The 55247-nt window shown below is 71.5% G+C and carries 56 protein-coding genes and 1 pseudogene (2 of these 57 running past the window's edge); 32 read left to right on the forward strand and 25 right to left on the reverse strand.

All coding sequences use genetic code 11. The features are described from left to right. On the forward strand, positions 1-2517 hold the 3' portion of the coding sequence (locus ACWG52_RS34270; protein WP_390136538.1) for an AAA family ATPase. 249 nt of this gene lie to the left of the window's left edge; the window shows 2517 of its 2766 coding nt (coding positions 250-2766); its start codon lies off the left edge, out of view; its stop codon occupies positions 2515-2517. 18 nt (positions 2518-2535) lie between these two features. Here the strand turns inward: ACWG52_RS34270 and ACWG52_RS34275 are convergent, their stop codons facing one another. From ACWG52_RS34275 to ACWG52_RS34285, 3 genes are all read right to left on the reverse strand, one after another. Continuing rightward, entirely contained in the window at positions 2536-3450 is a 915-nt protein-coding gene (locus ACWG52_RS34275) for a glycoside hydrolase family 19 protein (protein WP_389812887.1), read from the reverse strand. Between the two features lie 145 nt (positions 3451-3595). Beyond that, entirely contained in the window at positions 3596-4009 is a 414-nt protein-coding gene (locus ACWG52_RS34280; RefSeq protein ID WP_389812890.1) for a rodlin, read from the reverse strand. Between the two features lie 168 nt (positions 4010-4177). Beyond that, positions 4178-4369 (reverse strand): DUF5302 domain-containing protein, encoded by a 192-nt coding sequence (locus tag ACWG52_RS34285; protein WP_389812893.1) that lies wholly within the window; start codon positions 4367-4369, stop codon positions 4178-4180. A 208-nt stretch (positions 4370-4577) separates the two neighbouring features. Here ACWG52_RS34285 and ACWG52_RS34290 point away from each other — a divergent pair, with 208 nt between their 5' ends. Beyond that, positions 4578-5939, forward strand: coding sequence for an FAD-dependent oxidoreductase (locus tag ACWG52_RS34290; protein ID WP_389812896.1), 1362 nt, complete (start codon positions 4578-4580; stop codon positions 5937-5939). 89 nt (positions 5940-6028) lie between these two features. On the opposite strand, the gene ACWG52_RS34295 is transcribed toward ACWG52_RS34290, so the two are convergent. Continuing rightward, positions 6029-6547 (reverse strand): mycothiol transferase, encoded by a 519-nt coding sequence (locus tag ACWG52_RS34295; protein WP_389812898.1) that lies wholly within the window; start codon positions 6545-6547, stop codon positions 6029-6031. 85 nt (positions 6548-6632) lie between these two features. Further along, entirely contained in the window at positions 6633-8168 is a 1536-nt protein-coding gene (locus tag ACWG52_RS34300) for an MFS transporter (protein ID WP_389812901.1), read from the reverse strand. Positions 8169-8322: 154 nt separating this feature from the next. Between ACWG52_RS34300 and ACWG52_RS34305 the strand changes: the two genes are divergently transcribed. Genes ACWG52_RS34305 through ACWG52_RS34315 form a run of 3 tightly spaced genes read left to right on the forward strand, consistent with a single transcriptional unit; the run spans position 8323 to position 9753 of the window. Beyond that, positions 8323-8763, forward strand: a complete 441-nt coding sequence (locus tag ACWG52_RS34305) for a MarR family winged helix-turn-helix transcriptional regulator (RefSeq protein WP_389812904.1) — start codon at positions 8323-8325, stop codon at positions 8761-8763. A gap of 16 nt (positions 8764-8779) precedes the next feature. Beyond that, a complete protein-coding gene (locus ACWG52_RS34310) occupies positions 8780-9151 on the forward strand; it encodes a DUF4180 domain-containing protein (protein WP_390136364.1) in 372 nt (123 codons plus the stop codon). Beyond that, complete coding sequence (locus ACWG52_RS34315) at positions 9148-9753, forward strand: HutD/Ves family protein (RefSeq protein ID WP_389812909.1); 606 nt, start codon at positions 9148-9150, stop codon at positions 9751-9753. The genes ACWG52_RS34310 and ACWG52_RS34315 overlap by 4 nt, the downstream gene beginning before the upstream one ends. Here the strand turns inward: ACWG52_RS34315 and ACWG52_RS34320 are convergent. Next, the gene (locus ACWG52_RS34320) at positions 9750-11564 is read right to left on the reverse strand and encodes a galactose oxidase-like domain-containing protein (protein WP_390136367.1); all 1815 of its coding nucleotides are present in this window, start codon (positions 11562-11564) and stop codon (positions 9750-9752) included. The two genes, ACWG52_RS34315 and ACWG52_RS34320, sit on opposite strands and share 4 nt — an antisense overlap. Positions 11565-11792: 228 nt before the next feature. Between ACWG52_RS34320 and ACWG52_RS34325 the strand changes: the two genes are divergently transcribed. Then, entirely contained in the window at positions 11793-12455 is a 663-nt protein-coding gene (locus ACWG52_RS34325) for a DUF4360 domain-containing protein (protein WP_390136370.1), read from the forward strand. 111 nt (positions 12456-12566) lie between these two features. Here the strand turns inward: ACWG52_RS34325 and ACWG52_RS34330 are convergent, their stop codons facing one another. Beyond that, a complete protein-coding gene (locus tag ACWG52_RS34330) occupies positions 12567-13628 on the reverse strand; it encodes a LacI family DNA-binding transcriptional regulator (protein ID WP_389812918.1) in 1062 nt (353 codons plus the stop codon). An 80-nt stretch (positions 13629-13708) separates the two neighbouring features. Then, positions 13709-14137 carry a MarR family winged helix-turn-helix transcriptional regulator gene (locus tag ACWG52_RS34335; RefSeq protein WP_389812921.1) on the reverse strand — a complete coding sequence of 143 codons (429 nt, stop codon included), beginning with the start codon at positions 14135-14137 and terminating at the stop codon, positions 13709-13711. A gap of 128 nt (positions 14138-14265) precedes the next feature. On the opposite strand from ACWG52_RS34335, the gene ACWG52_RS34340 reads away from it, so the two are divergent. Beyond that, positions 14266-15150 carry an MBL fold metallo-hydrolase gene (locus ACWG52_RS34340; protein WP_389812924.1) on the forward strand — a complete coding sequence of 295 codons (885 nt, stop codon included), beginning with the start codon at positions 14266-14268 and terminating at the stop codon, positions 15148-15150. A gap of 69 nt (positions 15151-15219) precedes the next feature. Here ACWG52_RS34340 and ACWG52_RS34345 read toward each other — a convergent pair whose 3' ends face one another. The 5 genes from ACWG52_RS34345 to ACWG52_RS34365 all read right to left on the reverse strand — a co-directional run bounded on the left by ACWG52_RS34345 (position 15220) and on the right by ACWG52_RS34365 (position 19940). Continuing rightward, entirely contained in the window at positions 15220-16230 is a 1011-nt protein-coding gene (locus ACWG52_RS34345; protein WP_390136373.1) for a glutathione S-transferase family protein, read from the reverse strand. Positions 16231-16375: 145 nt separating this feature from the next. After that, positions 16376-17212, reverse strand: coding sequence for a class II glutamine amidotransferase (locus ACWG52_RS34350; protein ID WP_389812927.1), 837 nt, complete (start codon positions 17210-17212; stop codon positions 16376-16378). Between the two features lie 88 nt (positions 17213-17300). Beyond that, on the reverse strand, positions 17301-17813 hold the full coding sequence (locus ACWG52_RS34355; protein WP_389812929.1) for a pyridoxamine 5'-phosphate oxidase family protein: 513 nt from the start codon (positions 17811-17813) through the stop codon (positions 17301-17303). A 161-nt stretch (positions 17814-17974) separates the two neighbouring features. Then, positions 17975-19429 carry a glycoside hydrolase family 16 protein gene (locus ACWG52_RS34360; protein WP_453126870.1) on the reverse strand — a complete coding sequence of 485 codons (1455 nt, stop codon included), beginning with the start codon at positions 19427-19429 and terminating at the stop codon, positions 17975-17977. A gap of 289 nt (positions 19430-19718) precedes the next feature. Next, positions 19719-19940: a hypothetical protein gene (locus ACWG52_RS34365; protein WP_389812935.1), complete on the reverse strand. Its 222-nt coding sequence runs from the start codon at positions 19938-19940 to the stop codon at positions 19719-19721. A gap of 218 nt (positions 19941-20158) precedes the next feature. Here ACWG52_RS34365 and ACWG52_RS34370 point away from each other — a divergent pair, with 218 nt between their 5' ends. Then, positions 20159-20365 carry an acyl-CoA carboxylase epsilon subunit gene (locus tag ACWG52_RS34370; protein WP_389812938.1) on the forward strand — a complete coding sequence of 69 codons (207 nt, stop codon included), beginning with the start codon at positions 20159-20161 and terminating at the stop codon, positions 20363-20365. A 50-nt stretch (positions 20366-20415) separates the two neighbouring features. Here the strand turns inward: ACWG52_RS34370 and ACWG52_RS34375 are convergent, their stop codons facing one another. Further along, positions 20416-22047 (reverse strand): FAD-dependent oxidoreductase, encoded by a 1632-nt coding sequence (locus ACWG52_RS34375; RefSeq protein WP_389812940.1) that lies wholly within the window; start codon positions 22045-22047, stop codon positions 20416-20418. 275 nt (positions 22048-22322) lie between these two features. Here ACWG52_RS34375 and ACWG52_RS34380 point away from each other — a divergent pair, with 275 nt between their 5' ends. From ACWG52_RS34380 to ACWG52_RS34425, 10 genes are all read left to right on the forward strand, one after another. Continuing rightward, on the forward strand, positions 22323-23420 hold the full coding sequence (locus ACWG52_RS34380; protein WP_389812943.1) for a SchA/CurD-like domain-containing protein: 1098 nt from the start codon (positions 22323-22325) through the stop codon (positions 23418-23420). 163 nt (positions 23421-23583) lie between these two features. Further along, positions 23584-24027, forward strand: coding sequence for a cupin domain-containing protein (locus ACWG52_RS34385; RefSeq protein WP_161293001.1), 444 nt, complete (start codon positions 23584-23586; stop codon positions 24025-24027). Next, on the forward strand, positions 24024-25295 hold the full coding sequence (locus ACWG52_RS34390; RefSeq protein ID WP_033225798.1) for a beta-ketoacyl-[acyl-carrier-protein] synthase family protein: 1272 nt from the start codon (positions 24024-24026) through the stop codon (positions 25293-25295). The genes ACWG52_RS34385 and ACWG52_RS34390 overlap by 4 nt, the downstream gene beginning before the upstream one ends. Then, entirely contained in the window at positions 25292-26518 is a 1227-nt protein-coding gene (locus ACWG52_RS34395) for a beta-ketoacyl synthase N-terminal-like domain-containing protein (protein ID WP_389812946.1), read from the forward strand. The genes ACWG52_RS34390 and ACWG52_RS34395 overlap by 4 nt, the downstream gene beginning before the upstream one ends. A 17-nt stretch (positions 26519-26535) precedes the next feature. After that, complete coding sequence (locus ACWG52_RS34400; RefSeq protein ID WP_030725715.1) at positions 26536-26790, forward strand: acyl carrier protein; 255 nt, start codon at positions 26536-26538, stop codon at positions 26788-26790. A 1-nt stretch (position 26791) separates the two neighbouring features. Continuing rightward, positions 26792-27271: an SRPBCC family protein gene (locus ACWG52_RS34405; protein ID WP_030725712.1), complete on the forward strand. Its 480-nt coding sequence runs from the start codon at positions 26792-26794 to the stop codon at positions 27269-27271. Between the two features lie 18 nt (positions 27272-27289). Further along, on the forward strand, positions 27290-27631 hold the full coding sequence (locus tag ACWG52_RS34410) for a TcmI family type II polyketide cyclase (RefSeq protein WP_030725709.1): 342 nt from the start codon (positions 27290-27292) through the stop codon (positions 27629-27631). A gap of 98 nt (positions 27632-27729) precedes the next feature. Then, complete coding sequence (locus ACWG52_RS34415) at positions 27730-28437, forward strand: NADPH-dependent FMN reductase (protein WP_389812950.1); 708 nt, start codon at positions 27730-27732, stop codon at positions 28435-28437. Positions 28438-28503: 66 nt separating this feature from the next. After that, positions 28504-29421 (forward strand): MurR/RpiR family transcriptional regulator, encoded by a 918-nt coding sequence (locus ACWG52_RS34420; RefSeq protein WP_389812953.1) that lies wholly within the window; start codon positions 28504-28506, stop codon positions 29419-29421. Positions 29422-29733: 312 nt separating this feature from the next. Beyond that, a complete protein-coding gene (locus ACWG52_RS34425; protein ID WP_030725700.1) occupies positions 29734-30120 on the forward strand; it encodes a hypothetical protein in 387 nt (128 codons plus the stop codon). Between the two features lie 21 nt (positions 30121-30141). Here the strand turns inward: ACWG52_RS34425 and ACWG52_RS34430 are convergent, their stop codons facing one another. Then, positions 30142-30525: a toxin Doc gene (locus tag ACWG52_RS34430; protein ID WP_389812957.1), complete on the reverse strand. Its 384-nt coding sequence runs from the start codon at positions 30523-30525 to the stop codon at positions 30142-30144. A 68-nt stretch (positions 30526-30593) separates the two neighbouring features. Beyond that, positions 30594-31451, reverse strand: a complete 858-nt coding sequence (locus tag ACWG52_RS34435) for a S1 family peptidase (protein WP_390136379.1) — start codon at positions 31449-31451, stop codon at positions 30594-30596. 229 nt (positions 31452-31680) lie between these two features. Between ACWG52_RS34435 and ACWG52_RS34440 the strand changes: the two genes are divergently transcribed. Next, complete coding sequence (locus tag ACWG52_RS34440) at positions 31681-32187, forward strand: hypothetical protein (RefSeq protein ID WP_266355224.1); 507 nt, start codon at positions 31681-31683, stop codon at positions 32185-32187. A 46-nt stretch (positions 32188-32233) separates the two neighbouring features. After that, positions 32234-32482 carry a hypothetical protein gene (locus ACWG52_RS34445; protein WP_389812964.1) on the forward strand — a complete coding sequence of 83 codons (249 nt, stop codon included), beginning with the start codon at positions 32234-32236 and terminating at the stop codon, positions 32480-32482. A gap of 45 nt (positions 32483-32527) precedes the next feature. Here the strand turns inward: ACWG52_RS34445 and ACWG52_RS34450 are convergent, their stop codons facing one another. Beyond that, positions 32528-33430, reverse strand: coding sequence for an oxidoreductase (locus tag ACWG52_RS34450; RefSeq protein ID WP_389812966.1), 903 nt, complete (start codon positions 33428-33430; stop codon positions 32528-32530). A 121-nt stretch (positions 33431-33551) separates the two neighbouring features. Between ACWG52_RS34450 and ACWG52_RS34455 the strand changes: the two genes are divergently transcribed. Further along, on the forward strand, positions 33552-34496 hold the full coding sequence (locus ACWG52_RS34455) for an ArsR/SmtB family transcription factor (RefSeq protein WP_389813222.1): 945 nt from the start codon (positions 33552-33554) through the stop codon (positions 34494-34496). Positions 34497-34560: 64 nt separating this feature from the next. Here the strand turns inward: ACWG52_RS34455 and ACWG52_RS34460 are convergent, their stop codons facing one another. Then, positions 34561-34839 (reverse strand): SHOCT domain-containing protein, encoded by a 279-nt coding sequence (locus tag ACWG52_RS34460; RefSeq protein WP_389812969.1) that lies wholly within the window; start codon positions 34837-34839, stop codon positions 34561-34563. A gap of 345 nt (positions 34840-35184) precedes the next feature. Here ACWG52_RS34460 and ACWG52_RS34465 point away from each other — a divergent pair, with 345 nt between their 5' ends. From ACWG52_RS34465 to ACWG52_RS34475, 3 genes are all read left to right on the forward strand, one after another. Further along, positions 35185-35559 (forward strand): hypothetical protein, encoded by a 375-nt coding sequence (locus ACWG52_RS34465; RefSeq protein ID WP_030725676.1) that lies wholly within the window; start codon positions 35185-35187, stop codon positions 35557-35559. Positions 35560-35741: 182 nt separating this feature from the next. Further along, positions 35742-36107, forward strand: coding sequence for an ArsR/SmtB family transcription factor (locus ACWG52_RS34470; RefSeq protein WP_030758679.1), 366 nt, complete (start codon positions 35742-35744; stop codon positions 36105-36107). A 135-nt stretch (positions 36108-36242) separates the two neighbouring features. Next, positions 36243-36557 carry a hypothetical protein gene (locus tag ACWG52_RS34475; protein WP_389812973.1) on the forward strand — a complete coding sequence of 105 codons (315 nt, stop codon included), beginning with the start codon at positions 36243-36245 and terminating at the stop codon, positions 36555-36557. 49 nt (positions 36558-36606) lie between these two features. Here the strand turns inward: ACWG52_RS34475 and ACWG52_RS34480 are convergent. From ACWG52_RS34480 to ACWG52_RS34490, 3 genes and pseudogenes are all read right to left on the reverse strand, one after another. Then, a pseudogene (locus tag ACWG52_RS34480) lies at positions 36607-36738 on the reverse strand (darcynin family protein); the annotation flags it as partial. 323 nt (positions 36739-37061) lie between these two features. Next, on the reverse strand, positions 37062-37499 hold the full coding sequence (locus tag ACWG52_RS34485; protein ID WP_453126878.1) for a HEAT repeat domain-containing protein: 438 nt from the start codon (positions 37497-37499) through the stop codon (positions 37062-37064). Positions 37500-37911: 412 nt separating this feature from the next. Then, positions 37912-38424, reverse strand: a complete 513-nt coding sequence (locus ACWG52_RS34490) for a hypothetical protein (RefSeq protein WP_389812978.1) — start codon at positions 38422-38424, stop codon at positions 37912-37914. A gap of 503 nt (positions 38425-38927) precedes the next feature. Here ACWG52_RS34490 and ACWG52_RS34495 point away from each other — a divergent pair. Further along, a complete protein-coding gene (locus ACWG52_RS34495) occupies positions 38928-40157 on the forward strand; it encodes a GNAT family N-acetyltransferase (protein WP_390136381.1) in 1230 nt (409 codons plus the stop codon). A gap of 97 nt (positions 40158-40254) precedes the next feature. Here the strand turns inward: ACWG52_RS34495 and ACWG52_RS34500 are convergent, their stop codons facing one another. From ACWG52_RS34500 to ACWG52_RS34510, 3 genes are all read right to left on the reverse strand, one after another. Next, on the reverse strand, positions 40255-40731 hold the full coding sequence (locus tag ACWG52_RS34500; RefSeq protein ID WP_390136383.1) for a macro domain-containing protein: 477 nt from the start codon (positions 40729-40731) through the stop codon (positions 40255-40257). Between the two features lie 568 nt (positions 40732-41299). Continuing rightward, a complete protein-coding gene (locus ACWG52_RS34505; protein ID WP_389812987.1) occupies positions 41300-41965 on the reverse strand; it encodes a response regulator in 666 nt (221 codons plus the stop codon). Next, the gene (locus tag ACWG52_RS34510; protein ID WP_389812990.1) at positions 41962-43167 is read right to left on the reverse strand and encodes a sensor histidine kinase; all 1206 of its coding nucleotides are present in this window, start codon (positions 43165-43167) and stop codon (positions 41962-41964) included. The genes ACWG52_RS34505 and ACWG52_RS34510 overlap by 4 nt, the downstream gene beginning before the upstream one ends. 327 nt (positions 43168-43494) lie before the next feature. Between ACWG52_RS34510 and ACWG52_RS34515 the strand changes: the two genes are divergently transcribed. The 3 genes from ACWG52_RS34515 to ACWG52_RS34525 all read left to right on the forward strand — a co-directional run bounded on the left by ACWG52_RS34515 (position 43495) and on the right by ACWG52_RS34525 (position 50427). Beyond that, complete coding sequence (locus tag ACWG52_RS34515) at positions 43495-44745, forward strand: hypothetical protein (protein WP_453126882.1); 1251 nt, start codon at positions 43495-43497, stop codon at positions 44743-44745. Between the two features lie 356 nt (positions 44746-45101). Next, complete coding sequence (locus ACWG52_RS34520) at positions 45102-48923, forward strand: bifunctional glycosyltransferase/CDP-glycerol:glycerophosphate glycerophosphotransferase (RefSeq protein WP_453129094.1); 3822 nt, start codon at positions 45102-45104, stop codon at positions 48921-48923. Then, a complete protein-coding gene (locus ACWG52_RS34525; protein ID WP_389812998.1) occupies positions 48916-50427 on the forward strand; it encodes an Ig-like domain-containing protein in 1512 nt (503 codons plus the stop codon). The genes ACWG52_RS34520 and ACWG52_RS34525 overlap by 8 nt, the downstream gene beginning before the upstream one ends. Here the strand turns inward: ACWG52_RS34525 and ACWG52_RS34530 are convergent. Beyond that, complete coding sequence (locus ACWG52_RS34530) at positions 50411-51277, reverse strand: endonuclease/exonuclease/phosphatase family protein (RefSeq protein WP_390136541.1); 867 nt, start codon at positions 51275-51277, stop codon at positions 50411-50413. The genes ACWG52_RS34525 and ACWG52_RS34530 overlap by 17 nt on opposite strands. Positions 51278-51487: 210 nt before the next feature. Between ACWG52_RS34530 and ACWG52_RS34535 the strand changes: the two genes are divergently transcribed. The 4 genes from ACWG52_RS34535 to ACWG52_RS34550 form a co-directional block, all read left to right on the forward strand. Beyond that, positions 51488-52447 (forward strand): aldo/keto reductase, encoded by a 960-nt coding sequence (locus ACWG52_RS34535; protein WP_389813003.1) that lies wholly within the window; start codon positions 51488-51490, stop codon positions 52445-52447. A 90-nt stretch (positions 52448-52537) separates the two neighbouring features. Then, positions 52538-54073 (forward strand): alpha/beta hydrolase, encoded by a 1536-nt coding sequence (locus tag ACWG52_RS34540; protein WP_453126883.1) that lies wholly within the window; start codon positions 52538-52540, stop codon positions 54071-54073. 502 nt (positions 54074-54575) lie between these two features. Beyond that, positions 54576-54749 carry a hypothetical protein gene (locus ACWG52_RS34545; RefSeq protein WP_453126885.1) on the forward strand — a complete coding sequence of 58 codons (174 nt, stop codon included), beginning with the start codon at positions 54576-54578 and terminating at the stop codon, positions 54747-54749. 101 nt (positions 54750-54850) lie between these two features. Continuing rightward, on the forward strand, positions 54851-55247 hold the start of the coding sequence (locus tag ACWG52_RS34550; RefSeq protein WP_453126886.1) for a DUF2252 domain-containing protein. Its footprint extends 944 nt past the window's final position; only the first 397 of its 1341 coding nucleotides appear in the window; it begins with the start codon at positions 54851-54853; its stop codon lies beyond the right edge, outside the window.

Below are 55247 nucleotides of genomic sequence, written 5' to 3' on the forward strand. Positions count from 1 at the left end.
GGCGCCGCCCTGGACCAGCTCTCGGGTCCCCAGCGCACCGCCATCGCCCTCCTGCGCCGCGAGGCCGACGCCCCCCGGGCCGGCCGCGACCACATCGCACTGCGCCTCGCCGTCGTCGAGGTGCTGCGGGCGCTCGCCGACCGGCACCCCGTCCTCCTCGTCCTCGACAACGCCCAGTGGCTCGACGCCGAGAGCACCGACCTGCTCCGCTTCGCCCTGCGCCTCACCCCGCCCGGCGTACGGGTCCTGGTCGCCGAATGCGTCCAGGGCGGGGTCCCGGTGGGCGAACCCCTCTGCGGCCCCGGCGTCCCCGCCATCCGTGTCCCCCCGCTGGGCGCCGACGAGGTAGCCGAACTCCTCGTCCGCCACGGCCTCCCGGCCCGCCTCGCCGGCCGCATCCACCAGGCCAGCGGCGGCAACCCGCGCCTGGCCCTCGCCCTCGGCCACTCCCTCGCCGAAGCCGCCGAGGCCCGCGACTGCAGCGCCCACCACGCCGACGCCCTGCCCGTCTCCGGACAGGCCCGCGAGGTGGCCCGCCGGCTCCTGGCCGGAGCCCCCGTCCAGGCCCGCCGCACCCTGCTGCTCGCCGCCCTCGCAGCCCGCCCCACCATCTCCCTGCTGCGCCGGGCGGGCCGGCCCGACGCCGAGGCCGAGCTGGCCGAGGCGGAACGGGCCGCGCTGGTCAGGGTGGGGGAGGACGGCTCCGTCGAGTTCACCGCCGGCGCCCTGCCGACCGCGCTGGCCGCCGACGCGGGCTGGCCCGAACGCGCCGCCGGGCACGCCGCCCTGGCCGAGGCCGTCGACGATCCCGTCCAGGCCGTACGACACCGCGCGCTGGCCGTGGACACCCCCGACCAGTGGCTGGCCGAGGAGATCACCGAGGCCGCCGCGGCCTGCCGGCGCCGGGGCCAGCGTGCCCTCGCCGCCGAACTGGGCCTGCTCGCCGCCGAACGTACGCCGTCCTGGCTGGCCGGCGAGGAACTGGCCCGCCTGGTCGCGGCCGCCGAGGACGCCGGCTGGTCCGGCCGCGCCGACCTCGCCCGCCGTGCCACCGGAGCCGTCCTGGCGCGCGACGCCTCGCCCGCCGACCGGGTCCGGGCCCGGCTCGCCGTGATCGACGCCGCCGGGCAGGCCCTCGGCGCCCTCGACGAGACCATCGCGTACGCCATGGACGAGGCCGCGGGCGACCCCTCGCTGCAGGCCGCCGTCCAACTGAGGATCGCCTGGAAGCACAACCTCAGCGACGGCGACCCGGTCCGCTCCCGCGACGCCGCGGCCCGCGCCGGGGCGCTCGCCGCACTCGGCGGCGACCAGGTCGCCGAGGCCATGGCCCTGACGGTACGGGCCCGGATGGGCCGGATCCTGGGCGACCCCGGAGCCGAGGCGATCCTGGCCGAGGCCCTCGCCCTGCCCGCCCCCGAGGTACCGCTCGGCATGCGCAACGCGCCCCAGTACCTCGCCGTCCGGCACGCCCTCTTCGACGACGGCCTCGACGACGCCCGCCGCCAGCTCATGGTCCTGCTGCCCGCCGTCCAGCGCACCGGCTCCGCCGAGGACGTCTTCGAGGTCCTGCGCAGCCTCACCGAGGTCGAACTGCGCGGCGGCCGGTGCGAGGCCGCCTCCGCCCACGCCCGCCGCGCCCTGGAACTCACCATAGACGCGGGTCTCTCGCCCGGCCCCGCCTGGTACGTCGCCGCGATGGCGGAGGCCATGGGCGGCAGCTTCGCCCGGGCCGCCGGCTACGCCCGACGCGGCATCCAGGCCTCCCAGGAGGAGCAGGACCAGGTCTTCCTCTCCCGCAGCCTGCATGCGCTCGGCCTCGTCGAACTCGCCACGGGAGAGGCGGCGAAGGCCGTCGCCACCCTGCGTCGGGTCGCCGAACTGGAGGCCGCCCAGCAGGTGGTGGACCCCTCGATCCTGCGCTGGCACGGGGAGCTCGCCGAGGCCCTGATCGCCGCGGACGCCCCCGAGGAGGCGGCCCGGTTGCTGGCCTCCGTCCGCACGATCGCCGTCGGCCTCGGCCGGACCGGGGTCGTCGCGGCCCTCGACCGGGCCCGCGGGCTGTGCCTGTCGGCGCAGGGCGACGCGGACGCGGCCGTGCATCTGCTGGAGGCCACCGCCCAGCGCTTCGACGTGCTGCGGCTGCCGCTGGAACGCGGCCGTACGCTGCTCGCCCTCGCCCGGGTGGAGCGCCGCCGGCGCCGGCGGGCGCCGGCCCGCGCGGCGCTGCGGGCCGCGGCCGAGGTGTTCGACCGGGCCGGGGCCGCCCCCTGGACGGAACTCGCCAGGGAACCGGCCCCCGGCGACGGCGCCGGTGCGCGGGTACCGGCGGCCGCGACCCTGACCGATGCCGAGACCCGGCTCGCGCTGCTGGTCAGCCAGGGCGCCAGCAACCAGGAGGCCGCGGCGAAGCTGTTCCTCAGCGTCAAGACGGTGGAGGCCCGGCTGACCCGTATCTACCAGAAGCTCGACGTCCGCTCCCGGGCCCAGCTGGCCACCGCGCTGCGCACGCGGTGACCGTCACGGCACCGCGGCTCAGCAGCCGAGGTTGTTCCCGGGGGTCACCCCGAGCAGCTGCGTGAAGCTCTGGTACTTCGAGATACGGCTCTGGACCTGGGCGGGGTTGCCGCCGTTGCACTCCAGGGAGCCGTTGATCGAGCGGATGGTCTCCCCGAAGCCCGCGCCGTTCACCATGGCGGCGTGGGCGGTCATCGTGCCCGGGCCGTTCTGGGTGTTCCAGTACCAGAGCGCCGTCTTCATGGCGACGGCCGGATCCTGCTCCACGAGGTACGGGTTGGCGAGCAGGTTGATGCCGAGGGCGTCACCGGCGGCCTTGTAGTTGAAGTTCCAACTGAGCTGGATGGGTCCGCGCCCGTAGTAGGCGGCCTGCCCGGCGGGACAACCGTACGGCTGGCTCGCGTCGCAGTAGTGGGGGTAGTTGGCGGTGTTCTGCTCCACGATGTGCACGAGTCCGCCCGTCTCGTGGGAGACGTTGGCGAGGAAGGCCGCGGCCTCGCGCTTCTTGGTGGTGTCGTCGCCGGTCTTGGCGAATCCGGGGTAGGCGGACAGCGCCGCGACCAGGCCGTTGTAGGTGTAGAAGGGGTTCCGGTTCGGGAACATCTGGTTGAACTGGGCCTCGGAGACCACGAATCCGGAGGGGTTGCCCGGGTCCGGGTCCGTGCTCCCGCCGCCGCAGGTGCCCTGGTCCGCCCAGACGCCCCACTGGCCGGTGGTGCCGGGCGTCTCGCCCTGGGTCCACCACTTCGCCTGCCAGTTGTGGCCGCCGTACGAGGCGCTCATGCCGCCCGTGTAGACGGCCGAGGAGGCCCAGGCGCCGGCGCAGGGGGTCGCGGCGACGGCGGAGGAGGAGGGGAGGGTGAGGGCGAGGCCGGCCGTGACGGCCGCGGCGGCGGTGAGGGCGAGGGCGCGGAGGCGAAGCGCACGTATCACGTAACTGCTCCTTCAGTGGGGGGACTTGCCGTGGGGGCAACGGTGCCCACTGAACCGAAAATGGTCTGAACCTGTCAAGGTCTAGACCAAATGAAACGCGCCGGTGTCACGCGTGACGCGTGACACCGGCGCGGAATCGAGCCGATCAGCTGCCCTGGGAGAGGTTTCCGGAGAGGATCGGGATGTTGCTGGCGATGTGCGAGACGGCCTCGTCGCCCTTGGCCTGGGTGGAGTTCTCGGCGCACTGCTGGTTCTGCGGGTTGGCGAGCACGTTGACGTCCTGGACGCCGACGTTCGCGATGAGCGCGAGCACGGACTGGGCGTTGACCTTGGCCGGCAGGCCGACGCAGAGCTTGTTCAGCGAGCCCTGGATGGCGCCGAGCTGCGGGCTCATCTTGCCCGCGGTCTCCTGGTTGCCGTAGATCTGGGCCGCGTTGTTGCCGTTCACGGTGTTGATGCCGTTGTCGTTGCCGATCGCCATCGCCGGGGAGGCGGCCGCGGCACCCGCGCCGAGCACGGCGGCGGTGGCGGCTGCGGTGGCCATGAACTTCTTCAACATGTGGGGATCCTTCTGTCGCACTGTCGCATGTGATGGCTGCCCTCGGCGGGACGTGCTGATCAACTGTCGACAGTGCTCGGGGTTATCCCCACTCACCCGTGTGGCCCAATGCCGGATCGAGCCACCCCCGGCCGTGGCGGCGGGGGGCGAGCTCCTCGGGATCGAGGGTCAGCCCGTCTTGCGGCGGACCTTCTTGTTCTTGCCGCCGGGGCCGCTGCTGGCACCCTGGACCTTCGCCCGGCTCTGGTGGGACTGCTGGGACTGGGCGTTCGCGGCGTTGCGTTCCAGGGCCTCGCGGAACTTGCGCTTGGCCGCGTCGGCCGGGGACTCGTCCTGCGGGGTGTCGGTTTCGTCAGCCATCTTGTCCTCCTGGGGTGATCGAGCGGTTTCAGTCTGTCAGGTGACGCCGGCGCTGACCAGCGAGTTCCTCTATGCTCCAAGCGTCGCTTGGGGAGGTCATAAGTTTTGATTATGGGGTCATAAAGAGACACCGGGTGCTGAGTTAGGTTTACCTTCGTTTAGGGTTCCCTTTGATCCACCTTGCCGTCGCTCGAAGGGAACCTCTGCCATGCCTCGCCCTCTGCGGGTAGCAATCGTCGGTGCCGGCCCGGCCGGTATCTACGCCGCCGACGCGCTGCTGAAGTCCGAGGCAGCCGTCGAGCCCGGTGTGTCCATCGACCTCTTCGAGCGGATGCCCGCGCCCTTCGGCCTGATCCGGTACGGCGTCGCCCCCGACCACCCCCGGATCAAGGGCATCATCACCGCCCTTCACCAGGTGCTCGACAAGCCGCAGGTCCGCCTCTTCGGCAACGTCGACTACCCGAACGACATCAGCCTCGACGAGCTGCAGTCCTTCTACGACGCCGTGATCTTCTCCACCGGCGCCACGGCCGACCGCGCGCTGACCATCCCGGGCGTCGACCTCGACGGCTCCTACGGCGCCGCCGACTTCGTCTCCTGGTACGACGGCCACCCGGACGTCCCGCGCACCTGGCCGCTGGAGGCCGAGAAGGTCGCCGTGCTCGGCGTCGGCAACGTCGCCCTCGACGTCGCGCGCATCCTCGCGAAGACGGCCGACGAGCTGCTGCCGACCGAGATCCCGGCGAACGTCTACGACGGCCTCAAGGCGAACAAGGCCCTGGAGGTGCACGTCTTCGGCCGCCGCGGTCCGGCGCAGGCCAAGTTCAGCCCCATGGAGCTCCGTGAGCTGGACCACTCGCCCAACATCGAGGTCATCGTCAACCCCGAGGACATCGACTACGACGAGGGCTCCATAGCCACCCGCCGCGCCAACAAGCAGGCCGACATGGTCGCCAAGACCCTGGAGAACTGGGCGATCCGCGACATCGGCGAGCGCCCGCACAAGCTGTTCCTGCACTTCTTCGAGTCGCCCGCCGAGATCCTCGGTGAGGACGGCAAGGTCGTCGGACTGCGTACCGAGCGCACCGAGCTCGACGGCACGGGCAACGTCAAGGGCACCGGCAACTTCACCGACTGGGACATCCAGTCCGTCTACCGGGCCGTCGGCTACCTCTCCGACGAGCTGCCCAAGCTCCCCTGGGACGTCGAGTCGGGCACGGTCCCGGACGAGGGCGGCCGCGTGATCGACGCCGGTGGCCACCTGCGGTCGACGTACGTCACCGGATGGATCCGGCGCGGTCCGGTCGGCCTGATCGGCCACACCAAGGGTGACGCGAACGAGACCGTCGCGAACCTCCTCGCCGACCACGCGGAGGGCCGCCTGAGCGAGCCGGCCGCCCCGGCGCCGGAGGCCGTGGAGGCCTTCCTCGCCGAGCGCGGCGTCCGCTACACGACGTGGGAGGGCTGGCACCGCCTCGACGCGGCCGAGAAGGCCCTCGGTGAGCCCCAGGGCCGCGAGCGGGTGAAGATCGTCGAGCGTGAGGGCATGCTCGAAGCGAGCGGAGCGTAGTAAGGGGAGGGCCGGGACCCGTACGGGTTCCGGCCCTCGGTGCGTGCGTTCGGCGGCGGCGGGAGTCGTGCCGGCGGGCGAGGGCGTCCTCAGACGCCCCGTTCCCGCTCCAGCACACCCCGAACGAAAGCCGCCTGCCCGGCGTGCTGGAGGTCGTCCCCGAGCACGCTGACCAGGCGTACCCCGAGGGTGACCGGCGGATCCCAGCGTTCGTCGACCACCCGGTCGAGATCGGCGGCGGCGAGCCCTCGGACGAACCGGGCGGTCCTCTCGTGCACCGCGTCGAAGTACCCCAGCAGCAGCTCGCCCGAGTCGACCCGGACGGTGTAGACGTCCCGCGACGTGTGCCCGTACCCGGTCGCCCCGGCGGGCAGGGGGAGGGCGAACCGGTCCGACCAGCCCTCGGCGTCCCACACCTGATCGGTGCCGGCCGCGTCCGAGATGTGGTCGTCCTGGACCCGGGTCAGGTGCCAGACGAGCCAGGTGACCGAGTTCGCCGCCGGGTCCACGCGCGCGTTGAGCAGTTCCGCCGGGACCCCTTCCACGACCTCGTGCACGATCTCCCGGATGCGTCCGAAACCGTCGGCGATGACGTCCGTAGCCTTCATGGATCCACCATGCAAGGCCCGGGGGCCCGACCGCCGCGAGCGACACGCGGAGGTCGGGCCGCCGGGCCGGCGGACGGGCGCTCGGTCAGCGGGTGGCGTCGGCCTTCTCGGCCTTCGCGGCCGTGTCCGCCTGCTCGGCCGCCGCCGCGGGCTCGGTCGCCACGGGGCGACCGGCGGCCGCGGCCACGGTGCCGTGCCCGCCCCGCAGGCCGATCCAGCTGATCACCGCGACCAGAGCGAAGGCCACCGCCCCGATCCCGAAGGTGAGGGTGAAGCCGGACTCGGCGGGCAGCGGGGGAACCCCCGCCGGCAGGTGCTCCACGGTCTTGGAGGCCAGGATCGTGGTGACGACGGCGCTGCCGATCGCGCTGCCCGTGGAGCGGGAGATCGAGTTGATGCCGTTGGCGATGCCGCTCTGGTGGTGCGGGACGCTGGACATGATCACGGCGGGCATGGCGGCGTAACCGAAGCTGACGGCCGCGCCGACGACGAGACCGGCGCCGATCACCGACAGGCTGTGCTGGTGGTCCAGGCCGAGCCAGGCGAAGCCGGCCGCGCCGAGGGCCGCGGCCAGGGCCAGTGCCGTACGCGGACCGCGGTGGCGCACGATCTGGCCGCCCACGGGCGAGGCGAGCAGCGAGACGATGGCACCCGGCAGCAGGAACTGCACGGAGGCGCGCAGGATGGACGCGTCGAAGCCGTAGCCGGTGAGGGCCTCGGGCATCTGGACGAGGTACGAGACGCCGAGGAAGTTCGCGAACATGCCGAAGCCGACGAGGACGCCGGCCAGGTTGGCCATGAGCACCGGGCGGTGGACGAACATCTTCATGTCGACGAGCGGCTCGCGCACCTTGCGTTCGACGAGCACCCAGACGGCGGCCATGGCGGCGGCGCCGGCGAAGCTGCCCAGCGTGCGGGCGGAGCCCCAGCCCCACTCGTGGCCCTGGGAGATCGGCAGCAGGAGCAGCAGCAGCGCGATGCCGAGGGTCAGCGCGCCGAGGAAGTCGGTGCGGCCGCCGGTCTTGTGGCGGGTCGCCGGGACCAGGAACACGACCGCGAGCAGGGCGAGGAGCGCGAAGCCGGTCGCCATCCAGAAGGCGTTGCGGTAGTCCGCACCGGAACCGGAGGTGAGCAGGCCGGTCGCGACGAGCGCGAGCCCGCTGCCGAACGCGAGCGTGCCGCTGACCAGGGCCATCGCGCCCGGCAGCTTCTGCGGCCGCACCTCCTCGCGCAGGACCGACAGGGCCAGCGGGAAGATCGCGGTGGCGGCTCCCTGGAGCACCCGGCCCAGGATCAGCAGCGGCAGCGAGGTGGCCAGCGCGGCGATGACGGAGCCGACGACCATGACGCCGAGCACGGCGACGAGGGTGGGCTTCTTGCCGTGCTGGTCGCCGAACCGGCCGAGCAGCGGGGTGAAGACGGCGGCCGACAGCAGGGTGGCGGTGGTCACCCAGCTCACGTTGGCCGTGGTCGTGCCGAGGTCTTCGCGGATCAGGCCGAGGATCGGGACCGGGAGGGTCTGCATCATCGACACGACCATGGCGGCCAGGCTCAGGGCGAAGACGATGACCGTCTCGTTCCGGGCCCCGGCGGCCGGGGTGGCGGGGGAGTGGGTGCTCATGACTGGGGTGAACCTTCTTCGTGTTTCGGAGCTGAAGAGCTTCGGAACGCAGATGTTTGACCTTCTCAAGTAACTCGACCGACGGTAGACGTCGATAGTTAAGGTGGTCAAGTAAACAATTGATAATGTGAAGCATCCTGAGTACGCTCCAGGTATGAGCGACACCGCCACGCAGACCCCCACCAAGCTCCAGCTGCTGGAGCTGCTCGCCGCGATCGGCACCGCCCAATGGCGCGAGTTCGCGGCAGCCGCGGCCCAGCACGGCCTGACCTCCACCCAGGCCCGGGTCCTCGCCCAGCTCGACGGCCCCGTGCCCATGCGCGGCCTCGCCACCCTGCTCGTGTGCGACGCCTCCAACGTGACCGGCATCGTCGACCGGCTGGAGGCCCGCGAGCTGGTGCGCCGGGAGCCCGCCCCGGCCGACCGCCGCGTCAAGAACGTCGTCGCGACGGACGCGGGCCGCGAGGTCATCCGCCGCGTACGCGAGGAGATGCAGGCCATGCACGGTGCGCTGGACACCCTCGACGAGGCCGAGAGCGCGACGCTCTACGCCCTGCTGGGTCGCCTGCGCCCCTCGATGGAGAAGGGCGCCTGAAGTAGCCTCGGCCTCCATGAGTACTTTGCAGACGATCAACGACGTGTCCGTGCTGATGTGCGCGGCGGAGGGCGAGGTCATCGCCGGTGAACGCGAGGCGCTCGACTACATCGGCGATGCCGGCTACCAGGGTGCCCAGTGGGTCGTCATCCCCGCCGGGCGGTTCGACGACGCGTTCTTCCGGCTGAGCACCCGCGTCGCCGGCGCGATCATCCAGAAGTTCGTCCAGTACCGGGTCGGGATCGTCGTCCTGGGCGACATCTCGCGCCACACGGAGGCCAGTCCGGCGCTGCGCGACTTCGTCCGCGAGTGCAACCGCGGTACCCAGGCATGGTTTCTCGCCGATGCCGCAGAGCTGGGCGAGCGGCTGGCCGGGCGGGCGGCATGAGCGGAGCCGGCGCGCTGTGCGTCCTGAGGGCGGCCGACCGGACCGCCACCGTCTGGAAGAACGGCGGGGGAGTCACCCGCGAGATCGCGGCCTGGCCCGAGGGCGCCGGCATGGACGACTTCGGCTGGCGCGTGAGCCTGGCCGAGGTCGGGGCCGACGGGCCCTTCTCGGCCTTCCCCGGCATCGCGCGCACCCTGACCCTCGCCGAGGGCGCGGGGATGGACCTCACGGTGGCGGGCGTACACCGGGTCGTGGACGAACGGTTCGCACCGCAGGACTTCCCCGGGGACGAGCCGACCGACTGCCTGCTCCTCGCCGGACCCGTCGTGAACTTCAACGTGATGTACCGCAGGGGCGCGGTGGAGGCGCAGACGGCCGTCGTACGGGGCACGCTCACCCTCGCGGTCCCGTCGGGCGGCACCCTGCTGGTGGCCGCGCTGGAAGGACCGGCGGTCCTCGAACACCCGGGTGACCGCACGGACCTGCTCCCGTACGACGCGGCCCTGGTGACGGGCCCGTACGACTGCCGCGTCCGCACGATCGGCCGCGCGGCGGTCGTCCGCCTCGCCCCGGGCCCGGCCTCCGCACCGGACCCGCTCTAGCGGGTGCGGGTGCCCAGTTTGATCCACTTCGCGGTGCTGGGCACGCCCTTGGCGTCCAACAGGAAGAGCATGTAGTAGCCGGGCGGGGCGTCGGCCGCGCTCGGCGGCGTGCGCAGGCCGATCGTGGAGCCGCGGACGCCGGTGATCCGCAGGTCCAGGTGGCGCTGGCTGGTGTTCACCGAGTGGGTGACGGTCGTCGGCGCCAGCAGCACCGCGCGCGTGACGTCCTTCGCCGTCGAGCTCGTGACCTGGAAGGCCGCGTCGTGGGCGAGGTCGCCCCCCGGGGCCCGGTCGAGCGCCGGCCGGGCGCCCCGGTGCAGGTAGGCGGGCTCGTAGAGCTCGATGCTGCCGTCCATCCCGTCCTTGATGTCGGGATCGTTGGCGATCTGCTGGAGCTCGTCGCCGGTGACCATCATCCGGCCGTCCGGCAGGACCAGGGCGTTGGAGTGATAACCGCGGGGCAGCCGCTGGGCCGGACCCAGCTTCCAGTGGCCGCGGGCGTCGCGCAGTTCGATCTGCCGGTACTTCAGATCGGCCTTCGGGTTGAAGGGCCCGTTGCCGTAGTCCCGGGTGTCCAGGGCGCCGTTCACCGTGATCAGGGTCCCGTCGGGGAGGATCAGGGTCCCGTCCTGGGTGCGGCCGAAGGCCCGCGGTTCCTCGATGGTCCAGCGGCCGCCGGACAGCCGGTACGTGAGCGGGTCGCGCGGGTCGCCGCCGAGCACCAGGACGGAGTCCGGGCCCCGGAGACCGGCCGGCAGCGGCACCGCGGAGCCGTAGCCCCGGAAGTCGGCGGGCCGCCGGGGCAGGTCGGTGCGGGTGTCCTTGACCGGGTCGAACAGCCACTGCTGGTCCGCGTCGCGGCCCAGTCCGTAGATCTTCCCGTCCCGCAGCGAGAAGAGGTGCGGATAGTCGTTCCGGAAGGGGGCCTGGGACCGGAGCCGCTCCGCGGGCACGTTCGCCGGGATGTCGTACGCACGCCAGGGCACGGGCCGCCCGAGCGCCGGGAAGCGCTCGACCACCGGGGTGGGGGTGCCCGTACCGCGCTCGGACTGGCCGGACATGATGATCTGCCGGCCGTCCGGCCCGGTCACCACCGAGGGGTACCAGCGCCCCACCGCCATGTCGCGGTTGCGGAACCACTTCTCGGTCCACGGGTCGAACACGAAGGACAGCTTGGCGCCGCTGCCGCCCTTCCCGCCCACGTTGCCGCCGAACACCCCCACCATTCCGTTGGGGAGGTAGGAATGACCGGCGCAGAAGAACGGTGCCGGGCGCGGGGCGTAGGCGCCGTCGGGCATCAGGACCACCGGGGGCGGCACGTTCGTGAAGGCCTCGGCCCCGGTTCCCCTGGCGGGGTCCCAGAGGTAGGCGCGGCCCGCGTTGGTCCGGCCGACCGTGTTGGTGGGCCCGGTCTCCTTGGTGGGATCGGCCTCCACGCGCTCGAAGGAGAAGAGCAGCACCTTGCCCGTCGGCAGCTGGGCCACGTGGACGCCGAAGTCGGGGGAGGGGAAGAACGCGGTGAAGCGGCCGAAACGGGCCGCGTCGAACTTCGCGTTGCCCTTGAGCTGGGACTCCCGCAGCGAGGCCAGGCTCGATGTGCGCTTCGACTGCGGGTACCCCTTGTTGCCCTTGGCGGCCTCGCGCAGCCGCGCGTGCGCGCGGGCGTGCTCCTCGCCGAGCACCCCGGCCTCGTCGCCGGTGTGGTGGACCGCGGCGAAGGCCTGGACGGGGCCGGTCAGGGCGAGGGCCAGGGCGCCGGCGAGCGCCGACGCCGACAGGGCGGTGAAGCGTGGTCGTGGTGCGCGGGGCATGGAACTCCTCGCCGCGGGAGACTGCTGGTGGCCTGAAGGACCTCGCCGATATTAGGAAAAATCGGAAGGAGCGGCCGGTGCGACTCGGTGCTCCGGGCCGGCTGGGGCCATTCGGTGGAGGGGTTTGGGTAGATTTATCGTTTCTGCGGTGATGGGCTACGGCCATCGAGGTGAGCCCGCGTGCCCGTCGGCCGACCGGGGCGGCCCCGGACCGCTATCCATGGCGGTGTGATCAAGTCCCTCCGCACCGGATTCACCGCAGCCGCCGTGACCGCGGCCCTCGTCGCGCTCACCCCCGCCGCCGGGGCCTCGCCCTCGGCGCCCGCGGCCCCCTCCGACCAGGTGACCGTGGACGTCGCCTCCGTGAACGGATCGGGCTGCCGTCCAGGCAGTGCCGCCGTCGCCGTGTCGCCTGACAACACGGCCTTCACCGTCACCTACAGCGAGTACCTGGCCCAGGCAGGCGGCGGTGTCTCCGCCGTCGAGGGCCGCAAGAACTGCCTCCTCTCCCTCGACGTGCACGTCCCCCAGGGCTACACCTACGCCGTGGCCAAGGTGGACTACCGCGGCTTCGGCAGCCTCGCGCCGGGCGCGGTCGGCACGCAGAAGGCCAGCTACTACTTCCAGGGCATGAGCCAGACCGCGTACCGGACCCACAAGTTCACCGGCGAACTCGTCGACAACTGGCAGGCGACCGACACCACGGGCATCGAGGCCCTGGTCTTCGCTCCCTGCGGCGAGCAGCGCAACTTCAACATCAACACCGAGCTGCGCGCGGAAGTGGGCACCTCGGACCCGTCGCACACCAGCTTCATGGCGCTCGACTCGACGGACGGCAGCATCAACAGCGTGTACCACTTCTCCTGGAAGCAGTGCCCGGTCCGGCGCTGATCCGGGAGCACGCGCTCCCCGCCGCGGGGGCCCACCCCCGGTGGGCCCCCGCGGTGTGTCCGGTGCCGGTGCCGGGTCAGGTACGGGTCCCACCGCGGGCCCGGCGCCGGGTCAGGCCGAAGCGCGCCGTACCAGGGCCGTGGCGGTGATCACCGGATCGGGCGCGGTCCGCCCGTGCCGACCGCCGTCCGGACCGCCGTTCAGGCTGCGCATCAGCAGCCGCGCCATCAGGCGGCCCATGCCCTCGATGTCCTGGCGTACGGTCGTCAGCGGCGGATCGGCGCTCTCCGCCACCGGTTCGGCGTCGTCGAAGCCGACCAGCGCCACGTCCCCGGGCACCGTGCGACCGCTCTCCCGCAGCACGCGCAGCGCACCGGTCGCCATCAGGTCGTTGCCGGCGAAGACGGCGTCGATCCCGGCGTCCCGGTCCAGCAGTTCCGCCATCGCGCGGGCCCCGCCCGCCGGGGTGAAGTCCCCCTCGGCGAACAGCTCCGGGCCGGCCGCCGCCAGTGCGTCCCGGTAGCCGCTCAGCCGGTCGGCCGCCGAGGTCTGGTCGAGCGGGCCGGCGATGTGCGCGATCCGCCTCCGCCCCTGCGCCAGCAGGTACCGCACCGCCTCCCGGGCGCCCCCGCGATTGTCGGCGTCGACGTAGACCACGCCCTCGTCCGTGCCCTCCCCGGTCCCGGTGGTCCAACCGGGCCGGCCCCCGTACACCGTGGGCATGCCGATGCGGCGGGTGATGGCGGGCAGCGGGTCGTCGGTGTGCAGGGAGAAGGCGAGGGCGCCGTCGACGTGGCCGCCCGCCAGGTACCGCTCGATCCGGTCGTAGTCGCCGCGGTCCTCGACCAGCAGCAGGACGAGCTGGGTGTCGTGCGCGGTCAACTCCTTGGCGATGCCGCGGACCTGGCGCGAGAAGAACGGGTCCGAGAAGATCCGGACCTCCGGCTCCGCGATGATCACCGCGACGGCCCCGGTGCGTCGGGTCACGAGGGTGCGGGCCGCGGGGTTGGGGACGTACCCCAGCTCGCGGATCGCCGTGCGCACCCGGTCCACCAGATGCGCGCGGACCCCGTCACCGCCGTTGACCACGCGGGAGGCTGTGGCCCGGGACACCCCGGCGTGCTCGGCGACGGCCTCCAGGGTGGGGCGGCTGCCGGGACGCGGCTCGGTCACGGATGCTCCTCCACGGACGGTGGCCTCGACGGGCAGAAGGGTAACCGGTGATCGCCCCGGGTCGCTCCCCCGTAGGCGGGTTACGGCCGGGTCGCGGCCCGCTCCAGCAGGTCCCGAAGCACGCGCTGCTCCTCCGGGGCGAGGCCGGCCAGCGGGGAGTCGACCGCGAGGAGCGCGAGGAGACGTTCGCGGAGCGCGGTGCCCTCGGCGGTCAGGACGAGCTGCTTCGCGCGGCGGTCGGTGGGGTGCGGGTGACGCTCGATCAGGAGCTGCTTCTCCAGCTTGTCGACGACGAAGGTGGTGTTGGAGGGCTCGCAGCTCATGCGTTCGGCGAGCTCGCGCATGGTCATCGGCCCGCTCATCTCCCGCAACGCGGTCGCCTGGGACGCGGTCAGGCCCAGGGTGGCGGCGCGCTCGCGTACGTGCTCCGCGATGCGCTGGGCCAGCCCGTTCACCAGACCGCACAGCTGTCGCTCGGCGATGGCCCGCAGCTCGGGGGGAGTCGTCATCGCACCAGCCTAGCAAGTCCATGAAGTCGAAATAATTACAGCTTGAATGATTCGAACTTGATGTTTATGGTGGCGTCGTCGCCGGAGCACGCCGCGGTGACCTGATGGCACTTCACAGGAGAGAACCCATGGCCGACTTGACGGCAACTCAGGACGTACGACTGCGCCGACCCGCGGGAATCCGCTCCATACGGCTGGGGGACACCAAGGTGTCGTACGTGCCGGACGGCGACGTGCGGCTGCGCCCCCTGCAGCTGCTCCAGGACAGCACCGACGAGGTGTGGGCCGCGCACCCGGAGTACCTGGATCCCGATGGCCACCTCGTGGGGAGCGTCGGCGGTCTGCTCGTGGAGCACGGCGGCCGCGCCCTGCTGATCGACGCGGGCTTCGGCCCGCAGGAGCACGCGGCCCCGGACGGCCCGCTCGCCACGATCCGGGGTGGCTCGCTCGTGCGCAGTCTGGCCGAACTCGGTCGCCGTCCCGAGGACATCGAAGCGGTGGCCTTCACCCACCTCCACGCCGACCATCTCGGCTGGGCCTGCCACCCCGCGCCCGGCGGCGACCACCCGGTGTTCGCCCACGCCGCGTACCTGATCTCCGCGGGCGAATGGGAGGGGCGCGATCTCCTGGTGGCCCAGGGCATGGCCGAGCAGGTCGCGGCCCTGGCGCCGCGCGTGCGGACGATCACGGAGGGTCAGGAGATCTTCCCCGGTGTGCGGGTACGGATCACCCCCGGCCACACCGTCGGGCACGCCGAGTTCGTCATCACCGGCGGCGGGCGCCGTCTGATCGCCTTCGGGGACGCCGTGCACTCGCCCCTCCAGATCGACCACCCGACCTGGTCCTCGGGCTTCGACCACGACGGCGCCCTCACCGCCGGTCACCGCCGCCGCCTCGTCGCCGAGCTGGCGGAGCCCGACACCATCGGCTTCGGCGTCCACTTCGCCGACGTGGTGTTCGGGCAGGTCCGGCAGGACGGGGCGGGCCCGGCCTGGCGCCCTCTGGACGGGTGAACCGGAGCGCGGGCGGCGCTCGGGGTCCCGGGCCGGCGACGGCCTCCGGGCGCCGGCCCGCGCGCCGGCTCAGGACGAGAGCGGGTTCGCCCCCGGCGGGACGGTCTCCTCGGGAGCGACGGGTCCGGGCGCGGTGCCGTCGCCGAAGGGGCGGCCGCCCAGCGCCGCCCGGTCGTGCGGTGCGAGCCGGCCCGACAGGTCCGGCCCGGCGGGCACGATGCCGGTCGGGTCGATGTCGTCGTGGACCAGATAGTAGTGACGCTTGATGTGGTCGAAGTCCACGGTGTCGCCGAAGCCGGGGGTCTGGAACAGGTCGCGCGCGTAGGCCCACAGCACCGGCATCTCCGACAGCTTCTGCCGGTTGCACTTGAAGTGGCCGTGGTACACGGCGTCGAAGCGCACGAGGGTGGTGAACAACCGTACGTCCGCCTCGGTGATGGTGCCGCCGACCAGGTAACGGGACGCCCCGAGCCGCTCCGTGAGCCGGTCGAGGCGGGCGAAGAGCTGGTCGTACGCCGCGGCGTAGGACTCCTGGGACCCGGCGAACCCCGCACGGTGGACGCCGTTGTTCACCTCCTGGTAGACGGTCTCGTTCACGGCGTCGATCTCCGCCCGCAGCTCGGGCGGGTAGAGCGCCGGGGCCCCCTCGCGGTGGTACGCCGCCCACTCCAGCGACATGTCGATCGTGAGCCGCGCGAAGTCGTTGGTCACCACCTCGCCGGTCGGCACGTCGACGACGGCCGGAACGGTGATGCCCCGGTCGTAGTGGGGGTCACGGGCGAGGTAGGCCTCCTGGAGCCGCTCGATGCCGAGCACGGGGTCGCGGCCCCCGGGATCGAGGTCGAACCGCCGGCTCCGCTCGTCGTGCGTCGGCCCCGCCACCGCCATCGGGAGCGCCTTCTCCAGCCCGAGGAGCCGGCGCACGATGACGGCCCGGCTCGCCCAGGGGCACGCCCTGCTGACCACCAGCCGGTAGCGGCCCGGCTCGACGGCGAAGCCCTCGCGTCCGTCGGCGGTGATCCGGGTGGTGAGGTACCGGCTGTCGCGCGCGTGGGCGGCGCCCCGCTTCACGTAGCTCACGTCAGACCCCTGCCTTCGCTGTGCGTCGATGGCGCGGTTCGGCTCGACCGTGCCGATGCGGACACGGAAGGTGACGACGGGCATGCCCTTCGGGGGAGCGCCCACCCGCCACCTCGCCCGCCACGCCCCCGCCCGGCCCGGCGGGTCAGAGTTCGGGAAGGAAGGGGAGGTAGTCCGAGTGGGGGCCGGAGGGGATCACCGCGTAGCTGCTCTCGGGGAGCTCGTTCCAGACGCCCGGCAGGTCCCCGAGCGGCTCGGAGACCACGAGGCGGGTCTCGTCCGAGACCTCCTTGAGGTAGGGCAGCTCAGGATGGAGGTGGCGGACGGTTTCGGCCCTGCTGCTGTAGTACAGCGTCCGGGACTTCCCCTGGCTGGAGTAGCGGAAGGCCCACACGCGCTCGCCGTCACTCACCGCGACCGTCATCTGGAGCGGCTCGGGCACGCCGTGCTCCTTGCCGAGGCGCTCCACCAGCCCCGCCATCCTGGCCACGGCGCCCGGGGGGTCCTGGTCGAGACCGAACGTGACCGCCAGGTAGAACATCACCTCGGAGTCCGTGGACCCCTCGATGCAGGGGAAGAGCGCCGGATCGACGGCCATGCAGAGGTCGCGCTGCAGCCGGTGGAAGTCCGCGATCGCGCCGTTGTGCATCCACAGCCAGCGGCCGTGGCGGAACGGGTGGCAGTTGGACTGCTGGATCGCCGACCCCGTCGAGGCCCGGACGTGCGCGAAGAACAGCGGCGAGCGGACGTGCGCGGCGAGTTCCTGCAGGTTGCGGCTGTTCCAGGCCGGGCCGACGTCGCGGAAGACGGCCGGTGTGCCATCGCCGTCGGCGCTGTACCAGCCGATGCCGAAACCGTCGCCGTTCGTCGGTTCCGCGCCCATCCGGGAGCGGAGGCTCTGATTGATCAGCGAGTGCTCCGGGCGGTAGAGCACGGTGTCGAGGAGCATGGGCGAACCCGAGTAGGCGAGCCACCGACACATGCGCACCATCCCCTTCGCGACCTGCTTCGAGCCTAACCCCACCGATGTCACGGTTCCCGCGGGACAGGCCGGCCGAGCAGGGGGCGGGTCAGGAGAACAGCCAGCGCGTCTGGCTGTACCCGCCCTTGCCGAAACCGAAGGCCGTGCTCGGGCGCACGGCGAAGACCACCGCTTCGCCCGCGTCGGGATTCACGAACACCCCGTCGCCGATGTCGAAGTGCCACTCGGCGCCGTATTTCGCCTCCCAGGCGGCGGCGAGCCGGCGCAGCCGCGCGGGGTCCGTGACCCGGGCCGCCACACCCTCGACGACCAGGTCGAATCCCTCGTGGAGGGTGTTGGTGCCGGTGGTCAGGACGACGTGCGCGTTGCCGCGGAGGTTCTTGGCCTTGCGTTCCTCGGGCCCGGTGCAGAAGTGCAGGGCGCCGTCCGCCCAGACGCCGATCAGCGGGGTGACGTGCGGGCGGGCGTCGGGGCGTACGGTCGTCAGCCAGTACAGCTCCGCCGCGGCCAGCCGGGTGACGGCCTCCCGCCAGGGCACGGCCTCGGCCCGCTCCTCGCTGTAGCGCGCGTCCAGCTCGGCGCGGGGTTCCTCGTCGGCCATGGGCTGTCCTCCTGCCGCGGCTCCCGCCGCGGCTCCCGCTCCGGCTGCGGTCTCCTGCGGCGGTCGCTCACCAGCCTGTCCCGCGCGGCCCCGGCCGTCCAGCGGGGCCGCAGCGCCCGTGTCGTCCCCGCGACGTCCCGCGGGGACGACACGGCCGGCCGTCAGTGACCGAAGTCGAACCAGTTGACGTTCACGAAGTCGGCCGGCTGGCCGCTGGCGAAGGTCAGGTACACGTCGTGGGTGCCCGTGACCGCCGTGATGTTCGCCGGCACCGTACGCCAGCTCTGCCAGCCGCCGGTGGAGGCGACCGAGAAGCTGCCGACCGGAGCCGAGGCGGGGTTGTCGAGCCGGACCTCGACCAGGCCGCTGACCCCGCCGGCCGCACCGCAGGCCACCCGTCCGTAGAACTGCCGGGCCGGGGTGGAACCGAAGTCGACGCCCCGGAAGACCGCCCAGTCACCGTTGCCGATCGCCGCGAGGTTCTGACCGCCGCCGCTGTCGGTGGTGTTCTCCTTGGACAGGCCCGACTGGTCGTCGTAGGACTCGGCCTGGATCGCCGTGTACGCGTCGCGCCCGCCGGGCGGCGTGGTCGGCGGGGTGGTGGGTGGTGTCGTCGGAGGAGTGGTGGGCGGGGTGGTGGGAGGTGTGGTGGGAGGCGTGGTGCCGCCGGTCGACCGCAGGACGGACACGTAGTCGACGACCATCGCATGCCCGGGCTGCGTGCCCGCGTCCGGGCCGCCGCCGAAGGCGTCCGGGAAACCGCCGCCCATGGCCACGTTCAGGATGATGAAGTAGCCGTGGTTCGTGGCGTTGGTCCAGGTCGTCGCGTCGACCTGATCGGCCCTCACCGTATGGAAGTTGAACTCGTCGACGTAGAAGCGCATCTCCTCGACGGCGGTCGAGCGGTCCCACTCGACGGCGTACGTGTGGAAGCCGGCCTGGCAGGTGGCGCCGGGGCAGGCGCGTTGGCCGCCGATCCCGGAGGTCTCGTTGCAGGGGCCGCCCGGGGTCGTGCCGCAATGCAGGGTGGCCCAGACGTTGTTGAGGCCCTGGACGTTCTCCAGGATGTCGATCTCGCCGATGCCCGGCCAGTTCCACCAGTTGCCGCGGTACGGAGCGCCGAGCATCCAGAAGGCGGGCCAGTAGCCCTTGGCGGCCGGGCCCGTCACGTTCGGCATCTGGATGCGGGCCTCCGACCGGAGCTTGCCGCCCGCCGGGGGCTCGAAGTCGGCCCGCCGGGTCTCGATGCGGCCGGACGTCCAGTTGCCGGCGGCGTCCCGGCGCGGGGTGATGCGCAGGTTGCCCGTGCCGTCGAGGGAGACGTTGGCGGGGTCGGCGGTCATCGTCTCGATCTCGCCGGTACCGAAGTTGGCGGGTCCACCGGGGTAGGAGGTGCCGGTGGTGTAGAGCCAGTCGGCGGTGTTCACCCCGGATCCCGCGGCTCCGTCGAACTCGTCCAGGAACACTCGGGACCAGCCGGTCGGTGCGGGAGGAGCCGCGGCGCTCGCGGGCAGGATCACGGCCGCGGCGATGGCCGCGACGACGGTGATCGTGCCCAGCGCGGCCGAGACGGCCCGCCGGACCGTCGGCCGCTTCCCGCCGGATATCTCGTGCATGGATGCCCTCTCTCAAGCGCGCCGAGGCGCGGTGCGGGGGGGAAGGGTCAGCGGATCGGCGCGCTTGAGAGCGCTCTCAGAGCGGCGCCGCTGGACACTGTCCTCCGCGCCCTCACGGGCAGTCAAGAGATTGAACCGGCAAAGCGCTTTCAGGCGGCGGGAGTTCAAGCAGTGAACGCGGCGCCCCGCGGGGCGCCGCCTCGAACGTCGACCGGGGCCCGTACCGCCGCCGCCGATGGACGGACGGCGGCGGCGGGGCGCTCACCCGTACGGACCAACTCGCCGTACGTCATGCCGGCGGACCGAGTACCTCCTCGGCGCCGGGCAGGTCATGGACGGAGGCCGCCGTCCCGGTCAACGGCAGCAGACCGGACAACGGGCACGGCACGGGCATCTCGTGGTCGACCTCCCACTGCCCGACCGTGTTCCCGCCCGCGTGGTCCATGGTGCAGACGGCGTACAGGTTCCCGGCACAGCCCCGGCACAGCAGCGGCCGGTGGCCGGTCACCACGGCCGGTCCGAAGTGCCGCGCGGGAAGCGCTCTTGTAGCGTCGGTCGCGACAGGACTCCCGGTGTTCCCACCGGAGTCCGCCGGCCGGTTCGCTCACGCGGAACACGTCCCGTCAGCGCTCCGAGCCACCCGCGTGCCGCCCGCGCCGGAGCCGAGCCGGTCCGCCCCTCGTGAAGCGACCGGGCGCACGCGCAGCCCCCGTGAGAGAGGCCGTGCCGATGTCGAAGGATGTCCCGATAGCGAGCCTGCTGCGTGTGGAGCGGGGCGTCGCCGCCCCTGAGGAACTGGCCGCGATCGCGGTCGTCGTCGCGTGTTACGCCGGGCGTACCGCCGGCGGCGACGAGGCCGCGGCCGCCGGGCCCGGCCGCCGGCGTACCGCCGTACCGGCCGCCGGCTGCTGGGCAGGTTGCTGGGCCTGCCGCTGAACCCCTTCCGCCGGCCGCACGCACGGCCGGCGGAAGCGGGGGCGAGGTTCTCACGCCCGGCGCAGCACCGTCGAGAGGACCTCGCGCAGCGTCGCCGCGGCATCGGTCACGGCTTCCTCCGAGCGCCAGGCCACGAACCCGTCCGGCCGTACGAGCACGGCGCCCCGGGGGCTCATCGCGTGGACCTCGGCCCAGTCGGAGCGCCCCTCTTGGACCAGGTCGGCATCCGGCCCGGAGCCGATGGTGTAGGTGTCCAGCCGCAGCGACAGTTGCTCGGCCACCCGCCGCGCGGCCCCCTGCCACGGCGTCCCCGCACCGCTGAGCAGCACGAAGGAACGCTCGTAGAGGTCCAGCGTGGAGATCCGTTCACCCGCCCGGGTCACCCACATGTGGGGGGCCCGGGTCCCGGTGTCGCCGACCAGGCGCAGGTTCTCCGGGATGACGGGCCGTCCGGGCTCGCCGCCGACGAGCGCACCCTGCGGGTAGCAGTAGCCCATGGCGGTGGTCAGGACCCCGCTGCCCGGCCCGCCGCCCATCGTGGGCGGGGGCGCGTACCCCGGGTGGCTGTGTTCGGCCGAACGGGCCGACGCCCGCTCACTGGTGGCCCTGGCCACGGGCAGCCGCTCGGCCTCGTAGGTGTCGAGCAGGCCGAGGCCGGCCGAGCCGTCCAGTACCGCGGCGATCTTCCACGCCAGGTTGTGCGCGTCCTGGATGCCCGTGTTCGAGCCGAACGCCCCCGTGGGGGACATCTCGTGGGCCGCGTCCCCGGCCAGGAACACCCGACCGGACGAATACCGCTGCGCCACCCGTTCGGCCGCGTGCCACGGCGCCTTGCCGCCGATCTCCACGTCCAGGTCGGGCACGCCGATCGCGTCGCGGATCTGATCCACGCAGCGCTCGTCGGTGAAGTCCTCCAGGGTCTCGCCCTGCTCCGGGTGCCACGGGGCGTGGAAGACCCACTGCGTCTTGTTGTCCACCGGCAGCAGTGCCCCGTCCGCCCCCGGGCGGATCAGGTAGCAGACGATGAAGCGCAGGTCGCCCAGCACCTCGACGAGCTTCTCCGAGCGGAAGGTGACGCTCACGTTGTGGAACAGCTCGCCATTACCCGTCTGGGGGATCCGCAGCTGCTCCCTGACGGGACTGCGCGGCCCGTCCGCGGCGATCAGGAAGTCGGCGCGCACGGTGATGTGCTCGCCCGTCTCCCGGTCCTTCACCACGGCGTTCACCCCTGTGGCGTCCTGGTCGAAGCTCATCAGCTCGGTGGCGAACCGCACGTCCGCGCCCAGCTCACGGCTCTGTTCGGCCAGCACCGGCTCGATGTTGTTCTGGCTGCACAGACACCAGCCGGTCGGACTGAACCGGGCCAGCGCCCCGGCCGGATCGATCGACTTGACCAGCCAGTTGTGGTCGCCGTCGATCAGCGACCGGGCCTGCAGAATGCCCTGATTTCCCTCCAGTACGGACGCCGCCCGGCGGATCGCGCGCTCCGCCCCTGCCGTGCGGAACAGCTCCATCGTCCGGGCGTTGATGCCACGGCCCCGCGGGTGTGCGGAGGTGCCGGAGTGCTTCTCGACCAGCAGGTGCCTCACTCCGTGGCGGCTCAGGAAAAGCGAGGTGGACAGGCCCACGAGGGAGCCGCCCACGACGAGAACCGGTACGCGAACATCGGCGTTGTCTTCCATCAGCTGCGGGCTCCTGTTTTCTGTGTGGGGGAGTGGAGTCTTTATGCCCCCGATCCGCGATGAGGCCCAGTTGATTCGCCGGTTGTCACCCGCTTGATCCGGACATGTAGCGGTACGTCCCCACCCGGACGACGATGAGCGACAGCGGCTCCCCCTGAGACGCGCCGGCCTGCCGTTCCCCACCGAGGCGGCCGCCGGCCCGGGCGGACGCCACCGGTGACGGACGAGGGGTCCGTACGCGATGGATCTCCACCCCCTCATGAAGGAGTGAGTAGATGACAACCACCCTGTCCGAACGGGTGTCGCAGTCAGCCTTCGACGGCTCCATGCTCCGGGTCGTCCTGCTGATGGATCTCCACGAGGGGACCCAGCAGCAGTTCTTCGAGGCGTACGAAAAGCTCCGCGACGACATCGCGTCGGTTCCGGGCCACATCAGCGATCAGCTGTGCCAGTCCTTCGAGAATCCCTCCCAATGGCTCATCACCAGTGAGTGGGAGAGCGCCCCGCAGTACCTCGCATGGGTCAACAGCGAGTACCACGCCGAACAGGTGAAGCCGCTCGGCGCGTGCGCCCGCGCGATGCGCCCGCTCAAGTTCACAGTCCTGCGCGAGACCGGCCGCGGCTACGGCCAGGCGGACCGCCCGGCCACGGCGCGCCTGCAGCAGACCCCCCGCCTGGGCGCCGGCATCGTGCGCCACGCCCTCACCTTCACGGTCAAGCCGGGCAGCGAGAAGGAGGTCGCCTCGATCCTCTCCAGCTACGCCTCGCCGGAGGCCCGGGTCGACGACCACACCCGGCTCTGCCGGACCTCGCTGTTCATGTACGGCAACCGCGTCGTGCGCACGGTGGAGGTCCAGGGCGACCTGATGGCCGCCCTGCGCCACGTCTCCGAGCAGCCCGGGGTCCGGGCGGCGGAAGAGGCACTCAACCCGTACCTGGAGAAGGACCGGAACCTGAACGATCCGGAGTCCGCACGCATGTTCTTCATGCGCGCCGCGCTCCCGGCGGTCCACCACATCGCCGCACCCGAGCCCGAGTCCGCCGAGGTGCAGCGGCACGCGCTCTTCTACCCGGCCAAGCCCGGCTGCGGCGCCGCGCTCGCCAAGTTCCTGGCCCGGCAGGACGAGGAGGCCGCACGGAACCCGGGCAGCCCCGTTCGGAGCAGCAGCATCTTCCAGCGTGACGACATCGTCGTCCGGCTCATCGATGTGCGCGGCCCGTTCGACGCCGAGCCCGACACCACCTTCGGCGTATCGGGACCGCGCAAGGCGGCGGTGCTCGACCGGCTGACGGCCCGCGCCGGCAGGCGGGTCCGCGCCACGGGCCACACCATGAACCTGATCACGGACCGCAGGGCACCCGCGGACTCCTGATCCTCCCCGGTCCGTCCGGCGCGTCCGGCCCGGTAGGCATGCCGGCCCGTCCGGTCGGTCAGGTCGATCCGGTCCACCCAGGGGCCCGTGCCACCCACTCGCCCCACCCCCGACACCCACCCATCCGCACCCAGGCTCTCCCCACACGCAGGAGGAACCCGCCATGACCCAACAGCGCCCACGCATCGTGGACCTCAGCGAGACGCCCCCCAACCGCCGGCGAGGCGGAGACCTGCGGGCGGTGCTCACCCCGACCTCCGTGGGTTCCACGAGCGGCTTCATGGGCCTGGCGATCATGGCCCCCGGTGAGTCGATCGCCGAGCACTACCACCCGTACTCCGAGGAGTTCGTGTACGTCGTCAGCGGCCGCCTTGAGGTCGACCTCGACGGCGAGGCCCATCCGCTGCGCACCGACCAGGGACTCCTGGTTCCGCTGAACGTGCGCCACCGCTTCCGCAACGTCGGGGACACCGAGGCGCGCATGGTCTTCCACCTCGGCCCGCTGGCCCCGCGCCCCGAGCTCGGCCACGTGGACACCGAGCAGGCACCGCACCCGGAGGGCACCGCGTGGGAGCAGCCCCCGGACCGTACGGGAGCGGTCTCGTGACCCGCCGGCGGGTGGCCGTCACCGGAGTCGGTGTCGTCGCGCCCGGCGGGATCGGCGTCCGCGACTTCTGGGACCTGCTCTCCAACGGCCGCACGGCGACCCGTGGGATCAGCCTCTTCGACCCGGCCGGGTTCCGCTCCCGGATAGCCGCCGAGGTCGACTTCGACCCCGCCGCGCACGGCCTCGAACCGGGCGAGGCGGACCGGGCGGACCGCTACATCCAGTTCGCCCTCGTCGCCGCCCGGGAGGCGGTCAAGGACGCGGGACTCGACCTCACCACGGACGAGGCCTGGCGGACCGGAGTCTCCCTCGGCACGGCCGTCGGCGGCACCACCCGGCTGGAGCACGACTACGTGGCCGTCAGCCAGTCCGGCTCCTGGTGGGACGTGGACCACAAGCGGGCCGGCCCCTTCCTGCACCGGGCGTTCACCCCCGCCACCCTCGCCTCCGCCGTCGCGGAGCAGACGGGGGCGCGGGGCCCGGTCCAGACGGTCTCCACCGGCTGCACCTCGGGGCTCGACGCCATCGGCTACGCCGTGCACTCCATCGCGGAGGGCCGGATGGACGTCTGCATCGCGGGCGCCTCCGACTCACCCATATCGCCCATCACGGTGGCCTGTTTCGACGCCATCAAGGCGACCTCGCCGAACAACGACGACCCGGCCCACGCCTCCCGGCCGTTCGACGCCGACCGGGACGGGTTCGTCCTCGGCGAGGGCGGTGCCGTCCTCGTACTCGAAGAGCTCGAACACGCCCGTGCCCGCGGTGCGACCGTCTACTGCGAGATCGGCGGCTACGCCACCTTCGGCAACGCCCACCACATGACCGGGCTGACCGCCGAGGGCCTGGAGATGGCCCGCGCCATCGAAACCGCCCTCGCCCAGGCCGGCGTCGCCGCCGACGAGATCGACTACGTCAATGCGCACGGCTCCGGCACCAAGCAGAACGACCGCCACGAGACCGCGGCGGTCAAGCGGGTCCTGGGCGACCACGCCTACAAGACGCCGATGACCTCCATCAAATCCATGGTGGGGCATTCCCTCGGCGCGATCGGTGCCATCGAACTCGCGGCCTGCGTCCTCGCGATGACCCACCAGGTGGTACCGCCGACCGCGAACTACGAGACGCCCGACCCCGAGTGCGACCTGGACTACGTGCCCAAGGTCGCCCGCGGCCGGAAGCTGCGCAGCGTGCTCTCGGTGGGCAGCGGCTTCGGCGGATTCCAGTCCGCCGTGGTCATGACCCGGCCGAAGGAGGAGGTCTCGTGACCAGCCGTACGGTCATCACGGGCATCGGTGTCGTCGCGCCCAACGGCGTGGGCGCCGAAGCCTTCTGGAAGGCGACCCAGTCCGGCCTCAGCGTGCTGGACCGGGTCACCCGGGCGGGCTGCGAACACCTGCCGCTGCGCGTCGCGGGCGAGGTCCGGGGCTTCGACCCCGGCGCCCTGGTCGAGGACCGCTTCCTCGTCCAGACCGACCGCTTCACCCACCACGCGCTCGCCGCGGCGGACCTCGCCCTGGAGGACGCCCGGCTCGGCCGGGCCGACTACGAGGGCGACCCCTTCTCCGTGGGTGTCGTCACCGCCGCCGGATCCGGCGGCGGCGAGTTCGGTCAGCGCGAACTGCAGCACCTGTGGGAACAGGGGCCGCGCTTCGTGGGCCCGTACCAGTCGATCGCCTGGTTCTACGCGGCGAGCACCGGCCAGATCTCCATCCGGCGCGGGCTGAAGGGCCCTTGCGGGGTCGTGGCCAGCGACGAGGCGGGCGGCCTGGACGCCTTCGCGCACGCCGTCCGAGGGATCCGCCAAGGCAGCCGGGCCATGCTGGTCGGGGCGACGGAGGCACCGCTCGCGCCGTACTCCATCGTCTGCCAGCTGGAGTACGAGGGGCTGAGCACCCAGGACGATCCCGAGCGCGCCTACCGGCCGTTCACCGACAAGGCCTGCGGGTTCGTCCCCGCCGAGGGCGGCGCGATGTTCGTCGTCGAGGACGGGACGGAGGCCAGGCGCCGCGGCGCCACCGTACGGGCCGTCGTGGCCGGCCACGGCGCGACCTTCACCGGCACCCGACGACGGGACACGTCCGGCGAGGGACTGGCCCACGCCATCCGCGGCGCCCTCCGGGAAGCCGGCTGCGCGCCCGAGGAGATCGACGTGGTCTTCGCCGACGCCATCGGGACCCCGGAGGCCGACGCGGCCGAGGCCGCCGCCATCGCCGCCGCCCTCGGCGCGCACGGGCGGAAGGTGCCGGTCACGGCGCCCAAGTCCGGTACCGGCAGGGCGTACTGCGCGGCTCCCGCCCTCGACACCGCGGCCGCGGTGCTGGCCCTGGAGCACGGCATCGTGCCGCCGACGCCGAACGTCTACGACGTGTGTCACGACCTCGACGTGGTGACGGGCAGCGCCCGCACCGCGGAGCTGCGCACCGCGCTGGTGCTCAGCCGCGGCCGGATGGGGTCGAACTCCGCGCTCGTCGTCCGCAAGGACTCGTAGGAAGAAGGGAGAACAAGATGTCCGACCGGCTGACCCTGGAGGAACTGGCGGCCCTCATGAAGAAGGCCGGCATCACCGTCGATCCCACCGAGCTGGCGAGCCGGCCGCACTCCGCCTTCGACGAGTACGGCCTCGACTCACTGGGCCTGCTCGGGATCGTCGGCGAACTGGAGAACCGGCGGGGGCGGGCCCTGCCCACCCACGCCGACCGCTGCAAGACCCCCGGGGAATTCCTCGACCTCGTCAACCACAGTCTGATGACCGGAGCCTGACATGGCAGGACACACCGAGAACGAGATCACCGTCAACGCGCCCGTGGACGTCGTCTGGGAGATGACCAACGATCTCCCCAGCTGGCCGCACCTGTTCAGCGAGTACGCCTCCCTCGAAATCCTTGAGGAACAGGGCGACACCACCCGCTTCCGCCTGACCATGCACCCCGACGAGAACGGCAAGGTGTGGAGTTGGGTCTCGGAGCGGACCGTCGACCGCAAGGGCCTCACGGTTCGTGCCCGGCGGGTGGAGACCGGCCCGTTCGCGCACATGGACATCCACTGGCAGTACTTCAAGGTGCCCGGCGGCACCCGGATGAAGTGGACCCAGGACTTCGCGATGAAGCCGGACGCCCCCGTCGACGACGCGTGGATGACGGACAACATCAACCGGAACTCCCCGATCCAGATGGCCCTGATCCGGGACAAGATCGAGAAGCGTCAGCGTGAGGGCCGCGCCCCCGCCGTCAGCCGGGTCTGAGACGAAAGGCACGCACGGATGAACCAGCCGCACCGCGCTCTCATCGTCGCCCGGATGGCGCCGGGATCGGCGCCGGACATCGCCGAGCTCTTCGCGGGCTCGGACGCGGGTGAACTCCCGCACCTGGTAGGGGTCACGCGCCGCAGCCTGTTCCAGTTCGGCGACGTCTACCTGCACCTGATCGAGTCGGACCGGCCGCCCGGCCCGGCCATCGCGAAGGTCACCGAGCACCCGGAGTTCCGGGACCTCAGCGACCGGCTGACCGCCTACATCAGCCCGCACAACCCGGACACCTGGCGCAGTCCGAAGGACGCCATGGCCCACGAGTTCTACCGCTGGGAGAACCCCGGCGCGAAGTGACCCGCGGCCCGGACGGGACCCGCACACCGAAGTGTGCGGGTCCCGCCGCGCGTGGCCCCGCGTCGGGCCGATCGCGGCGGAGAGCAGGAGAAGACGGCATGAACCCGACCGACATCGACCACTTCCCGACGGACCCGGGCCGTCCGCACGACGGCGAGCCCGCCCGTACCTCCCTGCAGGTGCTCGTCCTGTCCGGTTCCTCCCGCACCGGATCGGTCAACGCCCGCCTCGGCTCCCTCGTCGCCTCGCTGGTGTCCCGGGCCGGCGCCACCGTACGGACCGCCACGCTCGCCGACTTCCCGATGCCCCCGTACGACGGCGACGCGGAGGCCGACGAGGGACTGCCCGAAGGGGCCCTCGCCATGTGCGCGCGGATCGAGGCCGCCCAGGCGTTGATCATCGCCTCGCCCGAGTACAACGCCTCCGTGCCCGGCGTGCTCAAGAACGCCATCGACTGGGTCTCGCGCTACCGTCCGCAGCCCTTCAAGGACAAGCAGACCCTGCTGGTGTCGGCCTCGCCCTCGATGGTCGGAGGCAACCGCGGGCTCTGGGCCCTGCGCGTACCGCTCGAACACCTCGGGGCGCGCGTCTACCCGGACATGTTCAGCCTGGCCGGCGCGCACCAGGCGTTCACCGAGGACGGAGCCCTCAGCGACCCGGGCCTCGGCGAGCGCCTCACCACGACGATCGGCTCCTTCCTCGACCTCGTCGAGGCCGACACCCGTTACCTGTGCCTGCAGCGCCGCTGGTACGAGTTCCTGGGCGACCGCACCGACGCTCCCGTCACCTCACGCGCCCAGGACTGATCATCATCGGCCACAGGGGGTGAGCTATGTTGGAGCGCGAGTGACATGAGTTAGGGAGGCCCTCGAGTGTCATCGGGGCAGCAGGCACGCGCACAAGCGGCTGCGATCACACCAGGGGGTCAGTCGTCCGAAGAGGTTCGTCCTCCGGCCGACCGGCTCCTCGCGCTCTTCGACGGACGCCGCCTGTCACCGGGCCAGCGTCGCATCGCCCAATACCTGATCGACCACCTCACCGAGGCGGCGTTCCTCTCGATCACCGAACTGGCCGAGCGGGTGGGCGTGAGCCAGCCCTCCGTGACCCGCTTCGCGGCCTCCCTCGGCTTCAGCGGCTACCCCGCCCTGCGTGACGTGCTGCAGCCGATCGCGCTCAGCGCCATCGCCGGCGCCCCGGACACCCGCGCACAGATCCGCCGCAACGAGCTGCAGGAAGCCGTCGACGCCGAGATCGAGAACCTGGAGAACGTGCGCAGGCTGCTCGCCGACACCGACCAGGTCCTGGACATCGGCCGCGAGCTGGCCGCCTCGGTGCCGCTGACCATCCTGGGCCTGCGCATCTCGGTCTCGCTCGCGGAGTACTTCGCGTACGCGGCCCGGCGCATCCACCCCGACGTACGCCTGGTGACCCGCGGCGGCAGCGTCGCCTTCGACGCGTTGCTGCAGTCCAGGGCGGCCGGCGGGACCTGGGTGCTGGCCTTCGCCATGCCGCGGCACGCCAAGGAGACCCTGGCCGCCATCCGCGCCGCCCGCAGTACGGGGCTGCGTGTGGTGCTGATCACGGACCCCACGCTGGGACCGCTGGTGGACGAGGCCGACGTGGCCCTGATCGCGGGGACCGGATCCCGGCTGGTTTTCGACTCGTACGCGGCGCCCGGCATGCTGTCCGCGGCCCTGTTGCAGGCCATGGCGGACGCGGACCCGGAGCGGACCCAGGCGCGGCTGGAGAGCTACGAGCACGTGGCCGACCAGCACGGCTTCTTCCTGTAGCCCCTCGCGGCCTGGTTCACCAGGCGATATTCAGCCCTCGAAGTGCATGAAATTTTTCATACTCTTGCTTACTCGACGGTATATATGTTTACTGACGACGGCGCTCCGGATCCACCAGATGCCAAGGAGGACCCCCATGTCCTCCCGAACGTACGCGCGGAACGACGAACCTCCTCAGGTCGCGACCGCGTGTCGGGTCCAGGCTTTCGGATCCCCGCAGAGCGCCCATGGCGGCCTCGGTCAACCCCTGGGCCGAGGCCGCCCCCCAAGAACGTCTCGATCAGAGTTCGACACCACTCGGAAGTGACGAGAATGCCTCAGACGGCCACGTTTACCCTCAGCCCTGACTGGCCCATGCAGGTCAAGGCACCCGGTACGCACGACTGGGAGCGCACGGCCACACGGTGGCTGCGGGATCTGCTCCCGGCCCGCTACGGCGGCTACCTGACGCTCACCCGCCACCACGCCCTCCTGGCCCGGCACGTCCAGCTCCAGCTGCAGCACGAGATGCGCGCGGTGCGGGCGGCCCTGCAGACCAGCCGCGCCGAGCTCCCGACCATGGGCATCGCCGAGTCGGTCATCGAGAACTCGATCCGGATGTACGCCGTCGAGCTGGAGCAGCTGGGCCGGCTCGCCCGCGGCGCACGCCTCGTGTCCGACGCGCTCCTCGTCGGCACCCCCGCGCAGCGCCGGCGCTGACCCCGCCGGCGCTGACCTTCCTCAGGGCCTCTGCGTCGGCTGCCAGGAGCGGAGTCTGGCGGCCACGTCGAAGACGGTGGCGCGCAGCATGCGGATGTCGGTGATGAGGTCGCGCCACTGCTCGTAGGTGGCGTCCACCGTCTCGCCGGAGGCCTCGATGTACGCGACCGCGACCCCGTAGGCGAAGTACTCGTTGGAGTCGGGAAGCGGTCGGAGCAGCACGATCGCGTCGAGCAGGGCGGCGGCACGCCAGTAGGCGTCGGGGTCGTCCACTTCCAGGCTCGGCGTGTTCACCCGGTGCCGGGCCACGGCGGCGACCAGGGCGGAGTGGTCGGCCACCGCCACGTCCTTGAACAGGGCCTCCTGCCGCTCCAGCAGCCAGCGGTGATCGATGTGCAGTTCCACGCCTTCGAGTATCCCCGCCCGGGGCCCGGCCGTGGGGCTTTTCCGGTCGGGCGGGGACACGCGAGGGACTACGGCTTGGGCAGCGTGCAGCCGGGGCGGTTCAGGTCGATCTTGTTGCCGGGGGCTATGCAGGGGACGACGATGTACGTCTGCTGCGCGTAGTTGATGCCCTGGCGGACCGTCACGTTGCCGTTCTGGTCGACCTCGCACGGGTTGTTCACCGTGCAGCGGGCGCCGTCCTCGTTGCCCGTGTTGTTGACGGCGACGACCTTGCCGGTCGCCGTGTCGACGACCGGTGACCCGGAGGTGCCGCCGATGGTGTTGCAGGCGGAGGTGTAGCGGACCGAGTCCTTCCAGGTCCAGTCACCCTCCTTGAGGCGGTAGGCGAAGCCGTCCACGTTGCAGCCGTAGATGCGCTTCCAGTAGCCGGAGACCACCTTGATGGCCGACCCCTGGGTCGGGCGGGCGCCGTCGAGGGTCAGCGCGCTGATGCCGTACTGGCTCTGGATCTGGGCGTAGGTTCGGGTCAGCTGGTAGATCGAGATGTCGGTGTCGGTCATGGTCGCGTACGCGACCTTGCTCGCGCGGAGCGTACCGACCTTCGATCCGGCCGAGTTGAGCAGCGAGAACGAGCGGCTGGACGGGCGGTCCTTGACGACCTCGCCGGCCGCCGGGAAGCCCGACTCCAGACAGTGTCCGTTCGACAGGACCAGCGCGAGGTCGTTCGGCCCGGAGCCGGGCGCGCGGACGACGGACCCGGAACAGTTGCTGAGGGCCACGGTGCCCGCGAAGTCGACCGCCGCGGCGGTGGCCACGGGGGCGGTGGGCGGGGTGTCCGTGGGTGCGGTGGGCGCGGCCACGGCGGGGCCGACCGCCGCTCCCAGCAGGAGCAGGGAGAGTAAGGCACCGGTGAGAGGCTTGTTCATGTGGGGGTTCCCCTCTGAGGACAATGCGACCGAAGATCCTCCGGTTGTCATGCGCATTGTTGGTACACCGGCTTCAACTCGCAAGACCGCATGGCCAGTTGACGACGGTGCCGCAAGAGGGGTCCCGGACCGCACCGAAGGCGTCGATAACGGACCGTGCACAGGTGTTCCGCACCGGTGGCTCCGCCTCCTACGGTCGGGGCAGCACAGTTCCGGACCAGGAGGCAACGTGAAGCGCGAGATCGACATCGACCAGCTGGTGACGGCGATGAAGGCGGTCGACGAGGCGGGGCGGCTCTTCGAGGAGGCCCACGCCGTGTACGAGGCGCGCGGCCTCAAGAGGATCAGCGACGACTTCAAAGTGGCGGGCGGCTCGGTCCAGACCCTGCAGGGCGCGGAGGAGATGGCCCTCGGGGCCCGCAAGTACCTCGCCGAACTCGCGCTGATCGCCGGCTACGCCGCCGCCGACCTCGAGGAGCGCGCGGGAGAGAGACCGGAGACAGCCCGCGCCGGCTTCCCGGGCCTGAGCGGCGGCGGCGCCCGCATGGGCCGCCCGCTGCTCGACCCGACCCTGGAAGGACTGCGGTTGCTGCTGGCCGTCGACTTCTTCGAGCCCGCCTTCAAGGCGGAGATCGAGGAAGTCCTGCAGGCGGAGAAGGCCACCTACCCCGACCCCTCCACGCTCCGCATCCCCAAGCGCGCCGACCGCGCCGCCACGGTCGGACGCACCCCCTGACCCCTCCTGGGGTGCCGGGCCGGGCCGACGGGGCGAGGCTGGAGGTATGCACCACGCACCGGTCGTCGTACACCGCATCCACCCGTCGGGGGGCCGCCAGGTGACCCTGCGGACCGCGAACGGAGAGGAGTCCCTGGGCCTGGCCCGCTCCGACGACGACGTGATCGAGTTCCTGCGCCGAGCCGGCATGCCCGACCCCGACGACGTGGTCCTCGGCGGCGCCGATCTGCTGGACTGGCAGGGGGACACCCCTCACGTGTACGAGGCCGACCCGCCGACCGCCGACCTTCCCTAGCGGCGTCCTGCCGATCGGGCTCGCGATGGTCGGCGCCGGGTCCCGTCAGCCGTGGTGCACGGCCTCCAGGACGGCCAGATCCGCCTCGGACAGGCGCAGCGCCCCGGCGGCCACGTTCGCGTCCAGGTGGTCGGGGTCGCCCGTGCCGGGAATGGCCAGAACGTGCGGTCCCCGCCCGAGCGTCCAGGCCAGCCGTACCTGCGCCGGACTCGCGCCGTGCGCTCGGGCGACGGCCCGCACCTCCTCGTGCTCGGCGCCGCTCGCGCCGGCCTGCCGTCCGGTGCCGGCGATGGAGTAGAAGGGGACGAACGCGATGCCCTGTTCGCCGCAGGCGCGCACGAACCCGTCGTGCTCGGGCCGCACCCCGATCCCGTACATGTTCTGCACGCAGACCACCGGCGCGATCGCCCGTGCCTCGGCGAGGTGCTCGGGGGTGACGTTGGAGATGCCGAGATGGCGGATGAGGCCCGCGTCACGGAGCTCGGCCAGCGCGCCGAAACGCTCCGCGATGGAGTCGGTCCCCACGATTCGCAGGTTCACCACGTCGAGGTGGTCGCGGCCGAGCTGGCGCAGATTCTCCTCGACCTGTCCGCGCAGCAGCTCCGGGGTGGCGTGTTCGAGCCAGGTCCCGGACGGTCCCCGGCCCGGTCCGACTTTGGTGGTGATCACCAGGTCCTCCGGATAGGGAGCCAGCGCCGCGTTGATCAGCTCGTTGGCGGAGCGCAGCGGCGAGAAGTAGAACGCGGCGGTGTCGATGTGGTTCACGCCGAGCTCGACCGCCCGACGGAGCACGGCGATCGCCTGGCCGCGGTCCCGGGGTGCGGCGTCGTGCGCGAACGCTTCGCCGGTCTGGGGTAGGCGCATCGCGCCGAAGCCGATGCGGTTGATCTTCAGGTCGCCGAGGTTCCAGGTGCCCGCCGCGTCCGCGGTCTTCGTCCGTGAGGTCATGATCGGATGATCGGCACCCGATAGGCTGCCAGGCCATTGATTAAGGCATGACCGAATCCTCGGGGTGGACGTGCGGGACGTGCGGGCGGAACTGGCGTTCTCCGTGAGCGATCTCGCCCAGATGCGGTTCGCCGTCTCACCGATGTGGGAGGTCGGGCCCAGCTACCGGCTGCTGGCCTCCGGGGCCACGCCCCACGTGCACCGGCCCTGGACCGACCAGGTGGGGCCGCGGCTGGCGGCCACCGGCCTCGACCGGGGCTGGCTGGCCGAATTGATCCCGCCCTCGGGTTACGTACCGGACTTCCTGAACCCGGCGCCCACCGGCCCCGCGCCCTCCCTGGCGGAGGAACTGGCCCGGGTCCGGGCCACCCCCACCGGCCGGGTCCGCCAGGACCTCGACCGCCTGCGACAGGAACAGGGCCGCCTCGGCCCGCGCGCACGCACCCTGTACGCCGACCCCCGGGCCCGCCTGGTCCGGGTCGCCGAGGAGATCGAGACCTACTGGGAGTTGGCCCTGGCGCCCTACTGGGCGCGGATCCGCGCGGTGCTCGACGCCGACGTCTTCCACCGGGCCCGGCAGGCCGCCGAGCACGGCGCCGGCCGCCTCTTGGGCGACCTGCACCCCTCGGTGAGCTGGGGCGACGACGCGCTCCGGCTGTCCCGCCGGCACCGGCCCCTGTCCCGCGGGACGGCGGGGGAGGGGCTGCTGCTGATCCCCTCGGTCTTCACCGGCCCGGTGCCGTTCACCCGCGTGACGCCCCCGGAACCACCGCAACTGGCCTATCCGGCGCGCGGTACCGGCGCCCTGTGGGAACCCCGACCCGCCGGCCGGGCCGAGGCCCTGGCGGCCGTACTCGGTCGTTCCCGGACCCGGCTCCTGACCGAGCTGGAAAGTCCTGCCTCCACCACCGAACTGGCCCGCCGTACGGGGCTCTCGGCCGCCGCGGTGTCCCAGTACCTCACCGCGCTGCGCGCGGCCGGCCTGGTCAGCTCCCACCGGGCCGGCCGCTCCGTGCTCTACGCCCGTACCGCCGTCGCCGAGTCCTTGCTGGTCGCCACGGCCTGAACTCCGGTCGTGGAGCGGGGACGATCGCGGGGAGCGGCGACGTGAGCGGCGGGCCTCGGCGGGGTCACGCCGCCCCGTCCTTGAGGGAGCGGCCGAACTGCTCGTCCAGGACGGACAGTCGCCGCCAGTACTCCTCCTCGTCGATCTCCCCGGCGGCGAAGCGCCGGCCCAGGATCGCGATCGGCGAGCGTTCCCCGTACGCGGCCGCCGCCCCGCGGCGCCCGCGCCCGGCGGTGCGGCGCAGCACGGTGACGACACCCACGACGACCGCCGCCCAGATCAGCGGAACGAACAGGATCCACGGGCCGGGCCCGTCGTAGGCGAGGGTGGTGAAGGCATCCATCTCGGTTCATCTCCTCAAGAGCTCGGATGTTTCGTCTCACCCCGAGACTCCTCGGAAAGGGCCTGTCGGTCGTCGTACGGCCGGCTGCACCCCGGCTACTTCCACGGGAGTACCCCAGCTGCGGCCGGTCGGAGGTCCCGGCCGGGCGCGCAGGTACGGGCGCGCCGGTACGGGTGGGACAGGTGGGACGGGTGGGGCAGGGTGGTGCGATGCGCACATTCCACGCAATCCCCCGTTCCCCGGACGCCGCCACGCACGCTCGGTAGCGTCTGGATCACAAGCCGTCCGGTGTCACCGGCAATCGATCACCGGGCGGAGTCCGTAGCAGGCAAGGGAGCAATACCGATGGCGAACGTTGAGGTCTCCTTGAAGGAGACGATGACCTCGATCGAGGGTGCGATGGGAGCCGCGCTGGTGGACTACACCAGCGGTATGGCGCTGGGGACCCTCGGCGGCGGCAAGGAGCTCGACCTCACGGTCGCCGCCGCCGGCAACACGGATGTGATCCGGGCGAAGGTCCGCACGATGGAGATGCTGGGCCTGAAGGACGAGATCGAGGACGTCCTGATCACCCTCGGCGGCCAGTACCACCTCATCCGGCTCCTCAAGGGCCGGGGGCACGGCGGCCTCTTCCTGTATCTCGTCCTGGACAAGGGCCAGTCCAACCTGGCCATGGCCCGCCACCAGCTCAAGCGGATCGAGGCCGCCCTGGAGCTCTGAACCCGGCATTTTCGCGCCCACGCATGCCCATGAGTTGAAGAATTCTTCAATCCGGCACATCTGAAACAGGTAATCGCCGGGCGTGCGTGGGCTCGTCCGTATGAATGTATGGGTGGCCGGCCGACCGGAAGCCCCGCGCCCCCCAAGCAAGGTTTGAAGCAACAGCAGGAGCACTCATGGGAATGCAGGTACCCCTCTACCAGGCGAAAGCCGAGTTCTTCCGCATGCTCGGACACCCCGTCCGCATCCGCGTGTTGGAACTCCTGCAGAACGGCCCCGTACCCGTACGCGACCTCCTGGCCGCGATCGATGTCGAGGCGTCGAACCTCTCCCAGCAGTTGGCGGTCCTGCGCCGGTCCGGCATCGTCGTGTCCATCCGGGACGGAGCGACCGTCAGCTACGCCCTCGCCGGCGGCGACGTGGCCGACCTCCTGCGCGCGGCGCGCCGCATCCTGACCGAGCTCCTCACGGGCCAGAGCGAACTCCTGGCCGAACTGCAGCAACTGGGACCGCAGACGGACCGCACGGACAAGGTCGCCGGCCGCTGAGCATCCGTCGCGCCGTACTCGGTCGCGAGGGGGATCGTGGACGATGATCGGGTGTTGGTCACGGTGGAAGAAGTACGACAGGGCCCGTCGACGCCCACGACGGTTCGTGTCCGCTCGGCGGTGGGGACCGCAGTGGTGCTCTGGCAAGGTGCCCTCGGGGCGGCGGGCGAAGAGCACCACGTCGAGTGGACCGTCGATGAGGACATCGTCTGGGGGACCAACGCGGGTCCGGCGGATTCCGCCGGACCCGCGTTGTCGCAGGACGGCGACCACATCGTCTTCCAGGGACGGTTGAACCTGACCGAGGACGGCGCGGCGTTCCTGGAGCTGGGCGCGACATCCGTCCTGTTCGACGTCGCAGAGCCCGCGCTGCCGGATGACGCCGACGGGTCGTGGATCGAGGTCCGCGCAGACCGGAGCGGTGTCAGCGTCTGGCCCTACCGCCTCTGAGGGGCGAGCGACGGGCCGGTCGCACCGGCGCCGCGTGTTCGGTGTCGCGTCAGGTCGTGATGGTGGTGACGGCCTCGACCCCGTAGGTGCGGGCGTAGCCGTTCTCCGTACCGACCAGGAGATCGACGACCGTGAAGTAGCGGTCCCAGAACGGGGTCTCGCGCAGCGTGTCGATGAGGAGCCCGGTCTTCACGAAGGAGGAGTTCGACAGGAAGGAGGACTCGGCCTTCGACCGGGCACGGAACGTCCTGCGGGACTGAGACCTGTCCCACACCAGGCCGTGTCACGGGGCTTTGTGTCAGCCGTCCTGCGCCTCCTGCTCGGCCTGATCCTCGGCATGGCTGCAGGGTAGGGCTACGGGGCGGCAGACCTTGTGGTGGGCGAACTCGCCACGAACGCGGACCAGTCGGAGTCCTGGATCCGATCAAGCCGTACCTGAACACCCGGTTCACCAAGAGTCGGCCTCCTGCTGACCCAGTGGATCCGCCAGGTGCGTCCGGATCCTCACTCAGGGTCGGTAGAGGTCAGGCGACCGCGGTGGTTCGAAATCTTGCGGGCTTCCCCGCTCACGGCGTCGTCCGGATCCGATGCCAACGCTGAGCACAGTGCCGCGAGCCGTTCCCCGTCCTCGGCGGACTGGCCGCAGACATTGAGGATCGCAGCATGAAGGTGATCGCCGGTGTCGTCATTCGCGCGGGCGAGCGCGGCCAGCACCATGCACAGACCCAGCACGTCCCAGCGTCCGAGCAGAGCCTCCGCCGTCTCTTGAGTGACAAAGGTGTCGCGACCATCCAGCAACAGTCGGCGCAAGACCTCAGCCACTTCGGGAGTTTCCGCGACGGCGGCCAGACGCCGGCCTGCGGCCGCTCTCACAGACCATGACGCCGAAGTAGACCCCTGAAGGTACGGGGTCAGCTCGTCATCCCTCTCGAAACGGGTCATGGTTCTCACTCTGGCATACCCCCTTTCGCCCGCCCTTTCGGCCCTCAGTCATGCGTGGCCGGATGTGAGAGTGCTGGTCGCCGGCCGGGACTGGTGACCGTGGACGGGAAGACCTCCGGTCAAGGAGTGCGACCGGGTCGAAGCGCGGTTACGTAACTGATCGCCCTTGTCAGGGACGTTGCAGCGGATCCCGCGGCGGCGTAGGTGGGCGCGGTTCCTACGGGAACTCCGATTCGGGGCACGCGGGGCTCGGTGAAGGTGTCGTCGGTGGTTCCTTCTGCAGGTCGTAGCCCTGTTCGCGGGCCCCGGTCGCACGCTGAGGGGCGTGGCAGATCGTGGACCCGGCTCCACGGTCCCTACTCGACGGATACGTCACGCCACGGAACACCGGCCGGACCCGGAACCGCGAGACCTAGATCCTTCCCCGCACGAACCGCGTGCGGTGCCCGAGCACCCTGCTCAGCTCCGCAACGAACTCCGGCAGCAGCGCGGGCCCGTTCCGGAATTCGAACCCCAGGTATGCGAAGGCGAGCCCGTCTCCGGGCCACTCCCATGCGGCCAGCGGCACCGCCCGGCCGCAGGCCGGACACGGCACGTCGGCACAGCCGGTGTCCCACCATTCGTCCATGGCCGGCGAGAACACCTCACGGTGCCCCTCCCCGAATGCCACCGCGCAGTACGGACAGATGGGTGCTCCGCCGTGTTGCGGCGAGAAGAACACCGTGCGCCCGGTGACAACGGTCAGCCCATCGCTCCCGCTCGCCTCCCGGAACCCGGTCGCCTGCTCCCACCGCGGCCCAGGCGCGTGGTCCGGCAGCCCCACGATGGCCTCGCGCACCAGCCATGCCGCCACCCGCTCCCCGTGGGCGACGGCGTCCTCGGCGGTCGCGTCCAGGTCAACGATCGTCTGAAAAGAGGTGCTCACCTCCGAACGGTAGGCGGCCCGCTCGACTCTGCACAGCCCGTACCTGCAGATCCGTACCGCGCATTCCTACGGATCATCCGAAGGGGGGCGACCGCTTGTCTTCGGCGACGACGTCTCACAGCCAAGGGAGTTGCTCAGGGTCGAACGCCGCGCCGGCCGAGAAGACGAAGGGCCTCGCCGTGCCCAGTCCGAAATCGACCAGATCGACTCAGCATCCGAGTGCAGGCCGGTGCCGGTGGGCATGCCGAAGCCGAGACCGGACACGACGTGATCACCTCACCCGCGTCCGTCGGGGCGGACGCTTACGGCCCGGTGCGGCCTGACACCTCGCTCACGATCGACCGACCGCCGATCACCGCACCCACCCCCGACGTTGGACCGGGACCGGATTGTGCTGTGACCGGCCCGGGCTGAGCCATAATTCGTCTGGCGACGGGTCAACACGGCACTGTGGTCGGTCACCACGAGTCGTGGTGCCGGTATCCCGAGGAGGCACGGCAGCGATGGAGATCCGTTCTACGACCGACAAGGATCTCGACGTCTTCGTTGACACAGTCCATGCCGCGTTCGGCCGCTTCCCGGAAACCCCGATCGACGGCGGTGGGCTCTGGTGGTCGGCGCTCGAAACGGACCGCTGTCTGCTCGCCCTGACCGCTGACGGACGGCCCGTCGGCACCGCCGCCGCGCACTCTTTCGAACTCACCCTGCCCGGTGAGACCGTCATCCCGGCTTCCGGGGTGACCGCTGTCGGCGTCCTGCCCTCCCACCGGCGCCAAGGCGTGCTCAGCACGATGATGCGGCACCAGCTCTCCGAGTTCCGGGCCCGAGGAGAATTCCTCTCCGTGCTGCTGGCCTCCGAGGCCTCCATCTACGGCAGGTTCGGCTACGGACCGGCGACCTACACAGAGCGGCTGACGGTGCCGCGCCACCGGGCCGCCCTCGCCGTTCCCCGGGCCCGCACCGTCACGGGCGCCCCAGCGCCCGGACCGGACAACACCTCGGTCGAGGTACTGCGGCGTGCCGAGTGCGGCGAGATCCTGGAAGAGGTCTACGACCGCTACCGCCGCGCCCAGCCCGGCGCGCTGTCCCGGCCGCACCGCTGGTGGGCCCTGCGCGCGGGGCAGCCCCCGATATCGCCGGCGCCGCGCCACGTCGCCGTCCACCGGGACGCCGACGGCATCCCCGACGGGTACGCCAGCTACTCGGTCGAGTCCGGCACCCTGACGGTCGACGAGACCATCGCCACCGACCCCGCCGTCTTCACCGCCCTGGCCCGGTTCGCACTCGGACACGACCTGGTCTCTCAGGTCGTGTTCAGGCACGTCCCGCCCGAACACCCGCTGCGCTGGCAGCTTGCGGACTTCCGCGCCGGCGAGGTGAACGGCGTGATGGACTGGCTCTGGGTGCGGCTGCTGGACATCCCGGGTGCGCTGACCGCACGTGGCTGGTTCACGGACGGCGAACTCGTCCTCGACGTCGACGACCCGTTCCTCGGCGAGCACGGCCGTTACCTGCTGACCGTCCAGGACGGCAAGGCCGACTGCATCCCGACAGACCGGGAGCCCGACCTGTCCCTGGACGTGCGTGACCTGGGCTCGATCTACCTCGGCGGCACCACCCCGAGCACGCTCGTGCGTGCCGGACACATCCGGGCCCACCACCCGAGCACGGTCACCCTCGCCGACGCCCTCTTCCGCACCGACCGTCCCCCGCACTGCCTGCACTGGTTCTGACCGCGCGCTCGCCGCCAAGTCCAGGTCAAGGCGATACGGGTGCTGGTTCGAACGGGGCGGCGGATCGTCTTCTGCGGAGCGGGCTGGGCGAACAGCCCTACGCCCGGTCGTAGACCGTGGTGGCGACATCGCGCGCGCCCAAGGTCTTGCTGATGACCGGCTCGACGCGTTCCCATTTCCCTCCGGCGAGACCACACCCGATGCGGGGCATGTGCACGGAGGCGTTGTGGGCCAGGGCGTGCTCGGCTACGGAGTTCAGGCATCGTTCCAGGGCTTCGTAGCGGATGGGCGGACCGCCGCTTCCGGTCCGCATCCCACGCTGCGCGACCATGTTCGCAACCCAGATGTCTGCTCTGACGTGTACGAACTGCACCGCTCCGAGGGCGAAGTCGTTGCCCGCGCGCTCACGGTGCCACCGGCGGTACTCCCGCTCCGGTTCGGGCCAGCGACGTGATATCGCCAGGACGAACCCCTTGCCCCATCCGCCGAGGTCGTTGCAGATGTGCGCAATGACCTTCGGGCCTTTGGCCTGCGGGTTGGTCGCATCCCCCGCGATGATCTTCAAAGATTCCACGGGCCATCCTGGTCTCGCCCGCCTCCGGAAGTCCAGGGATTTGTGATCTGCCCCTGCCCCTGCCCCTGCGCCCTATCGCGGGGAGGCCTTGACCGGTGGCTCCGCGCCTCGTCGGGCGGGTCGTGGTGCAGAGCGAGGCCGATCCGGTCCTGCGCACGTCCCGTGGTTCGCTCTACCGCCTCACCGAGGACACCGCGTCACCGCCTCAGAGCTTCTCAGCGAGCCGGACGGCCCCGAGGAGTACCTCTCCGAAGAGGAGGAAGAGCGGGCTTTCGCCGAGCTGAAGCGGCCGGCCGAGGAGCTGAAGGAGATCGACCAGGCGGCCTTCACAGGATATGAGGGTTTTCCTGGCCGGCGCACCTGGACCGCCGGCTCTACTGATCTCGGTGCCCTCGCTTTCCGCACGCGCGCACGCTCGGGTCTTTGGCACGGCCCCGGCCGGCCGACGGGGTCTCGACCGTGGACGGTGCGGACGGGGGACGAGCGGGGGAGGGCGGCCCAAGCGCTCGACGAGAGCCGGGACGACTCGGCGCGGTAGCGGTCCGTGAGTTGTCGGAGCGGTGGCCGATCAGCTGAGCCAGCCGGGGCGGACCAGGCCGGATTCGTAGGCCAGGACGACCAGCTGGGCGCGGTCGCGGGCGCCCAGTTTCACCATGGTGCGGCTGACGTGCGTCTTCGCCGTGAGGGGGCTGACGACGAGGCGGCGGGCGATCTCCTCGTTGGACAGGCCCATGCCCACCAGCGCCATCACCTCCCTTTCCCGGTCGGTGAGTCGGCCCAGTCCGGCCGCCGTCGCGGGCTGTTTCGAGCGGGCCGCGAACTCCGCGATCAGCCGGCGGGTGACGCCTGGGGACAGCAGGGCGTCGCCCGCGACCACCGCCCGGACCGCCCGTAGCAGTTCATCCGGTTCGGTGTCCTTGACCAGGAAGCCGGAGGCGCCCGACCGGATCGCCTCGAAGACGTACTCGTCGAGCTCGAAGGTGGTGAGCATGACCACCCGCACGGCCGCCAGGGACTCGTCCTCGCCGATCCGGCGGGTCGCGGCGAGTCCGTCCAGCACCGGCATCCGGATGTCCATGAGTACGACGTCGGGACGCAGTTCCCGGACCAGCCGTACGGCCTCGTCGCCGTCGGAGGCCTCGCCGGCCACCTCGATGTCGGGCTGGGCGTCGAGCAGGGCCCGGAAACCGGCCCGGACGAGCAGTTGGTCGTCGGCGAGCAGTACGCGGATCACAGGTCCTCCTCGAACGCGTCGGTCTTGAGCGGAAGTACGGCGACCACCCGGAAGCCGCCGTCCGGTCGCGGGCCGGTCTCGACGGTGCCGCCCAGGGCCGCGGCCCGCTCGCGCATCCCGACCAGGCCGTTGCCGCCATCGTCCGGGGCGCCGCCCGTGGCCGGGCCGTCGTCGTCCACCCGTAGCTCCAGGGCGTGGGGCTGCCAGACGAGGCGGATGCGGGCGGTGCGCGCACCGGAGTGGCGCATCACGTTGGTCAGTGCCTCCTGGAGGATGCGGAAGGCGGCGAGATCCACCCCGGGCGGCAGTGCCCGCGCCTGCCCGTCGGTCGAGACGTCCACGCCCAGCCCGGCCGTCGCGGCCTGTTCCACGAGCTCGGGAAGGCGGTCCAGACCGGGCGCGGGGGAGCGCGGCGCCTCGCCGGGGGAGCGCAGGGTGTCGAGGACCTGCCGGACCTCGCCCAGCGCCTCCTTGCTCGCCGCCTTGATGGTGGCGAGCGCCGTACGGGCCTGTTCGGGGTCGGAGTCGAGGAGGGCCAGCCCGACCCCCGCCTGGACGTTGATCACCGAGATGCTGTGGGCGAGGACGTCGTGCAGTTCCCGGGCTATCCGCAGCCGTTCCTCGTCCACCCGGCGTCTTTCGGACGCCGCCCGCTCGACCCGCTCCCGGGCCCACTGCTCCCGGCGTACGCGGACCAGCTCCGCCACGGCGAGCACCGCCGGCACCCACGCGGTGACCCCCACCTCCTGCGCCCAGGGCCTCGGGCCGTCCCCCGTGGGCGGGAGCCACCGGTAGAGCCAGTGGCCGATGAGCAGGTGCCCGGCCCAGAACAGGCCGACGGCACCCCAGGCGGCCCGGCGGTGTCCGGCGACGACGGCGGCGAAGCAGGCCAGGGCCAGACTGAGGAACACCGGACCGTACGGATAGCCGGCACCCACATAGACCAGGGTGACGACGCTGACCCCGTACGCCACGGCCACCGGGTACCGGTGCCGCACCACGAGCAGGGCGGGCCCGATCAGCAGCAGCAGCCGGGCGAAGCCGTCCAGCGCCACCCGCCCGCTCTGCGCGTGCGCCGCCCAGCCCGCGCCGATCTGCGTGAAGAGGGAGACGAACAGCGCCGAGCGCCAGGCCGGGCCCCGCCCGGTCCGCTCCACCCATCGCCGCCACGGGGGACCCGGGCGTTCGCGCAGCTCGTCCATACAGCCACGCTAGACGGCGTCCCACGTCACCTGCGTCACCCCGGCGTAGCGTTTCAGGCGTACTCCCCACGTAGTACCCGAACCCGACTTTTCCGGCTTGCGGACGATGGCCCGGGCGATGGTCCGGGTGATGGTCCGGCCGATGGCGAGGTCCGGCCGGCACCCGCTGGTGGAGGCGGGTGGATCAGGCTAGGTTGCAGGGAAGCGGAGGCTGTCGTGGGCATGCGCCCCCGACATCCGCTGGTTGCCCCACTGCCGTAAATTGTCCAACGGCTCGCCGGGTAAGGCCGGGCAAAAGGTACGAGTTGGGGCAGGAGTGGGCGGGACATGGCGCGACGCGGACGGATGGAAGCGGACCGAGGTGTCACCTCCTCCGCGGCCGCGGTGCCGGGCTCCGAGATAGCCGCGGCGGCCGACGGCGGGAGCGCGGCCCGGAGCTGGCTCCGACTGGGCAGGGACGGACGACTCACCGCCTACGCGAGCTGCGCCGACGGCCTGGTGCGCTGGACCGAGTCCGCGCCCGGCTCCGACATCTGGCACGGCCCCGACCTGTTCCCCGTCGAGGGATGGGCGGGCCGGTTCACGCTCGCCCAGGATTCCAACGGGTTCGTCTGGTTCGCCGGCACCCGCCACCGGGAGGGTGCGCCGGGCGGCCGCGAGCTGATCATCGCCACCCAGTACCAGACGGGCCGCCCGCTCGGTGACTGGCGCGCGGTGGGCAACCCCTTCCCGGAGCGCAAGCGCGAGCAGGGTCGGGCCCCAGGCCAGGACCACAGCCGGGACCACAGCCAGGGTCACGGCCAGGACCCGGGCCAGGAGCAGGCCGGGGCGGAGTCGGGGGCGCCCCTGCCCCCGCCCGGCGACCCGATCGTGCTCCCCGACGGCACCGGCGCGCTCCACATCCTCTCCACCCGGTTCGGCGTGGGAGCGCGCGGTCGGACCCGGCGCGCCGACGGCGCATGGGCCAATTGGGCCGACTACCAAGGAAAATGGGTCCGCGGAGCCGTCGTCCCCCTGGTGACCGCCCAGGGCCGCGCCGAGTTCCTGGTCACCTTCCGCGGCGGCGCCTCGTATTGGGGCCAGGACATGCCGGGAAGCGACTTCAGGTGGCTCGGGCGCATGAAGGCCGACGCCGTGGAGGGCACGTACAGCGCCTACGAGACGGGCGCCGGCACCGGCACCTACTTCTGGCGCCACCCGGCGGACGGCGGCGTCATCGCCTACCGCCCGCAGGCCCGCCCCGGCGTGGCGCCCGCGCTCATGCCGCTGGGTGGCGCGGGCGGCGTCGGCCCGGTGGACGTCGCCCGTACGCGCATCGGCGGGTACGACTGCACCGTCCTGCTGCAGCGGGGGGCCGAGGGCTACCCGGAGATCGCCGCCTACCCGACGGAGGGCGAGCAGTACGGCACTTGGTGGGCCCCCGTCGGGGACCGGTGCGCGGGGCTGCCGGCCCTCTCGCCCGACGCCCGTGGCGCGGTCACGATCGCGATGATCGACATGGACGGCGGGCTGCTGATCGCCCGACAGGATCAGACGGACCCGGGCCTGGCCTTCGGTCCGTGGTGTCGGGTGGGGTGATCCACCTCACCCGAATACCCGTGCTGCGGCGATTGAAGCATCCCTTCCGCATGCCGCACCCTGGGTGCAGGCGGAGTTGACCTCCCCCGCAGATGTGGGAGGGCGCCGCTCATTCGCATACGCGAAGCCTTGAGCCTGTGAAGCGCCCATGAATACTTGCTCGCCGTGAAGTGATTGGCCTACGCTGCGCACGCGCTGTGAAGGTCGTATAAACGTGCGGTCGAGTGCGGTGGGGCGGGTCGAGTGTTCGGGGAGCGGTGGTGACCAGATTCAGGGGCGGGTCTGGCGGCGTGCCCCGGCGACTTCCGGTGCGCCGTGAGAAGTGTGTCTATCGAGGAGCTTTCTGAGTGGCAGGTATGCCCCGCCTGAGTGTTGTCGTGCCTTTCCAGGATGTGGAGATATACCTCCAGGAATGTCTGGAATCGATAGCAAGGCAGACGTTCTCCGCCCTCGAAGTGATCATGGTCGACGACGGCTCGACCGACTCCTCGACGGCCATAGCGGCCGATTTCGCCCGCCGTGATCCCCGGTTCAGGCTCCTGCGTCAGGAGTCGATGGGGCCGGGACATGCCCGTAATGTCGGTATTCGGGCCGCTCATCCCCAGGCCGAATTCCTCGCGTTCGTCGACGGCGACGACGTCATACCCGAGTACGCGTACGAGTTGCTCGTGCAGACCCTCGAAGGGTCCGGTTCCGATTTCGTGTCGGGCAACGTGCAGATGATGAACTCCACCAAGCGGTGGCAGTCCCCCCTGCACAAGGCGCCCATGCAGAAGAGCAGGCGCGGCACGCACATCACCAAACTGCCGGACCTCATCTACGACCGCACCGTCTGGAACAAGGTGTTCCGACGGTCCTTCTGGGACTACCACTACATCGCGTTCCCCGAGGGCGTCATGTACGAGGACTCCTGGGTCAACATGTTCGCCCACTTCCGCGCCGCCAAGGTCGACATCCTCACGGACATCGTCTACTTCTGGCGCCGACGCGAGGGCGGTGCGGCCCCCTCCATCACCCAGCGGCACACCGAGTTCAGCAACCTCCAGGACCGCGTCTCCGCGGTGCAGTCGGTCAGCCGCTTCCTCGCCGGCCACCGTGCCCGCTCCTACTCGGACCACAAGCGCAAGTACGACCTGGCCTGTTTGAAGTCGGACCTGATGCTGCACCTGAAGGTGCTGCCGGACGCCGACGAGGAGTACCAGGACGCCTTCATGCAGTGGGCGAACGAGTTCCTGGACGAGGCCGACGCGGACATCATCCAGGAACTCCCCGCCGACGCCCGGGTCAAGTGGCTGCTGGTGCGCGAGGGGCGCCTGAAGGAACTGCTCGACGTCGTCGAGTTCGAGCGCAAGGGCGGGCCCCTGCCCGTTCAGCGACGCTTCCACCGCTACCTCAACTATCCCTACCTCGGCGACCGTTCGATCGGCCTCGACAAGAGCGCCTACCGGCTCGACAAGGAACTCTCGCTCCACGGCTCGCTGATGCGGGCGGCCTGGGACGACAACGACCACCTGACCCTGGAGGGTTCGGCGTACGTCCGCTTCATCAACGTGCACAAGCGGCACATGTCGATGAAGGCGATCGCGCTCCGCAACAAGAAGCAGGGCCGCGTGGTCGTCGCCAAGGCGAAGACCACCTACTACCCGCAGGCCACCGAGTACTCGAACCAGAACCGCTATTGCTACGACTGGTCCGGCTTCCAGGTCAGCTTCGACACGTCCCGGCTCAAGCGCAAGGGCGTGTGGGTCGAGGGCACTTGGGACGTCGCGGCCGGCGTGCTCAGCCGCGGCCTGTTCCGCTACAAGGGCATAGCCCGGGGTGGCGCGGGCAGCGCGGCCAACCCGCCCTACCGGTACGTCGACAAGAACATCCGCGTGGTGCCCCTCTTCCTGCAGGGCAAGCTCAAGCTCCGCGTGGAGACCGTCCGTTGCCGCATCACCCGGCACCGGATGGTCGGCGACCACATCGAGCTCGGCGGTGTCTACCTCGGCGCCAAGCTCCCCGAGTGGGGCAAGTTCCGGGTCACCAGCATGAGCGGCGCCGGTCGCCACGACTCGTGGGTCCACTTCACACCGGGCGGCGAGGGCTGGTACCTCTTCGTCACCCGCATACCCGTCAAGGCGCTCGTCCCCGGACACCGCACGAACGCCTCGGACGGGGTCCCCGAGACCTGGAACACCGGCGCCAACGGCTGGAAGACCACCTTCCACGTCGAGGGACGCAAGGCGGCCATCTACCCCGTCATGGCGGAGGACGCCACCGACGGCCACTACCGGATGCCGGCCGGACTGCAGACCGACGCCGGGGACCGCGAGGTCTTCGTGCACCGCAACGGCTCCGGCTACGTCGTCCTGTTCGAACGGGACACCCTCCCGCTGGCCCGGTCCGCCACCTGGCGTGAGGACGGCTCGCTGGAGGTCGTCGTCGGCTACGCCGCGCAGGACATGCTCGACGCGTCCGAGTACGCCATGGCGCACGTCGTCGTCCGCTCCCGCGCCCACGGCGCGGAGCGCGTCGCCCCGATCACCTGGCGGGGCGACGAGTTCCGCTTCGTCGTCACCCCCGCCGCGATGCGCACCCTGGCCGGCGACATTCCGCTCGCCGCCGGCCGCTGGGACTTCTTCCTGCGCCGCCAGGACCCCTCCGCGGTCACCCCGGAGAGCCGCACCGCCGACCTCATGATCAAGATGACGCAGGATCTGATCCCGACCCTGCCGCGGGAGATGGGCAGCAACGAGCGCCGCTACGAGCTCCAGTCCGAGGCCTACGACCGGCTCTCCCTGCTGGTCCACTCGGCGATGCCGGACGAGGCCCGCGGCCCCTACCGGCAGAAGCTGATGCGTACCAAGACGTATCCGGCGGCCCGCCGCAAGCCCGTCACCCAGGCCGTGCTGTTCGACGCCTTCAAGGGCACCCAGTACTCCGACAGCCCGCGCGCGCTGCACGAGGAGATGCTCCGCCGCGGCCTGGACCTCGAACACCTGTGGGTGGTGCGCGACGACCAGGTGGACGTTCCCCCCACCGCGCGGCCCGTGCGCATGTGGTCCCCCGACTGGTACGAGGCCATGGCCCGGGCGAAGTACGTCGTCGCCAACAACCACCTCCCGGACTGGTTCGAGAAGCGCGAGGGCCAGGTCGTCGTGCAGACCTGGCACGGCACCCCGCTCAAGCGCATCGGCCACGACATCGAAGCCGTGCACTTCGCGGACAAGCGGTACCTGGAGCGCGTGGAGAAGGAGGTGCGGAACTGGGACATGCTCGTCTCCCCGAACAGCTTCAGCACCCCGATCCTCAAGCGGGCCTTCCAGTTCCCCGGCGAGATGGTCGAGAGCGGCTACCCGCGCAACGACATCCTGCGCCGCGCGGACTCCGGGCAGCGGGCGGCCGAAGTACGCCGCCGCATCGGCCTGCCGCCCGGTAAGAAGGCCATCATGTACGCGCCGACCTGGCGCGACGACCAGTTCTACGCGCCCGGCAAGTACAAGCTCGACTTCCGCATCGACCTCGACGAGGCCAAGGCGCAGCTCGGCCACGACCACGTCCTGCTCGTACGGCGCCACCCCAACGTGGTCGACCCCGTACCGGGAGCCGGCGACGGCTTCGTCTTCGACGTGTCCGACTACCCGGACATGGCGGACCTCTCGCTCATCGCCGACGTGATGATCACGGACTACTCCTCCCTGATGTTCGACTTCGTCAACACCGGGCGGCCGATCCTCTTCTTCACCTACGACCTGGACCACTACCGGGACACCCTGCGCGGCTTCTACTTCGACTTCGAGCAGTCCGCCCCCGGCCCCCTCGTGTACACCTCCCCCGAGCTGATCGGGGCGATCCGCAACATCGACCGCATCCAACAGGGCTACGCCGCCCGCTACCGCTGGTTCCAGCAGGAGTTCTGCGACCTCGACGACGGCTACGCCTCGGCCCGGCTCACCGATCGCATCCTGATCGCCGGTGGGGACCTCGACCCCGCCCGGGCACAGGCCCCGGCCGTCGGAGCGGCCCGCGGCCGCGCGGCGGGTCCGACGGGCCAGGCGGGCCGGCGCGGCGACGCGGGTCAGGCGGGCCAAGCGGCTCAGGCAGGTCAGTCAGGTCAGGCAGGTCCCTGGAACGGAGGCACCCTCGGTCAGGTGCCGCGCCAGCCGGCGAGAAGAATGGATTCCGAGCATGTCTAAGACAGCCCAGAGCACGCGCCGCGTCTTCACCGGCGTGGACACCTCGGGGGCGGTGCCCATCGAGTACCGGTTCTCCCACGCGCGCAACGGCAATCGTCATCTGGTCGTCGTCTTCGCGAACCGCTACGCGACCAACGAGTACGGCTGGGCCAACGGGAAGCTCGACCTGCTGCGCTCCAACATCCTGTGGGTCCGCGACCTGTTCGACGGCGCGAACACCTACTACCTGTGCAAGGGGATGGACTTCTCCCTGGAGCAGTCCGTCGCCGGGCTCATCTCGCGCGTCATGGGAGCCCTGTCGCTCTCGCCGGACCAGGTGACCATGTTCGGCAGCTCCAAGGGCGGCAGCGCGGCCCTGTTCTTCGGCCTGAAGTACGGCTTCAGGAACATCGTGGCCAGCGTGCCCCAGTTCCAGATCGGTACCCGCGTCAAGGAGGGCAACCCCGAGGCCGTCCGGGTGATGATGGGCGAGGCCACGGAACAGAACGTCCGCGTCCTCGACTCGGTCCTCCCCGACCTGGTGCACAGCGGGGCGAACCGCTCGGCCAACATCTATCTGGTCACCTCGCCCCAGGACGAGCAGTACGCGAGCCAGGTGGAGCCGTTCGTCAGGCTGTTCCAGGGCCACGAGAACTTCAACTTCGTCTACAACGACTCTCCCCTGATCACCGACCACGGGAAAGTCACCCTGCGCAACCTCCCCACCCTGATAGGACTGCTGAACCTCCTCGTCGAGGGCATCACCCCCCGGTTCGGCATGGTCCGCAACGGCTACGAGGAGCCGCAGCGCGACACGTCGGCGATCGACGCCTACCTGACGCAGACCTCACTCGTGCAGCGCGACGAGGCCTTCCCCCGCCCGGTGGTGCTGACGCCGACGACGGAGGAGCGGGTCCCCGCCAACACCGTCCGGTTCACGGGGACCGCCGTGGGCGCCGTACGCGTCAGCTTCTGGCAGGACGGCAAGCACAAGGGCTCCGCGCCCGTCGCCGCGGACGGCACGTGGGTCTGGGAACGCAGCACCCCCTGGCCCAAGGGCCGGCACGTCATCAGGCTGTTCGCCGCCGATGCGAACAACTACCAGACCGAGCGCACCGAAGTGGTCTTCACCGCCGTGGAGAACGCGTCCGCGGCCCTGCCCGAGTACGAGCCCGCGCCCCCGCCGCTGCCGCGGCCGGCGCAGCGCCTCGTGCTGACCGTGACCGCCCCGGCCGCCCACCAGCAGCTGTCGGGCCCCGCCGTCGGCTTCTCGGGCTACGCCACGGGCGCGGTCCGCGTCGACTTCCAGGAGGGCGGCGCGGCGCTGGGGTCGTGCGAGGTGCGCGCCGACGGCAGCTGGGTCTGGGAGCCCGGCTGGGCCTGGAACCAGGGCGACCACTTCGTCGAGGCCATCGCGGTGGACGCCGTCGGCAACGCCTCGCCGTGGACGGCCGTCCCCTTCACCCTGATCATGAACTCCTACCCCGTGCCCGCGCAGGGGGCGTACTTCAACGCACGGTACTGATCTTCGCCGGGTCCTCGGGCGGGCGGGTCACCCGCATCACCAGCGGTCGGTGGTCGGACGCCTTGGTGTCCACCACCTCGCAGGCGGTGCGGGGGAGCTGGGTGAACAGGTAGTCGATCTTCGTTCCGTCCTTGAGGGTGGCGCGCCCCGCCCGCTTGCTGCCCTTCTGGTCGCACTCGCGGTAGGTGGTGTACGCCTCCCTCGGCCAGATCCAGGCGGTCGTGTTCTTGTCGCCCACCGGCGGCGGGGAGTTGAAGTCGCCGCCGAAGACCGTAGCGGCGTCCGTGGAGGCGGCGGCGAACAGTGAGCTCAGCTGGTCGTCGCGGAAGTCCCAGTCCGGGTGCTCGTCGTCGCTCTCCCGCAGCGAGAGGTGCGCGTTGCACACCCGCAGCCGCTGGGCCGGGACCCGCGCGCACAGGATCCCGCGGTGCAGTCCCACCGTCGGCTGCTCGGTCGGTATCGCCTCCACGTCGGTGAGCTGGGAGCCGGCCAGCAGGCCGTAGCCGGCCTGCCCCTTGCCCTGCCCGGTGCAGTCGACGGACGTACGGCGACCGGTCGCGTCCACCTCGGCGTACGGTTCGAAGGCCGACTGCCACTGCGGGCCGAGGGAGCGGGCGAAGGAGGTCAGGTCCTCGGAGCACACCTCCTGCAGGAGCAGGACCTGGACGCCGGAATCATCGATCAGCTCGCGCAGTTGCCCCAGCTTCTCCTTCGGTCCACCCGTCTTCTCACAGCCCCACTGCCGTACGCCGCACATGTTCCAGGTCGCCACGGAGACGTCGTCGGCCGTCCCGGCGCCCGCACCGCCGCCGGCCACCGACCCCGGTGTCTGCGCCGACGTGCACGCCACCGCGGTCAACAGGCCAAGGGTCGTCACCGCGCGGCCGAACCGGCGGCGGAGCGTTCGCCGCCGCGACCACCGTCCGGTCTCCATGTGTCTCTGCATGCGGACATCATTGGGTATGAGCCGGTCAGGCCGTGCATCGGGCCCGGTGTGAGACGTTCCGCATCGCTGTCGGAAACCGCGAGGCGCACCTCGGGGACCGCTTAGGGTGGGACCGTGACGAACGCGAGTGCGAACCCCGGCGGCGACCGAGTGCTGTACGGATGCATGGGCCTGGGCGGGAGCTGGGACCCGGACCCGTACGGTCCGGCCGACATCGACGCGGCCGAGGCGGCCGTCGTCGCCGCCCTCGACAGCGGCATCACCACCTTCGACCACGCCGACATCTACCGGCACGGGAAGGCCGAGGCCGTCTTCGGCGAGGTGCTCGCGCGCACGCCCGGGCTGCGCGAGCGCATCACGCTCCAGACCAAGTGCGGGATCCGACTGGGCGACGAGGACCGCCCCGGGATGTACGACCTGCGCGGGGCGAGCATCGCGCGGCGCGTCGAGGAGAGCCTGACCCGGCTGCGGACCGACGTGATCGACGTCCTCCTGCTGCACCGCCCCGATCCGCTGGCGGACGTGGACGAGACGGCCGCCGCGCTGACCTCCCTGCACCGCCAGGGCCTCGTACGGGGCTTCGGCGTCTCCAACATGGGCGCCGCGCAGATCGCCCACCTCCAGGCCCGGCTCGACGTACCGCTGGTGGCGAACCAGCTGGAGATGAGCCTGCACAGTCGTGCCTGGGTCGAGGCCGGAGTCCTGCTCAACACGCCGGACTCGGCGCGGAACGGGTTCCCGTTCGGCACACTGGAGCACTGCCGCGACCACGGCATCCGCCTCCAGGCCTGGGGCGCGCTGGCGCAGGGCCGCTTCACCGGCCTCCAGGAGACACCCGCCGAGCGCGCCACCGCGGACCTGCTGACCGAGCTGGCCCGGAAGAAGGACACCACGCCCGAGACGGTCCTGCTGTGGTGGCTGATGCGGCACCCCGCCGCCATCGCGCCGGTCATCGGCAGCGCGCGCCCCGAACGGATCCGTGCCTGCGCCGACGCGGCGCTGCGCGAGCCCGAGCTCACGCACGAGGAGTGGTACGAGCTCTGGATCACGGCCCGAGGCGTGCCGCTGCCCTGAGCCGACGCCCGGGGAGCGGGGGTTAGCCCCACCGGTGGCCGACCGGCCCGCCGGATGTGACCCCGCGGTGAGATCAACAAGGCTTGCGCCATGACGACTCACCCGCACAAGGCCCCGCACCGGGCCTCGCACCAGGCTCTGCTCCTCGCCCTCGCCACGGCCACCGCGGCGACCGCCCTGACCGCGACCGCCGCACCGGCCGCTGCCCGGCCCGCACCCGCGACCGCCGCGCCGCGGCTCGACTGGCACCCCTGCACCCATCAGGGCGCGCCCGCCGCCCAGGAGTGCGCCGAGCTGCCCGTCCCGCTCGACTACGACGACCTCGACGGCCGGCAGCTCACCGTCGCCGTCTCCCGGATCCGTAGCGACCGCCCCGAGGCGCGGCGCGGCACGCTCGTCGTGATACCCGGCGGGCCGGGCGGTTCCGGTGTGCAGCGCCTGACGCAGAAGGCCGACGCACTGCGGCGGGAACTCGCCGGAGCCTACGACCTCGTCGCCTTCGATCCGCGCGGAGTGGGCGGCAGTACCACCGCGAGCTGCGGCCTCGCCCCCGAGGACCGGTACCTGACCAGCCTGCGGTCCTGGCCGGGCCCGAACGGCGAGATCACCGAGAACGTCGCCCGCTCCCGGCGCATCGCGGCGGCCTGCGCCCGCAACGGCGGCCCCGAGCTGCGCAGTTTCACCACGGCCAACCAGGTCCGCGACATGGACCGCTTCCGCGAGGCGCTCGGCGAGCGGAAACTCTCCGCCTGGGGTACCTCGTACGGGACGTACGTCGGCGCCGTCTACGCGCAGAAGTACCCCCGACACACCGACCGCTGGGTCCTCGACAGCAGCGGCGACCCCGACCCGACACGGGTCGCGCGCGGCTGGCTCGCGAACATGGCGCAGGGCGCGGCGGACCGCCTCCCCGACTTCGCGGCCTGGGCGGCCCACCCCGACCGGGACCGCGACGGCCTGCGACTGGCCGCGGGGCAGCAGGAGGTGGAGCCGCTCCTCGTGGCGCTCGCGGCCCGACTGGACCGGGAGCCGAGGACGACCACGACCCCCGGGGTACCGCTGACCGGGACCGGCCTGCGCCAGGCCCTCCAGAACGCGCTCTACGCCGACGCCGCCTTCGCCCCCTTCGCCCGGCTCGTGCGGGCGGCGCAGGACCCGGCGGCGACCCCGGTGCTCCCGAGGGAACTCGCCGCGCCCGTCCCGGACGCGGACGCCGCCCTCATGGTCGGCGTCATCTGCAACGACGTCGCGTGGCCGGACGCGCCCGTGGCCGCCTACCGGCGGGCGGTCGAGGCGGACCGGGCCCGGTACCCGCTCACGGCCGGCATGCCGGTGAACGTACTGCCCTGCTCCTTCTGGAAGACCCCGACGCAGAAGCCGACCCGGATCACCGACGACGGCCCGTCCAACATCCTCATGCTCCAGAGCCGCCGGGACCCGGCCACCCCGCTCTCCGGCGGGCTGAAGATGCGCGAGGCGCTGGGTGACCGGGCCCGCCTGGTCACCGTCGAGCAGGGCGGCCACGGCCTGTACCTCGGCAACGGCAACGCGTGCGGTGACCGGGCCGTCACCGAGTTCCTCACGAGCGGCCGCCGCCCGGCCCGGGACACGGACTGCGCGAACTGAACCGGCCCCGGGCGGTGTTGCCGACATCGCGTCGCTCTGCACTCCATAGTCATGTCCCGGATGCGAGATGTCCTTCGATCGGCATGGCGAATTCGCATTCGATCATGAGATTCGAAGGGCTCTCGGTCGGAGGGTGCTCGCCATGGCCAAAGGCCCTGTTTCCTCGCGAGTAACCTCCCGGAAAGGTGCCGGTGCGGTGCCGGTGCCGGTTCCTGTCATCGCCCCGGTCCCGCGCAACCCGTACGACGTCACCCGCCTCACCGGGGTGACGGCCGCCCCGGCCGCCCCGACCCGGGTCAGAAGGTGAACTCCGGTCCGCCGCACGGCTCCTCACGGGGTGGGGCGGTTGCCCAAGGGGACTCCCGTTTCCCCTCCCACCGCACGATCCGTAGGGCCGTGGCCCCCGATATCCATCCGTACTTGTGGGTACTGCGGCCGAATGGCGCCGGATTTGATAGTTCTGGACTGGTCCGGTGTGAGAAAGCTGCGGGAAGGACACGGCATGTTCGATCTACTGCGCCCGGAGACCGTCATGTGCCCCTTCTGCAAGGCCACCGCCGCCGACGGAGTGGTGCGGACCCTGCGGACCGGAGCGGGGTCACTGTCGGTGACCTGGCACACCCTCAACTGCCCGCACTACGCGGCCGACCGGATCCTCGCCGAGAAGGACAGCTGACCGCGGCCGCCGTCCCGTCCCGGACCGCTGCGGGGACGGCGACATGCGCGACAGGACCCGTACGGCGAGGATGAGGAGGGACCGGCGACGAGGAGCGGCGCATGACCAGTCCAGCTGAGCGGCTCCGGCGCGGACGGGCCGTACGCAAGATCACCGGCCGCGCCGCGCACGGACGGTGGACCGCCTCACCGGACCGGCCCGACCCCATCGGCGTACTGCGACGGCAGGGCACCGACCGGGTGCCCGAGCTGCTGCCGATCCGCTACGGCCGCATGGCGGCATCGCCGCTCGCCTTCCTGCGCGGCGCGGCCGCCGTCATGGCCGCCGACCTGGCCGCCGGGCCGCAGACCGGCCTCACCGTCCAGCTCTGCGGGGACGCGCACCTGCTGAACTTCGGCATGTTCGCCTCCCCCGAACGCGCCCTGCTCTTCGACCTCAACGACTTCGACGAGACCTTCCCCGGCCCCTTCGAATGGGACGTCAAACGGCTCGCGGCGA

It is taken from the genome of Streptomyces sp. CLCI03 (assembly GCF_053615355.1).

Bases quoted from the DNA above. Each gene is read 5' to 3' on its own strand.
- ACWG52_RS34280 (WP_389812890.1), bottom strand. From the start codon at position 4,009: ATGTTGAAGAAGTTCATGGCCACCGCAGCCGCCACCGCCGCCGTGCTC.
- ACWG52_RS34285 (WP_389812893.1), bottom strand. From the start codon at position 4,369: ATGGCTGACGAAACCGACACCCCGCAGGACGAGTCCCCGGCCGACGCG.
- ACWG52_RS34290 (WP_389812896.1), top strand. From the start codon at position 4,578: ATGCCTCGCCCTCTGCGGGTAGCAATCGTCGGTGCCGGCCCGGCCGGT.
- ACWG52_RS34295 (WP_389812898.1), bottom strand. From the start codon at position 6,547: ATGAAGGCTACGGACGTCATCGCCGACGGTTTCGGACGCATCCGGGAG.
- ACWG52_RS34300 (WP_389812901.1), bottom strand. From the start codon at position 8,168: ATGAGCACCCACTCCCCCGCCACCCCGGCCGCCGGGGCCCGGAACGAG.
- ACWG52_RS34305 (WP_389812904.1), top strand. From the start codon at position 8,323: ATGAGCGACACCGCCACGCAGACCCCCACCAAGCTCCAGCTGCTGGAG.
- ACWG52_RS34310 (WP_390136364.1), top strand. From the start codon at position 8,780: ATGAGTACTTTGCAGACGATCAACGACGTGTCCGTGCTGATGTGCGCG.
- ACWG52_RS34315 (WP_389812909.1), top strand. From the start codon at position 9,148: ATGAGCGGAGCCGGCGCGCTGTGCGTCCTGAGGGCGGCCGACCGGACC.
- ACWG52_RS34320 (WP_390136367.1), bottom strand. From the start codon at position 11,564: ATGCCCCGCGCACCACGACCACGCTTCACCGCCCTGTCGGCGTCGGCG.
- ACWG52_RS34335 (WP_389812921.1), bottom strand. From the start codon at position 14,137: ATGACGACTCCCCCCGAGCTGCGGGCCATCGCCGAGCGACAGCTGTGC.
- ACWG52_RS34340 (WP_389812924.1), top strand. From the start codon at position 14,266: ATGGCCGACTTGACGGCAACTCAGGACGTACGACTGCGCCGACCCGCG.
- ACWG52_RS34350 (WP_389812927.1), bottom strand. From the start codon at position 17,212: ATGTGTCGGTGGCTCGCCTACTCGGGTTCGCCCATGCTCCTCGACACC.
- ACWG52_RS34355 (WP_389812929.1), bottom strand. From the start codon at position 17,813: ATGGCCGACGAGGAACCCCGCGCCGAGCTGGACGCGCGCTACAGCGAG.
- ACWG52_RS34360 (WP_453126870.1), bottom strand. From the start codon at position 19,429: ATGCACGAGATATCCGGCGGGAAGCGGCCGACGGTCCGGCGGGCCGTC.
- ACWG52_RS34370 (WP_389812938.1), top strand. From the start codon at position 20,159: ATGTCGAAGGATGTCCCGATAGCGAGCCTGCTGCGTGTGGAGCGGGGC.
- ACWG52_RS34375 (WP_389812940.1), bottom strand. From the start codon at position 22,047: ATGGAAGACAACGCCGATGTTCGCGTACCGGTTCTCGTCGTGGGCGGC.
- ACWG52_RS34380 (WP_389812943.1), top strand. From the start codon at position 22,323: ATGACAACCACCCTGTCCGAACGGGTGTCGCAGTCAGCCTTCGACGGC.
- ACWG52_RS34385 (WP_161293001.1), top strand. From the start codon at position 23,584: ATGACCCAACAGCGCCCACGCATCGTGGACCTCAGCGAGACGCCCCCC.
- ACWG52_RS34400 (WP_030725715.1), top strand. From the start codon at position 26,536: ATGTCCGACCGGCTGACCCTGGAGGAACTGGCGGCCCTCATGAAGAAG.
- ACWG52_RS34405 (WP_030725712.1), top strand. From the start codon at position 26,792: ATGGCAGGACACACCGAGAACGAGATCACCGTCAACGCGCCCGTGGAC.
- ACWG52_RS34410 (WP_030725709.1), top strand. From the start codon at position 27,290: ATGAACCAGCCGCACCGCGCTCTCATCGTCGCCCGGATGGCGCCGGGA.
- ACWG52_RS34415 (WP_389812950.1), top strand. From the start codon at position 27,730: ATGAACCCGACCGACATCGACCACTTCCCGACGGACCCGGGCCGTCCG.
- ACWG52_RS34425 (WP_030725700.1), top strand. From the start codon at position 29,734: ATGCCTCAGACGGCCACGTTTACCCTCAGCCCTGACTGGCCCATGCAG.
- ACWG52_RS34435 (WP_390136379.1), bottom strand. From the start codon at position 31,451: ATGAACAAGCCTCTCACCGGTGCCTTACTCTCCCTGCTCCTGCTGGGA.
- ACWG52_RS34445 (WP_389812964.1), top strand. From the start codon at position 32,234: ATGCACCACGCACCGGTCGTCGTACACCGCATCCACCCGTCGGGGGGC.
- ACWG52_RS34450 (WP_389812966.1), bottom strand. From the start codon at position 33,430: ATGACCTCACGGACGAAGACCGCGGACGCGGCGGGCACCTGGAACCTC.
- ACWG52_RS34455 (WP_389813222.1), top strand. From the start codon at position 33,552: ATGCGGTTCGCCGTCTCACCGATGTGGGAGGTCGGGCCCAGCTACCGG.
- ACWG52_RS34460 (WP_389812969.1), bottom strand. From the start codon at position 34,839: ATGGATGCCTTCACCACCCTCGCCTACGACGGGCCCGGCCCGTGGATC.
- ACWG52_RS34465 (WP_030725676.1), top strand. From the start codon at position 35,185: ATGGCGAACGTTGAGGTCTCCTTGAAGGAGACGATGACCTCGATCGAG.
- ACWG52_RS34470 (WP_030758679.1), top strand. From the start codon at position 35,742: ATGCAGGTACCCCTCTACCAGGCGAAAGCCGAGTTCTTCCGCATGCTC.
- ACWG52_RS34485 (WP_453126878.1), bottom strand. From the start codon at position 37,499: ATGACCCGTTTCGAGAGGGATGACGAGCTGACCCCGTACCTTCAGGGG.
- ACWG52_RS34495 (WP_390136381.1), top strand. From the start codon at position 38,928: ATGGAGATCCGTTCTACGACCGACAAGGATCTCGACGTCTTCGTTGAC.
- ACWG52_RS34510 (WP_389812990.1), bottom strand. From the start codon at position 43,167: ATGGACGAGCTGCGCGAACGCCCGGGTCCCCCGTGGCGGCGATGGGTG.
- ACWG52_RS34515 (WP_453126882.1), top strand. From the start codon at position 43,495: ATGGCGCGACGCGGACGGATGGAAGCGGACCGAGGTGTCACCTCCTCC.
- ACWG52_RS34520 (WP_453129094.1), top strand. From the start codon at position 45,102: ATGCCCCGCCTGAGTGTTGTCGTGCCTTTCCAGGATGTGGAGATATAC.
- ACWG52_RS34525 (WP_389812998.1), top strand. From the start codon at position 48,916: ATGTCTAAGACAGCCCAGAGCACGCGCCGCGTCTTCACCGGCGTGGAC.
- ACWG52_RS34540 (WP_453126883.1), top strand. From the start codon at position 52,538: ATGACGACTCACCCGCACAAGGCCCCGCACCGGGCCTCGCACCAGGCT.
- ACWG52_RS34545 (WP_453126885.1), top strand. From the start codon at position 54,576: ATGTTCGATCTACTGCGCCCGGAGACCGTCATGTGCCCCTTCTGCAAG.